Origin of the sequence: Mycolicibacterium wolinskyi (genome assembly GCF_002101965.1) — a bacterium.
Lineage (GTDB): Bacteria > Actinomycetota > Actinomycetes > Mycobacteriales > Mycobacteriaceae > Mycobacterium > Mycobacterium wolinskyi.
The window spans coordinates 1-57671 of sequence record NZ_LQQA01000036.1; the positions used below are offsets into that span (position 1 = coordinate 1).

The following is a 57671-nucleotide window of genomic DNA, read 5'->3' on the forward strand; positions in this document are numbered from 1 at the left end:
CCCGGAAGCTAAGCCTGCCAGCGCCGATGATACTACCCACACGGGTGGAAAAGTAGGACACCGCCGAACACAAATTAAGAATCGCCCCCCACAGAAATGTGGGGGGCGATTCTCTTTTTCCAACTGAAATTCGAATAGACGATTATGCCGAGCTCACCCCCGGCAAGTATCCTTTGCGGGAAGGGGCGGGTAGAAAGGCACACGTGGTCGGAGACAGTCAAGGCGGCGGTGAACGTCGCCCACGGCGAGCTTCCAGCAACCGTGCATCCAACAACCGGACGTCCGGTGGGGGCCAGCGCAGCGGTCCGCACGATCACCGCAGGCGCGACCAGCGGTCGTCGGCCCCGCGATCATCTGGACCCGGTCGGGCCCGCCCGGCACAACCCGAGGGAAGCGACGAGCAGGACCAGAATGCCGTGCCGCGGCTCCCTGCCGACGTCGAAGCCAAGCAATTGGCACCCGAGATCCGGCGTGAACTGATCACCCTGGACAAATCGACTGCCGACTACGTCGCCCGGCACCTCGTGGCCGCAGGCAACCTTCTCGACGAAGACCCCGAGACCGCGCTTGCCCATGCCCGTGCGGCGCGTAGTCGGGCGGGCCGGCTCGCTGCCGTCCGGGAAGCCGTCGGAATCGCGGCCTACCACTGTGGCGACTGGGCGCAGGCCCTCGCCGAGCTGCGCGCAGCCCGCAGGATGGGCAGCAAATCGCCTCTGCTCGCGATGATCGCCGACTGCGAACGCGGTGTCGGCCGTCCGGAACGCGCCATCGAGCTCGCACGCAGTGCGGAAGCCGCCGCACTCACCGGCGACGACGCCGACGAGCTGCGCATCGTGGCCGCCGGCGCGCGTTCCGATCTGGGCCAGTTCGAGCAGGCGCTGTCCATTCTGTCGACCCCGCAGCTCGATCCGAGCAGCACCGGTCAAACCGCTGCGCGGCTGTTCTACGCCTACGCCGACACTCTCTTGGCGCTCGATCGGGCCGACGAGGCGCTGCAGTGGTTCATCAACGCGGCGGCTGCCGACGTCGAGGGCGTGACGGACGCCGAAGACCGGATCACGGAGCTGTCCTGACGTGACGACGCTTGCACGGCAACATGATTGCCTGCTGCTCGATCTCGACGGTACGGTGTTTCGCGGCCATGAGCCGGTCTCCGGAGCACTCGACAGCCTGGCCGATGTCGACGCACGGGTGTTGTACGTCACCAACAATGCGTCGCGCGCTCCCGGTCAGGTCGCCGAGCATCTCAAGGAGATGGGTTTCCGGGCCGACGCCGATGACGTCGTCACCAGTGCCCAGAGCGCTGCGCGGCTGTTGGCCGCTCAATTGCCGGCGGGCGCAAAAGTTCTCGTCGTCGGCACCGACGCGCTCGCCGATGAGGTGAGCAACGTCGGGCTGCGGCCGGTTCGGCAGTTCGAGGAAGAACCGGTGGCCGTGGTGCAGGGCCACTCGCCGCAAACCGGCTGGCCCGAACTTGCCGAAGCGGCGCTGGCGATCAGGGCCGGAGCCCTGTGGGTCGCCGCGAACGTCGATCTCACGCTGCCGAACGAGCGCGGCCTGCTGCCGGGCAACGGATCGATGGTTGCGGCGCTGAAAGCAGCGACTGCACAGGAGCCGCAGGTGGCCGGGAAGCCGCAGCCGACCCTGATGAACGATGCGCTGGCCCGCGGAACATTCGACACCCCGCTTGTGGTCGGCGATCGCCTCGACACCGACATCGCCGGCGCGAACGCCGCGGGTCTGCCGAGCCTCATGGTGCTCAGCGGTGTCAGCACCGCTGCCGAGGCGCTGCATGCGGTGGTCGCCGAACGTCCTGACTACATCGCGCCGGACCTGCGTGGTCTGCACGCGCCGGCGGAGAGCCTGAAAGTCGGCCCCCAGCCCGCGTGGCGGGTCGTTCTCGACGGCTCAGACGTCACGGTGTACGCCACCGGTGCCGAGGCGACGGACTCGTTGTCGGTGCTCCGGGCGACCGCGCACGCCGTGTGGGCCGCCGATGTCGACCACCAGGACTTCGCGGTACTCGCCGGCGACGACACCGCGCGCCGCGCGCTACAACAGTGGTCGTTGCTGTCGGTGCCAGTCGACTAGCGCACGATCGGCTAGCGTGAATACCGCTATGACTACCGATCCTGACCAACTCCGGGCAGAGGTCGCCGAGGTACTCGCCGACCTGCCCGATACGTCCGCGGACGGATACCAACTCGGCGATGGCGACATCGATTTGATGGTGTCCCGGCTTGAGCAGGCACACGAGGTGCTCGTGCACGCGCTCGAGTCGGTCGACAAAGGGTGAGCACTGGTGGCGCGGCGCGCTCGTGTTGATGCCGAGCTGGTGAGACGTGGGCTGGCCCGGTCGCGTCAGCAGGCGGCGGAATTGATCGGCGCCGGACGCGTCCGCATCGACGGGATGCCCGCGGCGAAGCCCGCGACGGCCATCGCCGTCGACGCGAACATCGTCGTCACCCACAGCGACGAACGCAGTTGGGTGTCGCGCGGGGCGCACAAGCTCATCGGCGCGCTCGACGCGTTCGCGTTGAGCGTCGAAGGACGCCGCTGTTTGGATGCCGGCGCATCCACCGGCGGCTTCACCGAAGTGCTCCTGGATCGCGGGGCGGCCGAGGTGGTCGCGGTCGACGTCGGCTACGGGCAGCTCGCGTGGTCATTGCGTTCGGATGCCCGCGTGGTCGTGCAGGAGCGCACCAACGTCCGGGAATTGACGGCCGATGCCATCGGCGGGCCGGTGCACCTGATCGTGGCGGACCTGTCGTTCATCTCCCTGGCCACGGTGTTGCCCGCGCTGACCGCCTGCGCGGCCGCCGACGCCGATATCGTTCCCATGGTGAAGCCCCAGTTCGAGGTCGGTAAGGACCGCGTGGGCGCCGGCGGGGTGGTGTCCGACCCGGAACTGCGGATCGACGCGGTGTGCACGGTCGCCCGCAAGGCCGCCGAACTGCAATGGCATGCTGTCGATGTGACGGCCAGCCCACTTCCGGGGCCATCGGGCAATGTTGAGTACTTCCTGCACCTGCGCCGCGAGACGGATGCGCCGCTGCACGGCGAATCGCTCGAGCGGGCAGTGCGCCGGGCGGTCGAGGAGGGGCCGCAATGACGGCTGAACGCATGATCCTGCTGGTGGTCCACACCGGCCGGGAAGAAGCCACCGAGGTCGCGCGCCGCGTAGAGAAAGTCCTCGGCGACAACGACATTGCGCTGCGCGTACTGTCCGCCGAGGCTGTCGACCGCGGGCCACTGCACCTGGCGCCCGACGATATGCGCGCGCTCGGGGTCGAGATCGAGGTGGTCGACGCCGACGAACGGGCGGCCGAGGGCTGTGAACTCGTGCTGGTGCTCGGCGGCGACGGAACCTTCCTGCGCGCGGCGGAACTCGCCCGCAATGTGGAGATCCCGGTGCTCGGTGTCAACCTGGGCCGCATCGGATTCCTCGCCGAGGCCGAGGCGGAGGCCATCGACCGGGTCCTCGAGCATGTCATCAACCGCGACTACCGCATCGAGGAGCGCATGACCCTCGACGTGGTCGTCCGGGTTGGCACCGAGGTGGTCAACCAGGGGTGGGCGCTCAACGAGGCCAGCCTCGAGAAGGGCCCACGCCTCGGCGTGCTCGGTGTGGTGGTCGAGGTCGACGGGCGACCGGTCTCGGCGTTCGGCTGCGACGGTGTGCTGGTCTCGACGCCGACGGGATCGACGGCGTACGCGTTCTCGGCGGGCGGGCCGGTGCTGTGGCCGGATCTGGAGGCAATCCTGGTGGTGCCCAACAACGCTCACGCATTGTTCGCGCGTCCGATGGTGACCAGCCCGGAGGCGTCGATCGCGATCGAGATCGAGGCCAGGGGCAACGACGCTCTCGTGTTCTGCGACGGTCGGCGCGAGATGGTCGTGCCCGCGGGCGGCCGGTTGGAGGTGACGCGCTGCGGCACCCCGCTGAAATGGGTGCGCATCGACAGCGCACCGTTCACGGATCGACTGGTGCGCAAATTCCGGTTGCCGGTCACCGGATGGCGGGGGCAGTAGCCACACGTGCTCGCCGAAATCCGAATTGAGTCTCTCGGCGCGATCAGCGCCGCAACCGCGGAGTTCGACCGCGGCCTGACTGTGCTGACCGGCGAGACCGGCACCGGTAAGACGATGGTCGTCACCGGCCTGCACCTGCTCGGTGGCGCTCGTGCCGACGCGACGCGGGTTCGCTCCGGTGCTGACCGGGCCGTGGTGGAAGGCCGGTTCAGCACAACGGAATTGGGCGCCGACGTGGCGAGACGCGTCGAGGAGATCCTCGATTCGTCCGGGGCCGAGCGCGACGACGACGGCAGCGTCATCGCCGCACGCTCGGTCAGCCGGGCCGGGCCGTCGCGCGCCTACCTCGGCGGGCGCAGCGTGCCTGCCAAGTCGCTGAGCAGTTTCACCGCCGAGGTGCTCACGCTGCACGGGCAGAACGATCAGCTGCGCCTCATGAAACCCGACGAGCAGCGGGCAGCGCTCGACCGGTTCGCCGACGTCGACAAGCCCCTGGCCCGCTACCGCAAGATCCGTGAGCAGTGGCTGGTGGCCCGTCGGGATCTGGCCGACCGCAGGCTGCGCGCCCGTGAGCTGGCACAGGAAGCCGACCGGCTCAGCTTCGGTATCAACGAGATCGACACCGTGGCACCCCAGCCCGGCGAGGACGAGGCCATCGTCGCCGATATCCGGCGGCTCTCGGAACTCGACGCGCTGCGCGAGGCCGCGCAGACCGCGCGCACCGCGTTGTCGGGTGATCTCGACGATCCGTCACCGGATTCCGTCTCGGCGGCCGACGGGGTGGGGCAGGCGAAGGCGGCGCTGGAAGGCACCGACGATGCCGCGCTGCGCGCCCTTGGCGTGCGTCTGGCCGAAGCGGCGGCGGTGATCACCGATGTGACCGCCGAACTCGGCGACTATCTGGCCGAATTACCAAGCGACGCCAGCACTCTGGAAACCAAGCTGGCCAGGCAGGCTGAGCTGCGCACACTGACCCGCAAGTACGCCGCCGACATCGACGGAGTGCTCGCCTGGTCACGCGAGGCCGCCGAGCGGTTGGCCGCGCTCGACGTCTCAGAGGAGACCCTGAGCGAACTCGAGCGTCAGGTGGGTGAGCTGGAAATGCAGCTCGTGGCCGCGGCCGGCGAGCTCACCAAAGCCCGCAGCAAGGCGGCCAAGGGGCTGGCGAAAGCCGTGACGGCTGAGCTGGCCGGCCTGGCGATGGCCAACGCGATCTTCAGCATCACGGTCGCACCGCTGCCCGCGCGTGCCGATGATTCGGCTCCGGTGAAGCTGACCGACGGCAGCGTCGTCCACGCCGGGCACGACGGGGTCGACGCGGTGGAGTTCGGTTTCACCGCCCACCGCGGCGCCGACGTGCTGCCGCTGACCAAGAGCGCGTCCGGCGGTGAGCTGTCGCGCGTGATGCTCGCGCTCGAAGTGGTGCTCGCGGCGTCGGCCGAGGGCACCACGATGGTGTTCGACGAAGTCGACGCGGGAGTCGGCGGGCGCGCCGCGGTGCAGATCGGCCGTCGGCTCGCCCGGCTCGCCCGCACGCATCAGGTCATCGTCGTCACGCACCTGCCACAGGTGGCGGCCTACGCCGACGTCCATCTCGTGGTCGACAGCGGCAACGGGCGCAGCAAGTCCAGCGGTGTGCGTCGCATCGACGACGACGACCGGGTCGCCGAGCTCGCGCGCATGCTGGCCGGGCTCGGCGAATCCGACAGTGGCCGAGCACACGCCAGGGAACTACTGGACGCCGCGCAGCAGGAGCGCAACGGCGACTGACCGCAGGTAGGGCTGTTACTGGTGTGACGAAAGCCAACTTGTGAGGCTGGAGTTACGGCGCGCCTCCACCTCCACTTGAGGGTTTCTCGACAGAATCGGCGCATGAAGATGTCAGCGCTGCTCACTCGCAATGCCACCTCACGCCCGGGTGTCACGGGCACTGCCCGCGTGGACCGCGACATCGATCGACTGCTGCGACGCGTCGGCCCCGGCGACATCGTCGTTCTCGATGCCCAAGACCTGGACCGGATCACCGCGGACGCGCTGGTCGAGGCGAACGTGGCCGGCGTGGTCAACGCGTCCCCGTCGATCTCCGGGCGGTACCCCAATCTGGGGCCCGAGGTGCTCGTCGCCAACGGGGTCACGCTCATCGACGAGGCCGGTCCGGAGGTCTTCAAGAAGGTCAAGGACGGTGCCCGCGTGCGTCTGCACAACGGCGGCGTCTACTCCGGTGACCGCCGGATCGCCCACGGCGTCGAGCGCAACGACCAAGAGATCCACGAGCTCATGCATGAGGCCAAGAGCGGCCTGGTGGCCCACCTCGAGGCGTTCGCGGGCAACACCATCGAATTCATCCGCAGCGAGAGCCCCTTGCTGATCGACGGCATCGGCATCCCCAACATCGACGTCGACCTGCGTCGTCGGCATGTCGTGATCGTCGCCGAGGAGCCCAATGCCGCCGACGACCTCAAGGCCCTCAAACCGTTCATCAAGGAGTACCAGCCCGTTCTGGTCGGGGTCGGCGTCGGCGCCGACGTGCTCCGCAAGGCGGGATATCGGCCGGCGCTCATCGTCGGCGACCCGGACAAGATGAGCGTCGAGGTGCTGCGCAGCGGAGCCCAGGTGATCCTGCCCGCCGACGCCGACGGGCATGCCGCCGGGCTCGAGCGCATCCAGGATCTCGGTGTCGGCGCGATGACATTCCCCGCCGCCGGCTCGGCCGCGGACCTGGCGCTGCTGTTGTGCGATCACCACGGTGCGGCGTTGATCGTCACCGCCGGGCACACCGCAAACATCGAGGAGTTCTTCGACCGGTCGCGGCAGCGCAGCAACCCGTCGACGTTCCTGACCCGGTTGAAGGTGGGGGAGAAGCTCGTCGACGCCAAGGCCGTGGCCACGCTGTACCGCAGCCGGGTGTCCGGCGGCGCGATCGCCCTGCTGGTGCTGGCCATGCTGGTGGCCGTCATCGTCGCGCTGTGGGTGTCGCGCGCCGATGCCGCGGTGCTCGACTGGGTTGCCGAGTACTGGAACCGTTTCACGCTGTGGGTGCAGGGCCTCGTCAGCTGAATGGGCAGGTGAGCCGTGATAACGCTACGCGCACATGCAATTTCGTTGGCGGCGGTGTTCCTCGCACTCGCGATCGGGGTGGCGCTGGGGTCGGGCCTGCTGTCCAACACCGTGCTGTCGGGACTGCGTGACGACAAGAAACAGCTGCAGCACCAGATCGACACGCTCACCGACGACAAGAACGCGTTGAACGAAAGACTCAACGCGGCAAGCGAATTCGATGCGCAGATGGCGCCGCGCATCGTGCGTGACGCGTTGAAGGACAAGTCGGTGGTGGTGTTCCGGACGCCCGATGCCGCCGACGGCGACGTCGACGCGATGGCACGCTTCATCGGCCAGGCCGGCGGCACCGTCACCGGCACGGTGTCGCTGACCCCGGAGTTCGTGGAAGCCAACTCGGCGGACAAGTTGCTCTCGGTGGTCAACTCGCCGATCGTGCCGGCCGGCAAACAGCTCAACACCGCCGCGGTGGACCAGGGCTCGCAAGCAGGCGACCTGTTGGGCATCGCGCTGCTCATCGACAAGAACCCCGCCACGGCCCCGGTGGACGACACCCAGCGCGAGACGGTGCTCACCGCACTGCGCGACACCGGCTTCCTGACATATGACGATCAGCACATCGGTGCGGCCAACACCGCGCTCATCGTGACCGGCGGCGGGCTCGGCGACGACGCGGGCAACCGTGGCGCGACCGTGGCCCGGTTCGCGTCCGGCCTCGCCCCGCACGGCTCCGGCACCGTCCTGGTCGGCAGGCAGGGCGCGGCTTCCGGCACCGGCGCCGTGGCGGTGACCAGGTCGGATGCCGCACTCACGGCGGCGGTCAGCACCGTCGACGACGTGGATTCCAGCGCCGGTCAGATCACAGCGGTGCTGGCGCTCGGCGACCTCGCCGCCGGCGGGCGGCCAGGGCAGTACGGCACCGGACCGGGCGCCGCATCCGTAACCGTCCCGCAATAGCACCTAACCGGCGCGTCAGCGACGGCTCGTCCGTGTCAGTGTTAAGGTGAGATTCCGTGGGTTGGCAGGCCACAGCTAGTTTCAGCGATTCCCTGCCCGTCGTCACGGAGGATGCTTTTGCCCGCGTTACGCAAGCACCCGCAAACCGCCACCAAACATCTCTTCGTCACTGGTGGTGTGGTTTCGTCACTCGGTAAGGGTCTGACCGCGTCCAGCCTCGGTCAGTTGCTGACCGCGCGGGGCCTGCAGGTGACCATGCAGAAGCTCGACCCGTATCTCAACGTCGACCCGGGCACCATGAACCCGTTCCAGCACGGCGAGGTGTTCGTCACCGAGGACGGTGCCGAAACCGACCTCGACGTCGGCCACTACGAACGCTTCCTGGACCGCAACCTGTCGGGCTCGGCCAATGTGACGACCGGCCAGGTGTACTCGTCGGTGATCGCCAAGGAACGCCGCGGCGAGTACCTGGGCGACACCGTCCAGGTGATCCCGCACATCACCGACGAGATCAAGAGCCGCATCCTGGCGATGGCCGAACCCGACGCGTCCGGTAACCGGCCCGACGTCGTGATCACCGAAGTCGGCGGCACGGTCGGCGACATCGAATCCCTGCCGTTCCTGGAGGCCGCCCGCCAGGTGCGCCACGAGGTCGGCCGCGACAACTGTTTCTTCCTGCACGTATCGCTGGTGCCGTACCTCGCGCCGTCCGGTGAGCTCAAGACCAAACCGACCCAGCACTCGGTGGCCGCGCTGCGCAGCATCGGCATCACACCGGATGCGCTGATCCTGCGCTGCGACCGCGACGTGCCCGAGCCGCTCAAGAACAAGATCGCGCTCATGTGCGACGTCGACGTCGACGGCGTGATCTCGACGCCGGATGCGCCCTCGATCTATGACATCCCCAAGGTGCTGCACCGCGAGGAACTCGACGCGTACGTGGTGCGCCGGCTCAACCTGCCGTTCCGCGACGTCGACTGGACCGAGTGGGACGATCTGCTGCGCCGCGTCCACGAACCGCAGGAGACCGTGCGAATTGCCCTGGTGGGCAAGTACATCGACCTGTCCGATGCGTACCTGTCGGTTGCCGAGGCGCTGCGCGCGGGCGGATTCAAGCACCGCGCCAAGGTGGAGATGCGGTGGGTGGCCTCCGATGACTGCGAGACCGACAACGGGGCATCCGCAGCGCTCGCCGACGTACACGGCGTGCTGATCCCCGGCGGGTTCGGCATCCGCGGCATCGAGGGCAAGATCGGCGCCATCTCGTTCGCGCGCAAGCGCGGGCTTCCGGTGCTCGGGCTGTGCCTGGGCCTGCAGTGCATCGTCATCGAGGCCGCGCGGTCGGTCGGCATCACCGGGGCGAACTCGGCCGAGTTCGATCCGAAGACCACCGACCCGGTGATCTCCACCATGGCCGACCAGCGCGATGCCGTGGCAGGCGAGGCAGACCTCGGTGGCACCATGCGGCTCGGTGCCTACCCGGCCGTGCTGACCCCGAATTCCATTGTGGCCGAGGCGTACCAGTCCACCGAGGTGTCCGAACGGCACCGGCACCGCTACGAGGTCAACAACGCCTATCGGGACCGGATCGCCGAAAGCGGGCTGCGGTTCTCCGGCACCTCGCCCGACGGGCATCTGGTGGAGTTCGTCGAATACGCGCCCGAGGTGCATCCGTTCCTGGTCGGCACGCAGGCCCACCCCGAACTCAAGAGCCGGCCCACCCGGCCGCATCCGTTGTTCGCGTCGTTCATCGGCGCGGCGCTGAGCTACAAGGCCGAGGAGCGGTTGCCGGGTATGGATCTGCCCGAGCAGTTCTCCAACGGCGTCGAGCAGTCAGATGACGCCCTGGACGGATCCCTGGAGAAATCCGACGTCCGTGGCTGAACACGACTTCGAGACGCTGGCAAGCGAAACCGTATACGTCGGAAAGATTTTCGCGCTGCGCGCGGATGAGGTCAGTATGCCGGGCGGTGGCACGGCACGGCGTGAGGTCGTCGAACACTACGGCGCGGTCGCCGTCGTCGCGCTGGACGACGACGGCAATGTGGTGCTGGTGTACCAATACCGGCACCCGCTGGGCCGCCGGTTGTGGGAGCTTCCCGCCGGTCTGCTGGACCTGGGCGGCGAGCCTCCCGAGGTGACCGCGGCGCGCGAACTCAAGGAGGAAGTCGGCCTGGCCGCCGCGAACTGGCGCGTTCTCGTCGACATCATCTCGGCGCCCGGATTCTCCGACGAGAGCGTGCGGATCTTCCTGGCGACCGGGCTGACCGACATCGGACGGCCCGAGGCGCACGACGAAGAAGCCGACATGGTGATCGAGCGGGTTCCGCTGGCCGAGGCGGTGTCGCGGGTGTTCACCGGTGAGATCGTGAATTCGATTGCGGTGGCGGGCATTCTGGCTGCGCACGCGATGAGCGATGCGGAGTCGTTGCGGCCCGTGGACGCACCGTGGGTGGACCGCCCGACAGCGTTCTGGCGGCGCAAAGGCCTGCAGTGACGACATCGTCGCCGCTCCGCACGGCCCTGGACGACCAGATCCAGGGCTACCTCGATCACCTCACGATCGAGCGGGGGGTGGCGGCCAACACGCTGAGCTCCTACCGTCGCGACCTGCGCCGGTATGCCGAACACCTGACGCAGCGCGGCATCGACGATCTGGCCAAGGTCGCCGAGACCGATGTCAGCGATTTCCTGGTGGCGCTGCGCCGCGGTGACCCCGAGGCGGGTGTGGTTGCGCTGTCGGCGGTTTCGGCGGCCAGGGCCGTCGTCGCGGTACGCGGCCTGCACCGGTTCGCCGCGGCCGAGGGGCTCACCGACGTCGACGTCGCCCGTGCGGTCAAACCACCGACCCCGAGCCGCCGGCTACCCAAGAGCCTGACCCTCGACGAGGTGCTGGCGTTACTGGAAGCCGCAGGCGGCGACAGCGAGGCCGACGGGCCGTTGACCCTGCGCAATCGCGCGCTGCTCGAGCTGCTGTACTCCACCGGCGCCCGTATCTCGGAAGCAGTCGGGCTCGACGTCGACGACATCGACACGCACGCCCGCTCGGTGCTGCTGCACGGCAAGGGCGGCAAGCAGCGGCTGGTGCCGATCGGCCGCCCGGCGGTCAGCGCGCTCGACGCCTACCTGGTGCGCGGACGGCCGGATCTGGCCCGACGCGGTCGCGGTACCCCGGCGATCTTCCTCAACGCCCGCGGCGGTCGGCTGTCGCGGCAGAGCGCATGGCAGGTGCTGCAGGACGCCGCGGAACGGGCCGGCATCGCGTCGGCCGTGTCACCGCACACCCTGCGGCACTCCTTTGCCACCCACCTGCTCGACGGCGGCGCCGATGTGCGCGTCGTGCAGGAGCTTCTCGGGCACGCGTCGGTGACCACGACGCAGATCTACACCATGGTCACCGTGCACACGCTGCGCGAAGTGTGGGCCGGGGCGCATCCGCGCGCACGCTAGAAGATCCTGAGCGATCTGTCAGCCGCCCAGGTACTCCGACTCCAGTACCAGATCGGGCAGCAGCGTCTGGTATTCGGCGTGCGTCTTGTGCTCCGTGGTGTTCCACACCGTGCCTTGGTGCTCGCGCATGTACGCGAGGTAGTTCGGCGCGCCGGGCAGCTTGACGTTGTCGGCGACGACGATCGAACCCGCGTGCAGCCAGCCGCGGTCCAGGATGCTGTGCAGGTCGGGCAGGTAGGCGTTCTTGTCGTGGTCGAGGAACACCAAATCCAGCCCGCCCGGGGCGAACCCGCTCTGCGTGAGAGCGTCGAGCGTTTTCCCGCCATCGCCGATGGTGCCGACGACGCACGTGACCCGGTCGGCGACGCCGGCATGCGCCCAGATGCGGCGGGCGATCTCGGCGTTGGCGGGGGAGAACTCGACGGAGAACACCCGGGCGGCCGGTGCGGCGCGGGCGATGCGCATGGCGCCGTAGCCGCAGTACGTGCCGAGTTCCAGCGCCAACTGCGTTTCTGCTCGGCGGACGGCGGCGTCGAGTAATGCGCCCTTCTCGTCGCCGACGTTGATGAGAAAAGACTTCTCGTAGGCGAACTTGTCGATCGTGGCGAGGACATCGTCGAGATCGCCCTGCCGGGCATTGGCCACGACGTAGTCCGCGGCGGCAGCCTCGCGACCGTCGCCCCACTGCCCGGTCTTGGCGAAGTGCCAGGCGCCGATCCCCATGCGGATGAACGACCACCGCAACAGCGGCAGCCGCTGCTTGAGACTCATGACCTTCACCATATGGCTCGATTGCCCGCGGGTCTGCCCGTCCTGGCAGCGTGACGACGTTAAACTTGCCCGGATGTTCGCCAAGTCTTCGCGATATGACGCCAGTGGTGGTCGCGTTGACTGACGACCACGGACACGATGGTCTGTTCGAGCACAGTGGGACCGAACTGGGCCTGACCGGGCGCCCCCCGCGCGACATTCCCGAGCCGCAACCCCGATCGACGCACGGCCCGGCCAAGGTCATCGCGATGTGCAACCAGAAGGGCGGGGTCGGCAAGACCACCTCGACCATCAACCTGGGCGCGAGCCTCGCCGAGTACGGCCGGCGGGTCCTGCTCGTCGACCTCGATCCGCAGGGCGCCCTGTCGGCGGGCCTCGGGGTGCCGCACTACGAGCTCGCCCAGACCGTACACAACCTGCTCGTCGAGCCGCGGGTGTCGATCGACGACGTGCTGATCAAGACCCGGGTCAGCGGCATGGACCTGGTTCCCAGCAACATCGACCTGTCGGCCGCCGAGATCCAGCTGGTCAATGAGGTCGGCCGCGAGCAGTCTCTGGCGCGGGCGCTCTATCCCGTCCTCGACCGCTACGACTACGTGCTGATCGACTGCCAGCCGTCGCTGGGCCTACTGACCGTCAACGGTCTGGCGTGCGCGGACGGCGTCATCATCCCGACCGAATGCGAGTACTTCTCGCTTCGCGGCCTGGCGCTGCTCACCGACACCGTGGACAAGGTGCACGACCGGCTCAACCCCAAACTGTCCATCAGCGGCATCCTGGTCACCCGCTACGACCCGCGCACGGTGAACGCGCGCGAGGTCATGGCCCGCGTGGTGGAGCGGTTCGGCGACCTCGTATTCGACACCGTCATCACCCGGACCGTGCGGTTCCCGGAGACCAGCGTCGCCGGCGAGCCGATCACCACCTGGGCGCCCAAGTCCGGTGGCGCCATCGCCTACCGGTCGCTCGCGCGGGAAGTCATCTACCGGTTCGGCGTGTGAACGACGTCGCGGGTACCGATGCCGCGCAGACCGTGGCGGCATCGGATGACGCATCCGGCGGCAGTCAGCAGAACCGCTTCCAGGTTCGGCTGACCAACTTCGAGGGTCCGTTCGACCTTCTGCTGCAGCTGATCTTCGCGCACCGGCTCGATGTCACCGAGGTGGCGTTGCACCAGGTGACCGACGATTTCATCGCATACACCAAGCAGATCGGCGCGCAGCTGGAACTCGACGAGACCACGGCGTTCCTGGTGATCGCGGCCACGCTGCTCGACCTCAAGGCCGCACGACTGCTGCCGGCCGGCGAGGTGCAGGACGAGGAAGACCTGGCCCTGCTCGAGGTGCGGGATCTGCTGTTCGCCCGGCTCCTGCAGTACCGCGCGTTCAAGCACGTCGCCGAGATGTTCGCCGAACTCGAGGCGGCGGCGCTGCGCAGCTATCCGCGCGCGGTGTCGTTGGAGGACCGCTACTCCGACCTGCTCCCGGAGGTCATGCTCGGCGTCGATGCGGAGAAGTTCGCCACAATCGCCGCGGCGGCGTTCACCCCGCGCCCGGTGCCGACGGTCGGCACCGATCACATTCACGCGCCCAAGGTGTCGGTGCCCGAGCAGGCCGAGCGGCTGCTTGGCCTGCTGGAACAGCGTGGGGTCGGGCAGTGGGCGACCTTCACCGAACTGGTGGCCGACTGCACGGCCGGCATCGAGATCGTGGGCCGTTTCCTGGCGCTGCTCGAGCTGTTCCGGGCCAGGGCGGTAGCATTCGAACAATCAGAACCGCTTGGTGTGCTCCAGGTTTCGTGGACCGGGGATCGACCGACCAGCGAACACCTGGCAACCGCCGACGCGGAAGAATAGCGAGAACGATGACTGACGAGACCTCCGATCCCGGTGCCGAGCCCGGCACCGGGATGGATGCTCAGCTGCCGCCCGTCGACCTCGGTGAGGATCTGGGCGTCGACGTCGCCCTCGTCCCGGAACTGGACGACGGCGAGCTCGGCGCGGTGCTGGAGGCACTGCTGCTGGTGGTCGACACCCCGGTGACCGTCGATGCGCTGGCCTCGGCCACCGAACAGCCGGCCTATCGCATCGCGGCCAAACTGCGGCTCATGGCCGACGAGCTGGCCGCCCGCGACAGCGGCATCGACCTGCGCGAGGCCGGTGGTGGCTGGCGGATGTACACCCGCGCGCGGTACGCGCCGTACGTGGAACGGCTGCTGCTCGACGGCGCGAGGACCAAGCTGACCCGCGCGGCGTTGGAAACCCTCGCGGTGGTGGCCTACCGGCAGCCGGTGACCCGCGCCCGCGTGAGCGCGGTGCGTGGTGTCAACGTCGACGCGGTGATGCGGACGCTGCTGGCCCGCGGCCTCATCACCGAGGCCGGCACCGATTCCGATTCGGGGGCGACGACTTTCGCGACGACGGAACTGTTCCTGGAACGGTTGGGCCTCTCCTCGCTGACCGACCTGCCCGACATCGCGCCGCTGCTGCCCGACGTCGACGTGATCGACGACCTGAGCGAAAACCTCGGAGACGAACCGCGTTTCGCGAAACTCAACGGCGGGACGCCTTCGGGCGACCAGCCGGCCGCCTTCGATGTGGACAAGGACTGACATGGCCGACGAAGGTGTGCGACTGCAGAAAGTCTTGTCGCAGGCGGGAATCGCGTCGCGACGCGTCGCGGAGCGGATGATCACCGACGGGCGCGTCGAGGTCGACGGCCGCGTGGTCACCGAGCTCGGCACCCGGGTCGATCCGGCGGTCGCCGAGATCCGCGTCGACGGCTCACGCATCGTGCTCGATGACACCCTGGTGTATCTCGCGATCAACAAGCCGCGCGGCATGCACTCGACGATGTCCGACGACCGGGGCCGGCCGTGTGTGGGCGATCTCGTCGAACACCGCGTGCGGGGCAACAAGAAGCTGTTTCACGTCGGGCGTCTCGACGCCGACACCGAAGGGCTGCTGTTGCTGACCAACGACGGGGAGCTCGCACATCGCTTGATGCACCCGTCCTACGAGGTGCCGAAGACATACGTCGCGACCGTGATCGGCACGGTGCCGCGCGGCCTCGGCAAGAAGCTGCGGGCCGGTGTCGAACTGGACGACGGGCCTGCGCACGTGGACGATTTCGCGGTGGTCGACACGGTTCCGGGCAAGACGCTGGTGAAAGTCACCCTGCACGAAGGGCGTAACCGCATTGTGCGGCGGCTGCTGGCAGCGGTGGATTACCCGGTCCAGGAGCTGGTGCGTACCGACATCGGCACGGTGTCGCTGGGCGATCAACGTCCGGGCAGTATTCGAGCGCTCAGCCGAAAAGAGATCGGCGAGCTGTATCAGGCGGTGGGGTTGTGAGCGGATCTTTGGTGGTTGCGGTGGACGGCCCGGCCGGCACCGGGAAGTCCTCGGTGTCTCGGGGGCTGGCCCGTGCGCTGGGTGCGCGCTACCTCGACACGGGCGCGATGTACCGGATCACGACCCTCGCGGTGCTGCGCGCCGGGGCCGACCTCGGCGATCCCGAGGCGATCGACCGGGCGGCCGCAGACGTCGCGGTCAATGTCGGGTCCGATCCCGACGAAGACCGCGCATACCTTGCCGGAGAAGACGTTTCGGCCGAGATCCGTGGCGATGCGGTGACCCGCGCGGTCTCGGCGGTGTCGGCAGTCCCCGCGGTGCGGGCCCGGCTGGTCGACCTGCAGCGCGGACTTGCCGCGGGCGGCGGGCGCGTCGTCGTGGAAGGCCGTGACATCGGAACTGTGGTGCTGCCCGACGCCGACGTGAAGATCTTCCTCACCGCGTCGGCCGAGGAACGCGCGCGCCGTCGCAACGCCCAGAACATCGCCAACGGCCTGCCCGACGACTATGAGACGGTGCTGGCCGACGTGCAGCGCCGCGACCATCTCGATTCGACGCGGCCGGTCTCGCCGCTGCGGGCGGCCGATGATGCGCTGGTGGTCGACACCAGCGACATGGATGAAACCCAGGTGATCGCGCACCTGCTCGATCTCGTCACTCAGCATGCCGGGGTGCGGCGATGAGCGAGGACGGTACGTGGTCTGACGAGAGCGAGTGGGAACTTCCCGCCGATGTCGCCGAAGCCGTCGAGGAGGCGGCTATCGCGCCGCCCGTCGTCGCGGTCGTCGGCCGGCCCAACGTCGGCAAATCCACTCTGGTGAACCGGATCCTGGGCCGTCGCGAAGCGGTGGTTCAGGACATCCCCGGCGTCACCCGCGACCGGGTGTCCTATGACGCGAACTGGCTGGGCCGCCGGTTCGTCGTGCAGGACACCGGGGGATGGGAGCCGGACGCCAAGGGTCTGCAACAGCTCGTCGCCGATCAGGCGTCGGTCGCGATGCGCACGGCCGACGCGATCATCCTCGTGGTCGACGCCGTCGTCGGCGCGACGGCTGCCGACGAAGCCGCCGCGCGCCTGCTGCGCAAGTCCGGCAAGCCGGTCTTCTTGGCCGCCAACAAGGTTGACACCGAGCGCGGCGAGGCCGACGCGGCGGCGCTGTGGTCGCTGGGCGTGGGGGAGCCGCATCCGATCAGCGCCATGCACGGCCGCGGCGTGGCCGATCTGCTGGACCGGCTGATCGAGGATCTGCCCGAGACCTCCGAGCTGGCCGGTGGCGGCGGCGGGCCGCGACGCGTCGCACTCGTCGGAAAGCCCAACGTGGGCAAGAGTTCTCTGCTGAACCGGCTGGCCGGCGACGAGCGTTCGGTCGTGCACGATGTCGCGGGCACGACTGTCGACCCGGTCGACTCGCTGATCGAATTGGGCGGCAAGACTTGGCGTTTCGTCGACACCGCTGGGTTGCGCCGCAAGGTCGGCCAGGCCAGCGGGCACGAGTTCTACGCCTCGGTGCGCACGCACGGTGCGATCGACGCGGCCGAAGTCGTGATGGTGCTGATCGACGGATCGCAGCCGCTGACCGAACAGGATCAGCGCGTGCTGTCCATGGTGATCGAAGCCGGGCGCGCCCTCGTGCTGGTGTTCAACAAGTGGGACCTGGTCGATGAGGACCGGCGCTATCTGCTGGACCGCGAGATCGAACGCGAACTCGTGCAGGTGCAGTGGGCTCCGAGGGTCAACATCTCGGCCAAGACCGGCCGGGCCGTGCAGAAGCTCGTGCCCGCGCTGGAGACCGCACTGGCGTCCTGGGACACCCGGATCCCGACCGGCCGGCTCAACACGTTCCTCAAAGAGGTCGTGGCGGCGACACCGCCGCCGGTGCGCGGCGGCAAGCAACCACGAATCCTGTTCGCCACGCAGGCGACATCGCGTCCGCCGACGTTCGTGTTGTTCACCTCGGGCTTCCTCGAAGCCGGCTACCGCCGGTTCCTGGAGCGGCGGCTGCGTGAGACTTTCGGGTTCGAGGGCAGCCCGATTCGGATCAACGTCAGGGTTCGCGAGAAGCGCTCGGCTAAGCGCTGATCCAACGCTGATATGCGGCGGCGTCGACGTTGCTTCCGCACACGACGGTGGCCACGTGCCGGCCCGCGAAACGGTCCGGGTTCTCGAGCAGCGCGGCGATGCCGAGTGCGCCCGATGGTTCGACGACCAACCCGGCGTGGTCGAGCAGCATCCGCATTCCCGCGATGATCGACGACTCCCGGACCAGGACCGCGTCATCGGCGACCTGAAGGAGGTCGTCGAGCACGGCTGCGATCGGCCGTCGTCCCGCGACCCCGTCGGCGATGGTGTCGGTCGATTCGGTGGTGACCACGCGCCGCTCGTGCCACGACCGCGTCATCGCGGGTGCACCCAGCGGCTGGACGCAGATCACATCGACATCGGGCGCGCAGGTTTTGAGGACGTGCCCGACACCAGTGGCCAGCGCCCCGCCGCCGAGCGCGATCAGCACCGCGTCGAATGACGGCGCGGCGTCGATGAGCTCCAGCCCGATGGTCGCGGCGCCCTCACAGGTCTCGATGTCCAAGCTGTCTTCCAGCAACCGGATGCCGTCGTGGTTTGCGATCGCGGCGGCGCGATCGCGGGCCATTTCGTGGTCGCCGTCCACGAGGTGCAGTGTGGCGCCGAGGGCCCGGATGCGATCGAGCTTGACCGCAGGCGCAAACCGGGATGCCACGACCGTGACGTCGAGCCCGCGGCCGCGGCTGGACCACGCGAGGGCCTGGCCCAGGTTGCCCGCGCTGGCGCACACCACGGCTCGTGAGCCGGCGTCGGCCAGCAGGCTCGCGACGACCTCGGTGCCGCGTCCCTTGAAACTGCGGACCGGGTTCGCGGTTTCGAGCTTGATGCTCACGGCGCACCCGAGGGCCGGCTCCAACGCCTCACAGCGATACAGAGGCGTGTCGAGAAAAACGGGGTTGATCACTGTGCGGGCCGCCTGAATCCGTGCGAGGTCGAGGCGCGTATCCGGCACGACAGCAGCGTAATCCCGGCGCGGTGGTCCCACCGGTCGGACGATAGGGTGGCCCGAGTGTCCGTGACCCACATGATCCTGATCGCATTGGCCGGTGTCGGAGCGGGAGCGATCAACGCGGTCGTCGGATCGGGCACGCTCATCACTTTTCCCACTCTGGTCGCCCTCGGCTATCCACCGGTCACCTCGACGATGTCCAACGCGGTCGGCCTGGTCGCAGGCGGCGTGTCCGGCACGTGGGGGTATCGCCGTGAGCTCAAGGGCCAGTGGAAGCGGCTGCGCTGGCAGATCCCGGCGTCGTTGATCGGCGCTGGCGCCGGCGCCTGGCTGCTCCTGCACCTTCCGGAGAAGGTGTTCGTCGCGGTGGTGCCGGTCCTGCTGATCCTGGCGTTGATCCTGGTCGTGATCGGGCCCCGGATCCAGGCGTGGGCACGGCGACGCGCCGAAGCGTCCGGCCAGTCCGCCGAACATGTGAGCTCACGGAAAATGGCCGTGCTGGTGCTTGGGACGCTTGCCGTCGGTGTCTACGGCGGGTACTTCACCGCCGCTCAGGGCATCCTGCTGATCGCGGTCATGGGCGCGTTGCTGCCGGAGTCGATGCAGCGCATGAACGCAGCAAAGAATCTGCTGTCGCTGCTGGTCAACATCGTCGCGGCGCTGGCATACACGATCGTGGCGTTCGACCGGATCAGCTGGGAAGCCGCGGGCTTGATCGCGGTCGGTTCGTTGATCGGCGGATTCCTCGGAGCGCACTATGGACGCCGGCTGTCGCCGAACGCGCTGCGCGCGGTGATCGTGGTGGTGGGACTGATCGGGCTGTACCGGTTGTTGGCGGTGTAAGGCTGCGATGCAAGCGCTGAGCGCCTCTTGTAAGCTTTTTGAATCTGTCTGAAAAGGGAGGGGCGACCGGTGGCTGAACGTGCTTACCGCACTGCGCCGTCTGCCCTTGCTGCTCTCGAGCCGTTTTGGCCCTCGCGCCGGTTGATGGCTTTCGACGAATGGTGTCGCGCGCGCATCTGATCCGCGCCCGTCAGTCCGTCAGGTCGCCCATGTCTTGGTGACCATTATTCGAAAGCAGCCGAATTCATGCGGTCGCTCATCATCTTCGCGCTCGTCGGCCTCGGAGCCCAGATCGTCGACGGCGCTCTCGGTATGGCCTTCGGCGTGACGGCATCGACCCTGCTGGTGCTCAGCGGCGTCGCGGCTGCACAGGCCAGCGCCGCGGTCCACCTGGCAGAGGTCGGGACGACCCTGGCCTCGGGCCTGTCGCACTGGCGGTTCAAGAACATCGACTGGAAGATCGTCCTGAAGCTGGGCGTGCCCGGCGCGATCGGCGCCTTCCTCGGCGCGACGGTGCTCTCCTCGCTGTCTACCGAGGACGCCGCGCCGCTGATGGCCGGGATCCTGCTCGCGATCGGTGTCTACGTGTTGCTGCGGTTCTCGCTGCGCACGCCGCCGGCCTTCCGGTCCGGCAGCACCCCGCACACTGCCAAGTTCCTGACGCCGCTGGGCCTGTTCGGCGGCTTCATCGACGCCTCGGGTGGCGGCGGCTGGGGCCCCATCACCACGAGCACGCTGCTGTCACGCGGCAAGACCGCACCACGCACCGTCATCGGCTCGGTGAGCGCCTCGGAGTTCCTGGTCGCGGTTTCGGCATCGCTCGGCTTCCTCGTCGGGCTGCGCGAGGATTTCCTGCACAACATCCCGATCGTGCTGGGCCTCGCGGCCGGTGGCGTCATCGCCGCGCCGTTGGCGGCATGGCTCGTGTCGAAGGTCAGCCCCGCGCTCCTGGGCACCGCGGTCGGCGGCGTCATCGTCCTCACGAATGCCCAGAAACTCCTCAAGTACTTCGGCATCCACGGTGCCGCCTCGACGGCGATCTACACCACGATCGCGGTCGTGTGGGCCGGGTTGGTCGTCTACGCGTGGCGGACCTCGCGGGCGCCGGAATACCTGCCCGAGGCCCTCGATGCCGAGGCTCCGGCCGAAGAAGAGCTCGCCGACGAGCCCGATACCGCGGTGCGATGACGCGCGGGGGTATCGATTGGGGCGGAGGCCGACCCCTACGGTAAGCTTTCGACTCGCTGCCGGTGCAAACCGGAAGCAAGCGGGCTGTGGCGCAGCTTGGTAGCGCACTTGACTGGGGGTCAAGTGGTCGCAGGTTCAAATCCTGTCAGCCCGACCATGAAAAGAACTCGCCGGCGGAAGCCGGCGAGTTTTTTCTTGGTCGGCTGACATGATGCTGGGAGCCGAAGCGCCCGCCGAGGTACGAGGCGGTCGCGCCGGCGGGTCCTGTCAGCCCGACAGGCGGAGTTATCGCAGGTCAGAGCCGGTGTCCAAGAGATTTGGAGACCGGCTATTGTCCGTTTTTTAGAGGGTTTGACCGCAGTTTTTGACCGCAGTTGTGAAGTCGGTCAAGTGGTCGCGGGTCAATTGCTGTCAGCGCGGCGAGTGGAGTTATCGCAGGTCATCGCCGATTTCTGAGAGGCGTAGAGACGAGATGTTGCCCGCTTCCTGCGACCACTTGACTCCGTCCGTGGTGGAGATGCAGTTTCTGATGCAGGATCGGGGATCGGTGCGGCGACATCGGATGATGCTCAACGTTGCATGTTCAGATGCCGGATGCATTGCCGTGCAATGGAATACGGATTGATAACTCGGTCGCTTCTTGTTGTGAGATCGTTCAGACTGTCAGCGTGACCGAGCCTGAACAGTCTGCCAACGGCTGGCCCCCGATCGATCCCGCCGATGGCTTGGCGCAGATTCTGACCGATCTCCAACGTGACTTGCACGAGATCGATCCGGGCCACGTTGTCCGGCAGGTGAAGCAGAAGTTCGGCACGCTCGACGTGTGGGCCGTCGCTAGCGACCCGGCGCTGGCGCACGCCGTGCACGAGCGGGCCACCATTGCGGAGCAGCAGTCGGGTACCACCTGTGAGCGTTGCGGTGCGCTCGGGTTGCTGCACCAACGCGCCAACGGATGGATGCGGGTGGAGTGCGATGTGCACGCCCAGCTAGAACTTCGTTGGCCGGCGTGTCCATGGCCCGGGTGGGCGTTGTTGTACGCGCGGCTGATCGAGGATCTCGTGGACATCGACGAGGACCTGATCGTGGAGGGCGTCGAGGTTCGGGATGGGGAACTACGCGTGGCGGTGCGCGGCAATGGAGTCGACAGGCACCACGTGGCGTTAACGCGGATCTCCGATGCCGAGGACGCGAGTCTGCCTGTCTGTGTGGTGTGCGGCGTGGAATCGCATCTGCCGCACGGCGCCAGTCCCGCCACTATGTGAGGAGCACCGGTGACGCCCTCGCCCGAAACTCGTGATCATCTTCTGCAATGCTGCCCAATTCCAGGAGCAGCAGTCGTTGGGCCGGCGAGGCTGATCCCTACACTCCATGTGGCATCGAGGCAGCGTACGGGAGGACGAGTGAGTGTCGAGGATCCCAAGCCGAATCGGCTACCTGAGGAGCGGCAGTTCAAGGCGGTCCTGATTGGCGCGTGCATCTTGGGTGCGCTGTTTGTGCTCTCCTTCGTTCTACTCACGTGCATCAAGTCGACCCTCAGCCCGCGCGACATCACCGCCAACTGGTTCGCAGCGTGGGGCACCTGGGCTGGCGGGTTGGCGACCGCGGCAGCGTTCGTCATCGCGGCGTTCAGCATCTCTGTGGCGAGCGCGCAAGCCCGGTTCGATCGCCGTGAGGCGGCACGCATCCGCGAAGACAACGACATGGCACAAGCGCGCCTGTTAGTCATCTACAAAGTCGAGGGCCCGCAGTCGATTTCATCTTTAGCGACCTACCGGATCGAGAACCGCAGTAAGGATCTGTTCTTTGACGTTTCTGTTCCATTCGTCGATTCCCCCGATGGCTCGCAAGCCGGTTTCGAACGCCGAACCGCCGAACTTGTCGCGCAGGACACTCGGCTACACGAGTTCATTCCTAACGCTGAGTTGCTCACCGCATACCGCGACCACAACGAGCATGAGGCATGGTTCACCCTCGTCACCGTCCACACTCACGACGCGACCGGAATCACCTTCGCCGTCGAGTACACCGACGCCGGTGGCCGTCGCTGGCGCCAGCATCTGGGCGGACAAATCGAACGGGTGCTCACTGCAATGGCGATTCCCGTTCGCGAGCCCGACAGGTTTCAGCCGCGCCAGCAGATCCGTCGGCTGTCCAACGTGGAGTCGTGGCGACTAGGCAGATCATTCGCACAGAATGTGGAGCCGCCTCAGACCGACGACGACTTCCTCGAAACTATCGAGGCATTCAACGTCATGCGCTGGAAACCGATCGAGCGTGTCCATGAGATTGCCGTGGAGCACAGCGGAAAGGGTGAGCAACCTGCGGAGACCACCGTTGCGGTGACCTTCAGCCCGAGCGCTCCGCCGTTCTGGGCAGATCACTTTCGCGACAAGTTAGCCGAGTCTGGATTGCACTACGGCGGTGGCAGGGCCGACGGCCGTAGCCAAACAGATTCTTTTCGCTGCACTCCAGCTGCGGCCGCGGCAGCAAGCGACGAACTAATCGACGCTGCGATAAACTACGCCAACGATCGATTCGAGCAGAATGAGCTGGCGGCCGCGCGCCGTGCATTGGACGTCCGGCGACAACGACAATAGATTGTGTCCTCCGTCGAGACCGTGGCCCCGCACCCGCTGGGCGGTCCAGGAACAGCCACATCACCGCGGCACAATCCGTGAGGCGACGGTGACTACTCCGAGCAGTAGGACACTGGTGGCGAACGCCGCGGCTACTTGACCAGGAGACTTGTGTCCCTAGCCCTGGAGCTGTTATCAGCGCCCAACCCTCGGCAGCGGTGGCTACTGCACCGCCGCGGTGAACAGGTTGGGCTTGGGTTCCTTCGGCGCCGGTGGGTGATCGGGCACTACGCTCTTGAACCCGAACTGTCCCTCCAATTCAAGAGGTCGTTGCCGCGGGTCTACAGCTGGGCGCAGCATCGGAATTGCCACGGCCCCAACGTCGATCTGCTGGTGGTCGAGGAGGCGAAGCGGCAACCGCTCCGCTTTGGGTTCGCCCTCAGCTACGAGGTAGGTCAGCACCAACGGAGTCCTCCTCACCCCGATCCTCGGCACTGTCAAGGGGATCCTCGGACGTGTCCTTGAGGTTGTCGAGGTACCGGCGAACATCGATGACCGCCTGATGATTCTTGAAGTCAGGCTCATGCGCATCCGGAACATGGACCGCGCCCTGCCACGCGTCAGCGTTGCGGTACGCCTCTATCGCCTCGAGGACCTCGCTGGGTGTGCGGTGCGGGTATTCGTCGGTGACCAGTCCGGAGTTGTCCCCATCCCCGAACGCCTTGGCGAGGAACTGTTCAGGAGTCACCGCCTCCAACGGTCGCGCGATCGCGAACACCGGGTATGGTCTACCGCCCCACACACCCTTGAGGGAATGCGTTCCGAGGAGGTACGCCGCTCGGCCGCGTTTGGTCTTGTCATCGTTGTAGTGCTTGAACAGAAGGTGGGCTACTTCGACAGTCAGGACGAAGTAGCTGCGCGCGGCGAACTTGAGGACGCGGAAGCCAGTGTCGATGCTCGGCCCGACGAAGTCCATCGCGAAGTTGATCGCGAAGTCCCCAGCGTCGCTGGCGTCGTTCAGCGTTGCCTCGTTCGTCTCCTCCACGTCGAGTTGTGAGCCGCCGTCGGCGCTCTGGACCGTGCGAGGGATCGCAACGCGTCGATCCGGCGACGGGACGGTGGCCAGGAATGCGCCGCCCTTGAGTGTCATCGGTGTCTTTCCCAGCAGGTGTTGGATCTCGAACTCGAGCATCGTGTCCGTCCACGCATCGACGGCGTCGCTGCACTCCAGCTCCGACTGGATCCGGATCGAGAAGATCAGCTCGTCGCCGATGGCCTTCCACAGCGACAGACGGCCCGATAGATCGGCATACGACTCGTTGATCTTTGCGGCCAACAGCGATGGGAACTCGGTGTAGAATGCCAAGAAGGTGGCGATCCATGCGTCGGCGCTCTTCTGCTTGAATTGCGTGGAGTTTTGCAAGTCGCAGGAGAGAAAGAGGATTGAGCCGTCTTGGTTCAGACCATTCGCCATTAGATGGGAAGGCCGAGATACTCAGCGCGCACTTTCGCCGCTGGAACCGATACCTCGAATCGGCGAGCGACCATCGCCATGTCGTGGCCCAGCTGCTCGAACGCCGCTCTGAAGTGTTCCTCGGGCATCAGGAGATTCGACGCGAACACGTTCGCCTGCGTCTCGGCGGTGTTGCGGCCCAGCCGGGTGAAGGTGGCGATGCGTTCGCCGACGCGATGTGTGTCCGGGGCGCGGTAGTGCAGGAAGTAGTGCCCCAGCTCGTGGGCGATCGTGAACCGGTCACGCAGCTGCGAGGTGTGCGTGGGGATGATCACCGTGAAGTCGCCCGGCTTGCGGACCTCGAGCGACTCGGCGCGGTCATCGACGATTATTTCACCCCCGAGCTTCCTCAGCAGCTCGTGCACGTTGACGCGACCACCCAGATCGATAACTTCGTGTTCGCGTGCGATCTGCTCGGCGTACGTCGCGATCGCGGAGTACGAGAGTGTCGACCGCGTCGCCTCTACGGCGCCTTGACTCATCACGGTCATCACGTCACCTCCACCCCAATTATCCCGCACTCGAACGCCGCAGGTGGTGCGAGTTACATCGCACAGTCGACTCCTTCGTGGCCCAAGTGACTGGTCACTCACCAACCCGTAGTGCGGAGACTAGCGCGCGACATCCGCCGCCGCGGCTCGACACTCTGCCCAGCGGGCCGATATGAGCCTAACGCGCCGTACCGACAAGTTAGCTTGTCGTCCAGTTGCGGTGCTGCGCGAGTCGTCCTGCGGGTTTAGGCGAGACCCAAATGGGCTGCCGCATCGTCCGCACCCCGTCTGGCGACCTGTACTGGGCCGCGGTGGACTAACAGGAGGCGGTGCTGAGCAAGGTGGAAGGCCTCGTACCCGCCGGGCGGCTGTGAGCTGGCCGCGGTGACCAGCTCGGCGGAGGCGCCAGCACCGGCCCGGTAACGGACGGGTTGCTGCGTGTTCCGGGTGGATCGGGGAGTGGCATGTCTCAGCGCGGAGGAGTTGTCGGTGCTGGGTGCGACTATCAACGGTCATGGGGAATCGGCAGGAGAAACGTGGACGGCGGCAGCGACGCATTGCGAAGCGGACGCGGCAACCGGGGAGCAGCGCAGCGGTGCCTTCACGCAGACCTGCCGTTCAACCCGCGGCGATGGAGCTGCCCGACATAAGTGACCTCCCTCCCGGGGCGCAGCGGGTCATAGAGGCAATGCACGGGGCGGCGCAGATCGCGATCACCGCAACAACGGTGGGGCTGGTCCCGCTCGATCGCGAGCAACGCCTCGCGCTCCTCTCGGGCATCGACAGCAAGGAGGTTTTGGTTGCACTCGCCGAGATGCAAGCAGAACTCGACGCGGCGATGCTCAGCAGCACGGAGACGTTGCCGATCGAGGCCCTGCGCATCGTGGATTCGCAGTGGTACGAACCAGTGCGGCAGCAGCTCGCGGCGGGGCATCGGCTGGCGCCGCCGCAGACGATGGTCCGACTCATGCGGGAGATCATCGAAGCTGGCGAGGGGCCCCGGCTCGGTGTCGAGGACGACGACGCTCTGCTCCAGCTGTTGTTGTCGGTGAACGAGGATCACGACACCCTGAGCGGCTTGGCTGCTCGGTTCAGCGGGATGGACATGCTCCAGATGGACGCTGTGATGCGGGCCATGTCGGAGGACGAGCTCATAGCGTTCGGCAACGAGATGGCAGTGGACGAGGCGGCGTCGATGATGTTCAACACCTCTCGGTTGCCCGAACAGATGAAGTGCATGACGCACGAGTTCTGGTACCACCCGTGGGCGGAGAAGGTCGGAGACCAGCTCGGCGTCACCCCCGCCGACACTTTCCGTGAAACCACCGGGATCTGCATGGACGAGTTCCTGCGGGCGGGTGACGTGATGATGCCGGCTCTACGGACGGGGCGTGCACGGTTCGACCTGGCCACCCTCCACGAGCACGGTGTCAGCGACGAGGTGGTGCAGTACATCCGGCGGAACATGGTTCGCGAGCTGGACGAGTTCCGTGCCATGTCACAGCAGGATCGGGAGCGCGGCGATGTGCGAGCGCAGCGCTACACGTTCACGCGGTTCCCCTTCCTCGACCTCGGCGACGGCACCGTGCTCGCGCTCCGGGCTCAATGGGGCATGGACCGGTTCTTCGGGAACGCCCCTGAGTTCGATGTTCAGCAGGGATTCGTAGAGCAGGGTAAGCCGGAGCGGGCAAGGCAGTTCCAGGATGCGGTCAAGCACCAGTTCGAGCAGATCGTCGGTCGTACGGTCGCCCGAATCGCCGCACGCAGTGCAGTGTTCGGCGCCATCGTCGGCGAGGAGGAGATGCAAGCCGCGTGGCCGGTGAAGAAGGGGCAGCAACCCAAGGCGTGCGACTGGATGCTGCCGACCAACAATCGGTTCACCTGGCTGATCGATGCGACCCACCGCCCGCTGAGGCAACCGCTGGCGGAAGGATGGGGCAGTGGCGAGGACTTCGCCTCCAATCTCGAAGCGTTCCTGACGAGCAAGAAGGCTCGTCAGTTCGATTCGGTGATCGATCATCTGATCGAATGCGGCTGGGACGGAGCATCGTTCACGGATACGACGTTCGCGCCCTTCGTCGTCGTGCCAGACGTGGGACTACCGAGCACCCCGATGTCGACGATGCTCGTCGGGCTCTGCGCTCGCGAGATGATGACGAAGTACAGGGGCAGGATGCTCACACCCGCTGTCGTCTCGATCTCTGATCTCCTGCTGCTCGAGGGCATGGCGGAGACGCCCAGAGTTGAGGTCGCCAACCTGATCCGGGCCTGGCGCCAGGTGGGAGTGATGCCGCTCCAGCAGTACCTGGAGGCAAGCGGTTCCCCGTACCGGCCGTGCCCACGCCATATGATCACGGCCGCCGCAGAGCTGGATGCGCGTATACAATCCGCACGAGCCGCGTGAGGAAACGCCGGCGGCTACGTCGGGTCAGACGGGGTGATAGCCGAACAGTGCGCCGTACAGCACGGCGCGTTCAGGCAGCGGAGGTTCAGTCCACCCCGGCGCTGCGATGAGCGAACCGAGCAGCGGGCTGGGCGCAGCCGCTGTCTGCGGCTTGTTCCGCAGGATTACCTTCGTGAATGCCTCGATGAGCTGAAGACCCGACATCAGGAGTGTGACTCCGGTTGTGGCGAGGTCGGCAACCTTCATCGGGTTGGCGAAGGCGTCGGCAGGGTCGGCTTGCCACGCTCCGAGCGAGTCGTAGTGCGCCTGCGTCAACCGGGTGTCGACAGCAGTGCTGCCGGGTTGCAGCTCGGGCATCGCGTCGAGGTTCAGCGCGATGTTGAAGGTGTTGCCGTAGCTGCGCCCGAGATGCTGGTTGACGGGCAGGATGCCGTCGTGGATGTGGTTGCGGAGCACCTTGCACACTGTCGCGTAGACGTGCAGTCGTTGGACATCGACGAGCAGGCTAGCGTCGTATTCCTTCTCCACGTGGTCCTTGATGTACCCCTTCCCGTCCAGTGACTGGCGGAAGTTCTTCGGGTCGCGCGTGGGATCAATGAGGAGGGGGTACCGGCGCCCGTAGATGTCGAAGGCCGCGGCGAGGTAGAGCAGTTCCCGGTCGAAAGCCTCCGCGGTGGTCTCGATTACATCGGCCTCGCGGTAGTTGTTCAACGGGTTGGAGAGCGCCGCGAGCATATGATCGAGTGCGCGGGCTGCACGGGTCAGGCGCACACGGATCGACCGGAGCGCCGTCACGGTTGCGCTGTCTGCCTCCTGCGTGGCGAGTAACTGGAAGATCTCGAAGTAACGCATGTGCGACACCAGGCCCCAGTTGTAGAGGTTCTCGATGGTTCCGGTGCTCAGCGTCGTTTCCCACGATCCAGCGTCGCCGGCAAGTGCTCCCTGCTCCACCCCGACGACAGGGTTGGCTGTCATGCGCAGATGGAGCCCGATCAGGGCCACGGCGCCATCCGGCGTGACTGCGATGACGATGTCGTTATCTGCAACGTCGGGCCGGCCCGCGGTCGGTGCGTTGGTGACGATGACGTCGATGTTGACCTTTGCCGCCACAGCTGCGTAAGCAGCCGCCTGGTGCCGCTGCGACGAGTTCAGCACCTGCGCGTTGGTAGGCGCTGCCTGCGCGTCGGCGAGCTGATACGCGGGGAAGAACTTTGCCGTTCCCCTGGTGCGTCGCGTCTCGCTGTCGGCAGTGAACCCGACGCTGAAGGCCAGCATCATCGGCCAGGTCTCGGGTACCGCAGTGAACCCGACTCGCACGGTCGTCGCCGCGGGCAACAGGGTGACCCACGTGCTGGGAACCTCCTGGTCTTCAGGGAGCAGGAGCTGGACGTCGATTTCGTCCCGCGTGAGGTACCCGGTGAGGAGTCCGTCCGGAGGAGTCGGCACCGTAGTGACGTCGATGCCCAGTCGCAACTGGCGCGTCGCGGGGCGAAGCGGGAACAGCGGGGGATGGTCCTCGTGCTCGCTGACCGGGGGACGCACGTACCGCATAAATCGCTCGTTGGGTTGCCCGCTGGGGAGGGTGATCGTCATGATCTCCAGCGTGTCACCGGAGTCCGACACATTTCGGTGGTTGGTACGCAGGACTCGCTGACACCACCCGACAGGGGCAAGCGATGAACCCCGGTACTGCACTCGCCGCGGATACAGTTCGTTCGCGACTGGTCTCATCTGGCGGTGTGAAGATTCGGGGGTAGGGCGTGACGATGTGGCGCCATCGTGAGATGGAAGCGGCGCTCGGTGGGGTGGTCGATAAATCGATGACCGTCGATCAGCTGCGCCGACTTGTTGACGAGTTCCGCGGCGAGTCGGAGTTCGTCGACTTCAAGAGCAGGTGGTCGCTGCTGTCCGCGCAGGGCGACCGGAACAAGTGGAGATTCGAGTGCGGTAAAGACGTCGCGGCGTTCGCGAACGCGCGGGGCGGTGTGCTGGTCTATGGGGTTCGAGACTTGAAGGCCACCGTGGATGGCGGCGATCAGATGGACCCATTCCCGATCGGTGAAGCCGACCCGACTGACCTCGAGGAGAAGTTCCGCAGGGCCGTTAGGGAAGTGACCGCACCGGTGCCGGGGTTCGAAATGTTCCCGGTCACTGGCTCAGACGCGTTCTGCATGGTCTGCGTGGTTCCACCGAGCGTCGCGGCTCCACACGCGGTCACGATGCCGGGCGACGGCCGCGAAGGGTTGGTGTACCCGAGGCGTTCTCCAGGCGAGAGTCACGCCGTCTACATGCGGGAGTATCAGGTGGCCGAACTTTACGAGCGTCGGGCGCGCGTCGGCGAGGACCGACGACGCAGAGTTGAGACGGTGTGGGCGGAGGGCGTTGCCGCCCTTGATGTTCCACGAGCTCCGCGGGTTTGGGTGGCGGTGGCGTCGATCCCCGATCTCCCCCGTGACGATGTCTTGACCGGGGAGGCGCGTCAGGCGATCGACGAGTGGGACGACATAGAGCCGTTCCCGTGGCGAATCCAGGAAGGCTTCGTCGGAGTGGGCGGATATCCGGTGCCCGCTCCCGGCCGTGTCTGCTTGACCGAGATTGTGCAGGATCCGGCCGACAAGCACATCTACGCCTCCGAGGTACGCAATTTCTACCGGGAGATTCACGCGGACGGCTCAGCGTTCGCCGCGCTTCCACTTTCGCCGCCAGATGCACTGTCGCCGTTCACGATTTCGATCGACGCGCTGGTTGACAACGTTGTGACCATGACGGCGAACACGGTGGCGTGGACGGGCAAGCGCACAGGCATGTGGGGCGCGGCCACGGTCACCGCGGGGATAGTCGTTAACGGACGAGAGCCGGCGGTGCTACAGATCAAGGATTTCGCGGGCCGCGACGGCGCACGGACGATCTACCGGCGGGTGGAAGGTCGGTGGCCGCACGCGGTCACCGTCGCAGATCTCGCGGACACAATCGGGATGCGAGACAGGTTGATCGTGGCCCACCGGCTGGCTACACCACTGGTGCAGGCCTTCGGCGTTCCTCGCCCTCCGTGGCTCGATGAGGACGGCACATTGCGGTCCTTCTACATGCTGAGAGAGGGCAATCGCGCCTTCACAGAGTGGGCACAGCACTACGGCGTTCCCATCGACCCCTCGTCGTAACGCCGTAGGCTCACCGCGGCACCCAGCTGGCCTGCCAGGGGATCTACGAATACCTGCTCGACGGGGAGACGAAGCCCCAATTGCTCGACATTCGCCTGTTCGAGGCCAAGGACAAGCGCGTCGCCTACGAGCAACAGACGATGAAAGCCAAGGCCTCTGGCCCTGCGAACTGCCCGCTGTGCGATCGGCCGGGGACAGTAACAGGACCCGGATCTACAAGCTGAACGAGATAGACGCCGACCACGTGACCGCCTAGTCCAAGGGCGGCTCGACGAACCTGTCCAACCTGACCATGCTCTGCGTGCCCCACAACCGCACCAGGGCAACCAGTAGCGGTGGGGCACCGGGGGCTTGGTCACCACACTCCACCTCAACACTAAGCACGGCATGTCCAGCAATTGGCTGTCCAATTCGACGGACGTCCGAACGGCGACGAGTCGCATGAAGTTTGCTGACGTCACGACGGCACGCCCTCACTTCTGCGCGAGTAGGAGTGTGCGTCCAGCGCCGGGTGCTCGTCGATGCCCACGTTTGGTGGGCACTGCTGGCTCTCGGTAACGGTCCTCTCGAGGACCAGACGAGAAGCCGCGTCAGTTGTGATGCTGCGGAGCCACGGGGGGGAGGAGTCGACCAAGGAACTGCCGTCCTCACGGCAAAGGGTCCTAGCGTTCAGGTCCAATACCTATGGATCGGCGCGGTCGGTAGACATGGCTATCCTGACCGCACTTCCGACCGCAGTTGGCGTTGAATCGCCTTAACTCAGGATGACTCACGAAGCCTCGAAACACCTCATGACCAGGCACGGAGAGGTTGCGCGATCCTTACTGAATCCCCAGAGCGAGGGCTGGGGGTCAAGTGGTTGCAGGTTCAAATCCTGTCAGCCCGACCATGAAAAGAACTCGCCGGCGACCGATCGGTCATCGGATCTCCTTTTGCTACGTGACGGGGACCGTTGAGATCACTCCGACGGCCGGGGTGGCGTTTCCCCGTCTGCGCCATGTCGCACAGCGCGTCAGCCACCAGCGCCTTGATCCCCGCGAGGGCCTCGTACGGGGTGGGCGCCAGGAACGACAACGATGGGAATTCGGTGGACAGGCCGACGAACTCACCGTCATCGTCCGACCACCGCGCCTCGTACTGATAGTGCTCGGGTCTCCGGCCGTCGGGGCCGTGCACATGCGGGCAGTCTGCGAGGCAGCATCCACAGATCGGGGTCTCGCCATCTCCGACAAGGAGATCGGTGGTGTTGACGCACTCGCAGTCCGGACACTGGCACGGCAACAGCGCCTCACCGTCGTCGGGCACTTTCATGCTGTTGAGGGTATTGCCGGGGGGACCGACAAGGAACCCACGTTGGTGATCAGTCCACAGCGTCGGTGAGATCGTCTGGCCGCGGCCTTAGTGCCGAGCAGTGAACCACCACGACGCGGCGGGAGCGAAGGTGTCGGTGGTGACTGGCAGTCTGGTCCGGCGATGACCCAAGTGCGTACCCTTCGGTTCCATACCAAGTACGGCCCCGCACCGCTGTTCGACAAGGCGCGCGAACAGCTGAAAAACCTGGCCGGCTTGAATCTGGAGATACCGCACGCGCAAGCACGCTTCGACGAGCGCGGGGTACCGAAGCAGTACCTGACTGATTTCGAGCCTGAGTGCTGGGAGTTGATCGTTGTGGAGACTGCGGTGCGCACTGGCCGCATCACCTACACGTCGCTGCGGCGGGAGATCGAATCCAAGGAGTATCTATGGATCGTTCTCGCGTCGGAGCACGTGATCACCGCGTGGGTCACGGAACGTCCGAGCAACCGCGCGACGCACCCGCTGATCGTGAAGGACGGGCCGGCGTGGGATGCGGCCGCGGAGGGACGGGAGCCGGCTGTTACCGGCACCATGGCCGAGTGGGCGAACGCCTATGCTCGACGGGTACGGGCGCAGCAGGTACTCGCCGCACTCGCCACCGTGCCCGAGCGTCCCAGCGGCGACCGCCTCGCTTGTGCCGCGCGACTCGCACTTGAGGGCCGCACTTGGAATGAAGCTGCGGCCGAGGCCGGGTGGGCAAGCCGATCAGGGCTGGATGCGGCGATCGTTCGCCTGCTCAGGGCGGTCAAGCACAAAGCCCGTGCGGCAGGCTAAGCGGATCCGTAGTACTGCAGTCGATCTGATCAGCCGACACACGTTACGTGCCCACGCCAGCGGGACCACGAGGTGCGTTCCGACCGATGAAATCCTTCTGACAAACGACGGAAGGGTTTCGTCCTTTCAGGGGCCGGAGTTCAGGGGAACCCGCCCCACCGTCACGTCACCCCACCGCCGCGTCGACTTCCTCGCTGCCCGCGGTAGCGGCAACGGGATTCACCCAAAAGATCTGCCAGGAATGGCCGTCCAAGTCGTTGTAGCTGCGGCCGTACATGTCGCCCTGATCCTCGGTGTCGCCGACCGTGCCACCCAATGCGAGGGCGTGGTCGACCAACGCGTCCACGTCCTCGCGGCTTTCGACGCTCAGGCAGATGACGCACTCTTTCACCTTGGAGGCGTCCGCGGTCTCAAGGGGATGGAGGGAGTCGAAGGTGTCACGCTGGATCAGCATCGCGAATTGGTTCTCACCGAGCACCACCGTCACCGCGTCGTCGCCGCTGGATGCCTCGTTGAAGGTGTAGCCGAGGTCGGCGAAGAACTTCCGTGAGCGCTCGACGTCGGCGACGGGCAGGTTCACAAAGATCATGGCGGATGGCTCCTACAGTCCGGGGCGCCCGGGGAACGAGCGCCGTCACAGGGGCAGACTCGGTGCGCCGCCGGAACTCATCGGGCGCCCACGCCAGCCAACCGCTCCAAAGCAATAGGCAATCCGTCAGCCGGCGTTGGCCCGGTTCCCCATGTCATGCGGGGCCGATACCCCGCGGGCACGTGCCACTGAAAGCGCCGCAACAACTGATGCATGATCGCCTTGACGTTCATGTCGGCGAATTGCTGGCCGAGGCATTTGTGGACGCCACCGCCGAACGGGGCGAATGCGTAGCGGTGGACGGCGGAGGCGTCGGCGCCGGTGAGGAAGCGGGCCGGATCGAAGAGGTCCGGCTCGGGCCACCAGTCGGCGAGCCGCATGGAGGCGTAGACGTTGATCGCCACCTGGGTCTTGCGAGGGATGTAGTGCCCGGCGACTTCGGTGTCCTTGATGGCCTGGCGAAACAGCGTGCCGGCCGGCGCGTACATCCGCAGGATCTCCTTGAAGGCCGCATCGAGTAGGGGATAGGCGTCGGACAGGTCGGCGGTCGTGAGGTGATCGCGGGGATCGGCTTGGGCTTCGTCGCGAAGTGCGTTCTGCCAGCGGTTGTTTCGCCCGAGCTCGTAGACGAGCATGGAGATCGCGATGGCGCTCGTGTCATGGGCGGCCATGAGCAGAAAGATCATGTGGTTGACGATGTCGGCGTCGCTGAACCGGTCGCCGTCCTCACTTCGGCTGCGGCACAGCATCGAAAAGAGGTCGGTGCCGGTACCGGCCCGCCGGGCCGGCAGTTGCGCGGCGAAGTAGCGCTCGAGACGCTCACGGGCGCGGAGCCCGCGCGCCCACATGCCGCCGGGGATGTCGGCGCGGATCATCGCCTGACCGCCGCACACGGTGTCGTGGAAGTCTGCCGACAGCCGGTCGGACTCGGCGCCGAGCTCGGCGCCGACGAACACCTCCGCGGCCTGGTCGAGGAGCAGGTGTTTGACCGACGTGTAGAACGGAAAGCGGGGCGCTGCAGGCCAATTGGCGATCGTACGGGCGATGCCGGGTCGCATCAGGTCGAGATAACCGTCCAGGGCGCTGCGGGTGAAGGCCTGCTGCATGATGCGGCGATGGTCGCGGTGTTCCTCGAAATCGAGCAGCATGATCCCGCGGTGGAAAAACGGTCCGATCACCGGCGCCCAACCCTTGGTGCTGGAGAACGCCTTGTCGGGGTTTATCCAGGCGGTCTCCAAGGCTTCCGGACCCATGAGTTGCACGACCCGGAAACCCACGCCGCCGGCCCAGGACACGGGCCCGTAGCGGTCGTAGCGGCGCCGGGCGAACTCCAGTGGCTCGACGATCGTACTCATGATGTGCCCGATGACCGGAAAGCCGTAGTTGCCCGGTACCGGCTTCAGGGTCGACCCGGCCGGGGGTTTGGCCAGGGCGTGCTCGCGACTCGGGTAGCGCGAGGTGAATTCTGCTGCCACACAATGTAATCGGAGCTTGGCTTCGGCCGCGGTATCCGATGAGAGGACGGTCATGGACTCCTCCACTTGACCAATTGTGGTACAAAGCTGTGCCAGATAATCTGGTACGAAACGGTGCCAGAGAGAATTGGCGGTTGTCAATGGCGAATTCGCGAGAAAACAACGATCGGGTGGCGTCCGAGTCGCAGCGCAGCTACGGCGGCCAATCCGCCGAGGAACGCCGCCAGGTGCGGCGCGTGCGATTGCTCGACGCCGCCGTCGACGCCATGTGCGGCAACGAGTGGCGCACCATCACCGTCGACAAACTGTGCGCGGCGGCGGGGCTGAACAAGCGCTACTTCTATGAGAACTTCAGCGATCTGGACGCGGTGGCCGCCGCGGCGGTCGACGACATCGCCGCCAACGTCAGTGCTGCCACACTCACCGCCGTGGCCGGCGCAGCCGCGGAACCCCTTGCGGCGCAGGCGCGGGCCGCGGTCGAGGCGGTGGTACACACACTCATCGACGACCCGCGGCACGCGCGGGTGCTTCTCGGCGGGGTGGCGAGTTCACCGGCGCTGCACCAACACCGAGACACCGTGATGCGCGGCCTGACTGCAGTGCTCGTCGGGCACGCCCGCATGGTGCACGGCGTGGAGCTGGAGACCGATCCGCTCGCGCAGGTCGCGCCTGCGTTCATCGTGGGTGGGACGGCCGACGCGATCCTCGCGTACGTGGACGGGCGCGCGCGGGTGTCGCTCGCCGATCTCGTGGACAGCTTGACCACGCTGTGGCTCGTCACCGGCAATGGCGCGGCCGACGTCGCACGGACGCGGCATTAGCGGGCGATCATCGTCTCCAAAGACGAGACCACCGGCGGCCCCGACGCGCGAGCGCATGTGCATGGGCGTCGCGCTTGTGTCGGCACACCGCGCTGGCCGCGGCCACGGCGTCCGGATCGAAGCCCGGCGGCACCGGGCCACCGGCGACCAGGGCCCGGACCAACGCCTCTTGGCGGCGCGCCAATGTGTCGCGATCCGTCATACCCACACCTCCCTGGCCGCGGTCGTGATGGGCATGGAGCCCGCGGCTGCGGCGATCGCGTCGAGCTCGTCGAAGAGTTTCGCGGTCGGCGGGTAGCGCCCGTCGCGCTCGAGCATGAACGGGGCGTCGACCCGTTCCCGCAGTGCCGCAACCAAATCCAGCACCTCACGCGGAGTCCGGTCAGTGTGCGTGTCGTGGTAGAAGCGGCCGTCCTCGTGTCCGCCCGCGACATGGCTGTAGGCCACCCGCTCGACCGGTAACCGTGCGAGCTCCTGGTGCGGGTCGCGACCTCGGTTGCGCGCGTTGGCATATACGTTCGCGACATCGAGGACCAACAGGACGCCGGTGCGTTCGAGCAGTTCGGTGAGGAACTCGGATTCGGTGAGATTCGATTCGGGCCACTCCACGAACGACGCGATGTTCTCGACGGCCAGCGGCACCGGCAATTCCCGTCGGGTGCGTTCGATGTTGGCCGCCAACACGTCCAGTGCCTCGCGGGTGCGCGGCACCGGCAGCAGATGCCCGGCCTCGATCCCGCCTGCCCGCACGAATGCGATGTGCTCACTGACCACTGGGGCGCCGAGCGCCTCCGCGCATGCGGCCAGCCGTCGAATTCGCTTGGGTTGCACGGGTTCGGTGCCGCCGAGGGAGAGCGCGACGCCGTGCGGGATCACCGGCACACCGCGCGCGGCCAGGCCGGCCAACAGCAGGTCCGGCCGGGCTTTGCGGCGACGCACGGGTATCGACTCGGCGATCACCTCGCAGAACCCCGGGCGCAGATCGGCGATCACCCCGGCGATCTCGCGTCGCCATCCGATGCCGACATCTCCCAGCGCGGGCACGGCACGGCTGAAGCTGCTCATCCGCCGCACCCTCCGCCACAGCCACCGCAGCCACTGCCGCAGCCACCACCGCCGTCACCCCCGCACGACGCGCCGCAGCCGCCGCCGTCGTGGCCGCTGGAGGCAGACCCGGCCAGTTGAACCGCGGTCGAGTAGTCCGCGTCGACCGCCCACAGTGCGCCCGTACCGAACAGCGCCACCGACCAAGCCACCGCAGCGGGGCCGTACGTGGCGAACGCAGGCCGCTTTGCCGGCTCCAGGTAGGCCAGCCGCTCCTGCTCGGCCGCAAGCAGGCGCCGGCCCGCGCGCGTCAGCCGATCCACGGTGAGTAGGCGGGGGAGTACCACCAGCCCGAACATGGCAACGGCGAACACCATCACCGCCAACGGCACGACATCTTGCGCGCGGTGCGACACCTGCGTCACCAGATATACGCACGAGGCGACGCCGACGAGCAGGACCGCGATCGACGGTGCCGTGCCCCAGCGCATGCGCGACCGCTCGGCGCGGGTCCGCACCAGCCCGCGCGCACTGAGTTGTGCCTCCAGCGATGCGAGGTCGGGCTGGGATGCGGCGAACAACGTGGGCACGGTGTGCACGGGATCGGTGGCCGCGCGTTCCAGCATTCGTGCAGTGAACCGGTCGACCTCCGGTCCGGCCGGCGCGGTGTGGTCCACCTGGTCGCGGCCGGTGATCCGGCCGCTCGCGCGCAGGCCGGCGAGAGCCGTCACCACCGGTGCGACGTCAGAACGCAAGAAGGCCAGCTCGGTCGCGCTGATCGGCTGAGCGCGAGCGGGCCGCCGCGGAGCCGCTGCGATCCGCCAGAGCACCGCGAACACCGCGGTCGCGCCCAGGATGATCAGATAGCCCTTGACTCCACCGGTCACCGCGCCGGCATAGCCCTCGATCACATCGCCGATCGACAACGCCTCACCTCCTGTGTTCAGGTGGGATCAGCGTGTCAGGTGTGTGGCTCTACCGGTCACAACTTTCCGGCGTGGCGGACGCGGCGAGATGCGCTCTATCGCAAGTAGGTTTCGTGACCCGTCGGGTAGCCGCCACCGTTGGTGGCGATGTGTACGTGGTCGTAGTGGTTGGCGGTGTCTCCACCTCGGTCCGACATGCGCTTCTTCGAACCGTCGTGCCGGTAGAGGGTCTGCCGGAAGATGATGTGGTTGACCCCGAATCGATCGGCGTTGTCGAGGACATAGGCGACGATTCGCTCGCCGAGTGCCTTGCCTTCTGGCGTGGCGTAGTGCGGGATCATCACGTCGATCGCCAACCCATGGGGATGCCACTTCAGCGGGTCGGACCGGACCCCGCCGATGGTCAGGATCTCGGGGAAGGCCGCACTGACGGCGCGGGCCGCCAAGATCGTCTCGACCTGCAGGCCCTTCTCCGGCGCCCGGCCGACCGGCAGCGGGACCCGGACATCGCGACGAGCGGCGCGGGCGTCCGGCGGCGGCAGCGGAGCCGGCGCGGGTTTGGCGACGGGCGGCGCGACAGCCGCCGCAGGCTTGACTTCCGCGCAGCAACGGACCTCAGGATTGAAGGTCGGCACCGTGTCTGCGCCGGCGATCAGAATCGTCGCAGCAGGTATGACGACGGCACCGACGACGGCCGACCGACGGCTGCGCCGCCTCTCAGCTAGACGGTGTCTTCCCACGAGGTCCGGACCCTACCGGCGGAAATGACGATCATTGCCATCGGCGGCGTTACCTGCACTCAGTGATGGCAACGAATCGGCGGTCCGTCGTCAATCGTGGGTTGACGCCGCGAGGTTTCCTGTAAGTAGACAGCGTTTTGTCGTGCGACGAGCGTGAACTGCCAGCTCAGCTGCTATCCCGCGGCTTTCGTTAAGCACGTCCATGTGGACTGTGACGGTTAACTGGTGACCAGCAGCGGTCGCGAAGTTCTAGTGACATGCGGCGCTCCGGGCAAAATCTATGGCGTTTACCACATTCGTGTTTAGAAGCCGGTTAATTGGGCCGTTTCAATGAGCCGATGTAGTAGGTTTCCTCGCCCGTCGGGTATCCGCCGCCGTCGGTGGCGATGTGGACATGGTCGAAGTGATTGAGGGTTTCCGAACCGTAGTCCGCGGTCCAACTCGGCGCACCGATGCCCGGGTAGTAGCCCTGCCGCCAGATCACGTGCAGCACGCCCCATCGCTTGGCATTCGCCAGGGCGAATCCGGCGATCTGATTGCCGAGTGCGATGCCCTCGTCGGAGTGGTAGTCGGGGATCATCACGTCGATCGCGAGCCCGTTGGGATGCCACTTCAGCGGATCTTGCCGGTACCCGCCGATCGTGGTGATCTCGGGAAACATCACGCTGATGGCCCGAGCCGCCCAGATGGTCTTGACCTGCAATCCGGACTCGGGCGCGACGCCGGGCGGCAACGCGAGCTGGAAGTCGCGCGCGGCGACCGGGGCACTTGCTGCCAACAGCTCGGCCTCGGCCGGGCTCGTCGCGGGTGGCGCGGCTTGCTGGCTGGGCGGAGTTGCCACGGGAGCCTCAGCGCAGCACGGAGCCTCGGCGCCTTGCGCGTAGAACATCGCGGCGGCGACGGCGATCGACGTCGCCAATGCCAGCCAGCGGCCTCGGCCATTGGCGAACAAGTTCCCGCGCACGCTCAGCAATGTACTTCACGCCCCCGCGCACACACCGGAATCTCGGATCACTGTTCCGTACACATTCGCCGTGGCGATGTTGGCGTTGATGACCCCGGACGGCAGCTTCTGCTTCATCTTGTCGCTGATCTGGGTGAACTGATACCACAGCCGGTAGATCGAATCACCGTTGTACAGCGGCGAATACTGGCTCTGGTCCGGGTAATTGGTGATGTACAAGGTATGTGCCCGCGGATCGAGAAATCCCGCGGACTGATCGAGGTTCGCGATGACGATGTCGCCCGCGGGCTGCACACCGGGTGCGGTCCACTCGTCATCCTGATCGCCCAGGAAGCGCTGGAACCCGAACACCTGGCTCATCAACGTGTCGTACTGGGCGTTGAACCATTGGCAGGAATCTCGTTGTGCGGTGATCTGCTCGGGAGTGACCCGGTTCTGCCACAAGTTGTAGGGGAACACCGTGTAGTTCGGGGACCAGTTCGACTGGTAGGGGATGAACGCAGGCAGCGTCGCTGGAGCGCCGTTCGGAGTGGCGGCGGCGGGGCCAGCGACGCTCGCCAGCACAGCGGCCAGAGCAGCGACCATCGCGGTGCTGACTCGGCCCAGAACCCGTTTCGACATCCGGCTCACCCCCGCTGGATTATGGCGGTTGGTTGCCGTTCGTATGTCCGTTATGCCCGAACTTGTGGGTATAACTACCCATCCGCGCAGTCCTCCGGACCGGCAGACTGAAGGCATGCATACGCCTGAGGTCGTGCCGTCCCCGGACACCGTGGCTGCAGAGACCAAGCCCGACCGGGACCGCGCGGTCGACGTCGCGCGGCTCGGCGCGCTCGTGGTCGTGATGTTCGGGCACTGCGCGATGCTGCTCGCCACGATCGATTCCGGCGGCGTGCGGGTCGGCAACATCCTCGGGGAATTACCTGCGCTCACCCCGATCACCTGGGTGCTGCAGGTCATGCCGTTGTTCTTTCTTGCTGGCGGCGCCGCGGGTGCATACAGCTGGCGTCGCGGCAATCCTTGGGGCGCTTGGCTGTTCACGCGGGCGCAACGACTGTGCCGGCCGGTGTTCTGGTATCTCGCGGTGTGGACGGTCGCCCTGGTGGCGGTGCACGCGACGATGGGCGAGGAATCCGCGGATGCGCTCGGGCGCGAATGCGTGGCGCTGCTGTGGTTTCTCGGCGTGTATCTGGTGACGCTCGCGTTCGTGCCTGCGTTGATGCGGCTGTCGAGCGGGCGATCGGCGGCAGCGCTCGTGGCGCTGCTCATCGCGGTGTCGACAGTGTTCGACGTGCTGCGGTTCCAACTGGATTCGGCCGCGGTCGCGACCCCGAATCTGATCGTCGTGTGGCTCATCCCGATGGTGATCGGGGTCGCCTACGCCCGCCGCCTGGTCCAGGCCCGGGTCGCCATTGCCGTGGCGGTGTCGGCGTTCGCCGCGGCAGTCCTGCTCGTGGTGTTCGGTCCCTATGATGTGTCGCTCGTGGTCACCGGGACGGAGCGGGTGTCGAACGTCTCGCCGCCCACGCTGCTGCTCGCGCTGCATTGCACGTGGGTGTCGTGCCTGTTCGTGGCGGCGGCCGGCGCGATACAGCGCTGGGCGCAGCGGCCGCGGGTGTGGTACGTCGTCGCGGTCGGCAACAGGGGAGCGATGACGATCTACCTGTGGCACATCCCGGTCATCGCCGTCGCGGCATTCAGCCTGCACGCCATCGGCCTGGACGCGTTCGATCCGCACGCGCCCGGCTTCTGGGGTCTGCTCGCGTTGCGTGCGGCGTTGTTCGCGGTGTTGATGGCCGTGGCGTTCCGGCTCCTGTCACCGCTCGAACACCGGCCGCTGCCGTGGTGGGACGGGCCGGTACGCGTGACCGGCGGCCGGTCGATCATGGCCGGCGCGTTGATCTGCCTTGCCGGTGCGGCGTTGACGTTGATGGCCAAGAACGGGCTCGACGGCACCGTGGGCTGGTCAGCGCTCGGCGGGTTCGTCGTCGCGGCTGGCGCTGCCCGGTTGAGCGTGGGCAGCGCGCAACGGCAGCCGAAATGACATGCGCTGCAACATCCCGTCGCGCAGCGTGACGGTGTGCAACAGCACGGCTGACACATGCGCGGCGATCACCGCCATCAGCAGGTAGGCGATCACCGTGTGGGTTTGGCGGAGCAAGCCGTAGAGGTCACCGGAAAACGGGGCGATGCGCGGTAGCGTGACGCCACCGATGGTCACGCGGTTGCCTGCCGCCGACAGCATCGTCCAGCCGACAAGAGGCTGGACCACGAGCAGTCCGTACAGCGAGAACTCCGACATCACAATGACTTTGCGTTCCAGCGTGCCGACAGTGGGCGGCAGCGGCGGGCCGCGGTGAAACAGCCGGTTGCCGATGCGCAGCACGACGACCACCAGGATCGTCGCGCCGAGCGTCTTGTGGACGACGAGCAGGGTGGCATAGCTCGCGATCGAGTTGACCATCACGAACCCGACGAACAACGCCGCGAACACGAGCAGCGCGGTCAGCCAGTGAAATACGCGCGTCGACGCCGCGTGGCGTGTGGCCGTCACGTCTGCACCTCGTCGACCTGCACCTCGGGCGGTGAGGTCTGGGGCTCCCGGCTGCGGATCCGGTACGACGCCCCATAGACCGCCGACCGGGCACTCAGCAGCGGATCGTCGGATGGTTCGATCCCGTCGGGCAGCACCATCGGATCGAAATTCACATCGCGACTGTTTCCCGGGCGTTCGGTCTCGATCGTGTCGAGGGTCAGCACCCCGGCGTCGACGGTGCGCCGATCGGGCGGCCAGGGCAGGGTCGCGTCGGCGACGGGATCGTCTGGCGCACCGATCGTCAGCAGCAACCGCCAGCGCAGCGGGCCGGTGCGCATCGACGCGATCAACGCCTCGAACATCCCGTTGTCGCCCCGAAATGCCGGGCGGGACGGTTGCATCGGCACCAGCGACCACCGGACCGGCGTGCGCACACCGTCGGCGTTCACGAAATAGAACGTGATCAGGCTGCGGTAGGTGCTGTCGGCGAAGCCCGGCGTCGGCGGGTTGGCCTTGATGATCTGCATGGCGCGCGCCGTCTCGGGATGATCGGCCAGAAACCGCGCCATCGCCGCGGGATCCGGTTTTCCGGTGGCCGGCACAGGCTTGCCCGCGAGCAGCCGGTCATAGAATCCTTGCGGCGAATTGTCAGGAAAGACGGGCAGATTCAACAGCGCCATCCGCCACTGCTCGTCGGACGGGAAACCGAACACCAGGCCGAGTCCGCGTGCCAGGGACGGATCGTCGGGCACCCGGGGATTTCCGTTGCCGAACGAGAACCGGCCCAGCACCGGTGTGATACCGCGTGCGAAGACGGCGGCGGTGGACAACTGCTGACCGTCGCCGTTGCTGTCGAAGTAACCCGACACCGCGACGGCCTTCGCATGGTTCACGCGGTATCCGGCATGGTGGCCGAAAACCGTCCGGAACGCGTCCACGAACGTCTGGGGGGTGAGGCGGCGCGGCCCGACGGTGTTGGTGGCGAACAGCAACGCGCCCACGTCGAGCGCCAGGAAGCCGCCGACGGCGGCCGCGCCGAGCAGAACCTTGCGCCGATCGAGCACCGGCCATTGTTGTTTGGGCATCGATGTGATTAACGCACGGTTCGCCCGATCTGCGACCGGCGCAGTGATTACCGAATTGTGACGCTCTCGGCGGACGGATGTACCTGCACCGGGTAGCCGTGCCGCAGCGCATCCAGCGACAATCCGGGCGTCACCACGCGCGCCTGCCGATCAGCTGTGAGAACAACGGGATCGGTGTAGCCCTCCGGTGACCATCGGTACGCCGTGCCTTGCCAGATCAGCCGAAAGTCGTTGTCGCCGAACGTGACGAACACACCATCGGGCAGTGTGCCGATCTCCGCCGTGATACCCGGCTCCTGCCGGGATGCTCTGAGTTGCCTGTCGAATTCCTTGGCCGAGCTGATGGGACGGTCATTGCCGACGTTGGCCGCGTCGATGTAGGCGCGGTAGGCCATGCGGCGGCACTCGCCGCACGGCCGGTGACCGGCCGCCAGGGCGACCGCCTCATCCAGGAAGAAGAGCTCGGTGTAGGTGCCGGGACGCATGAGTTCACGCCTGCGGCCCTTGAATTCGAGCTCGCAGATCAGCCACATCGCGTTGCGTGAGGTCCGGATGATCCGGCGGTTGTCGTCGTGCAGGATGCCGCGATTGCCCATGAACGTGCCGCGGGCGCTGGTCGCGATGATCGCTCCACCGGGTGTGACCCGGTTCTGCAGTGGCACGCGGTCGGTCAGTCCTCCTTGCGGATGAGTCGCCCGAGCGCCTGCCGGTCGGGCGCGAGCAACTCCTCGATACGGGGCTTGTTGACGTCGGCGACGATGATCTCGCCCACCTCCTGGTAGACGTCGCTGAATATGCCGTGGGTCTTCATCTTTTCGGTTTGATAGATGTTGTCCTCGGTCGGCGTCACGTAGTACACGATCTCGGCCTTGAAGCGGTGGATCAGCCACAGATGGATGAGGTCCATCAGCCGCTTCTTGCGCAGCTGCTCGGAGAACGTGTTCTGGTCGCGCACCGTGAGGATGCTGCGCCCGTGCCGGTCCTTGATCGGGTCGACGACGACGTTGGCCAACGGCTCGTCACCGTCGCCGTAGATGCCGAGATCGAGCACATCGGACCCGGCGCGCCGCGGCCGCAGCTGAACCCGGAGCTTCTCGGGTAGCTGATAGTGGTCGCTCCACAGCGCCAGCCATTCCTCGAGCAGCTTCTTCGGCACCTCGGTCTGCACCAGGTGCTGGTGTTGGGTCGAGCCTTTGCCCATCGCCTTGGTGGTCGCCGTGCGGCCCGAGGACGCGGCCAGTGCCGCATCGCTGCGCGGCCCGCCGACCAGTGTTTGCGGTGTGCGGTAAGGCGATTCGACCAGGCGCATCTTGCGTTGCAAACGGGCCAGCGCGAGCATGCCCTCCTGTTGGAGCGACGTCGCGAACTCCTCACATGCCACGCCGTCGACCTGGTGGCCGCCGTAGGTGATGAAGTTGAAGACGAATCCCATCTTCCCGAGTTCCTCGGGGAACGCCCGCATCTCGTCGTCGGTCATGCCGGTGGTGTCCCAGTTGAACGACGGCGACAGGTTGTAGGCCAGCATCTGGTCGGGGTACTCGGCGTGGATCGCATCGGCGAACTGCTTGGCATCGGCGAGATCGGCGGTCTTGGTCTCCATCCACAGGATGTCGGCGAACGGCGCCGCCGCGAGCGACTTCGCGATCGCGTACGGAATGCCGCCGCGGACTTGGTAATAGCCCTCCGGTGTCTTGGCCCGCTCGCAGTCCCATGCGACGTCGGCGCCCAGCTCCTTGGCCTTTTCCCGCGCCGTATAGAGGGGTGCGCGCGTGGCGAATGCACGCCAGTCGGCGGCACTCATGTCGGCGGGCTCGCCCTCGCGTTCACGGAACTCGAGCAGTTCGGCCACGGCCTCGCCGTAGGTGTTCAGCCCGGCATCGTCCTGCCAGGCATCGACGAAGGTTGACTCGACCTTGTCGAACAACGCGTCGACCGATCCGCCGCTCTGCTTCCAGGTCGCGGTGGCCTCGGTGGCCGCGTCCATGATGCCGTGTCGTTGCAGCCACTCTTCGGCCGCGGAGTACTCGCCTGCGGGCAGTGCGTAGAGCAGGTGCCCGTTGAGTTCGGCGACGCCCGACTCGTAGAAATGGCGGACCATCGCCAGGAAGCAGGATTTGTACGACGGGATCTTGAGGTTCGTGGCGCCCAGCAGGAACGGCTGATCGCGTTCGTCGGCGCGGCTGTCGATCAGGTTGGCGGCCTCGGCGTCGGTGCGCGCCACGATGATGCCGGGCACCCGCATGATGTCGAGCTGGAACCGCGCGGTGTTGAGCCGCTTGATCTGTTCGTCGGACGGCACCAGGACCTTGCCGCCCTGGTGACCGCATTTCTTGGTGCCGGGCCGCTGGTCCTCGATGTGGTAACCGGGCACGCCGGACTCGACGAAGCGGCGAATCAGGTTGCGCACGTGCGGATCACCGCCGTGGCCGGTGTCGGCGTCGGCGATGATGAACGGCCGGTAATCGTAGGCGGGCGTCGCGGCCCGCTGCTCCTCGGACATCTTCAGGCGCAGGTACTGCTGGTTGCGATCGGCGGTGAGCAGCGCGCGCACCAGCCCGGCCGCCTCGTCGGGCACCTGGCTCAGCGGATAGGAGGCCAGATCGGGGCCCGGATCCTCACTGATCGAACCTTTCGCCGAGGTCGCCCAGCCGCCGAGGTAGATCCCGCCGATGCCCATCCGTTTCATCACCACGGCCTGACCGGGCGAATACGGCCCGAACGTGGTGATGCTCTTCTTCTTGGCGAACAGCTCGCGCAGGTAGGGGTAGAACGCGGTCGCGGCTTCGCGCGCCACCGGATAGTCCGAAGGGATGGTGCCGCGCTGCTCGGCGACCTGGCGTGCCGAATACAGCCGGATGATGCCGTCGAAGCGGGAACTGTCGAAATAGGCTTGCGTGGCGGCTACATCGTGTTCAAAGTCCTGCTCGATTGACGAGTTGGTCTGTGCGTTGGCTTCGATCGTGGCCATGGGTGTCCGCTCCTGAACTCGGGTACCTCCAATCATTGCCGCACAGCCGGGTCGCTGGAGCCGGGTTGGGAGTTTTCTCAGGACATACGACGCCCGCTGAGGGTCGCGTCATAGGCTGCAGGCCATGTCGATCGACCGGGCGGCACTCGCCGCGGGCACCATCCGACTCGCCTCTGGGATCTCGTTTCTCGTCGACCCGCTGCGCGCCAACCGGCTGTGGGGTTCACCGGACAAACCCGACGCGACCGCGCAGCTGCTGCTGCGGTCGATGGGGTACCGCGACGCGTTGATCGGCGGGCTGCTCGTGGCGGCCGGGCTGCGCGGCGCCGACACCCGCGGCTGGTTCCTCGCCTCGGGCGGAGCCGATGCCGCCGATCTGCTGGGTGGGCTCGGCGTGCACGGCGAGATGCGGCGCAGTCAGCAGATCATCGGTCTCGGCGGGGCCGTCGTCGGAATCGGGGTCGGCCTGTGGGGCGCGACCCGGCGGCGGCCTAAGCCGGCGCCGACGGGCTGGCCGCCACCTCGATGATGTCGTTGCGGTACCGGCGGGCCGCGACGAAATAGCAGCCCATGGCGACGACCTGCAGGGCGGGCACCAGGATCAGCAGGGCCCGTCCCAATGCTTGCGCACCCAGATCGGCGGTCAGCGCGTCGCTGATCACGCCCGTCAAGAACGGGCCGACTGCTCCGAACACCGCGTTGAAGAACAGAAAGATCGCCGACGCCGTCGCACGGTGCTCGGGCAGAACCAGACGCTGCACCGCGGCGATGGACGGGGCCAGATACGCCGTGCCGATGACGTAGCTGAGCGCGAGGAACCACACGCACAGCGCCCGGTTGTCCACCACGAACGCCAGCACCGAAGCCGGCAGCAGCATCACTGTCAGCACGACGACGATCATCAGCAGCCAGCGCGGGTCACGTGCGGCAAGCCGATCGGCCAGGCGTCCCACGATCAGCAGCCCCAGGACTCCGGTGAGCCCGGTGGCCAGTCCGTACTCCAGACCGACCTCACCGAGCGACATGCCGCGCGTGCGCATCAGGAACGCGGGCGCGAACGTCGTCAGCGAGTATCCGGCCGCCGAGATGCACGCGGTGCCGCCGATGATGGCGAGGAAGCTCGGCTTGCGCAGCAGATCCCACCAGTTGATCTTCGTATCCTGCTCGGGCACAGTCGGTTTGGGCAGCGTCTGACGCACGCCGACCACCAGCAGGACGAGCGGGGCGAGCGCGACGCTGATCGCGCCCATGACCACGAAGGCCGTTCGCCAGCCCAGGTTCTCGGCCAGCAGCCCGCCACCGAGAATGCTGGCGGCAGACGCCAGCGGGATCGCGAACGTGATGACCGCAAGCGGCGCCGAGCGCCGCTCGGGCGGGAAATTGCGTGCCACATAGGCGTGCGCGGCCGGCGTGCTGCCCGCTTCGCCGACCGCGACGCCCACCCGCGTCAGAGCCAGTTGGAAACCGGACTGGACGGCGCCGCCGAGCACCGTCATGGCACCCCACAGCGTCAGCGAGCCCGCGATCACCGCGCCGAACGCGCCGCGGTCGGCGACGCGCGCGATGACGATCCCGAGCACCGCGTACACGATCAGAAAGCCGAACCCGTTGATGACGCCGATCGCGGTGTCCGACAACGCAAGATCGTTCTTGATCGGCTCGGCGAGCACCCCGGGCAGGAACCGGTCGACGTAATTGAGCGTGCCGACGAGCGCCAGCACCGCGACCGCGGCCCACGCCCGTCGTGGCCCATGCGCATCAGAAGGGTCCAACTGAATCATCGCCTGCGGTGACGGCATCGGCTCCTCCTGCTCGAACGCTCGCCGTAGCCTGCCAGAACGCCGGGGCAGATGGCTAGACGCGCAGGCTGCCGACCTCGATCTCGAACCCCACGAGGGTCTCCACGGCTTGCGCCACCCGGAACGTCATCGCCTCATCGTGCGGATGGCCGACCACTTGCACACCGGTCGGAACGCCCTCGGCGGACAACCCGCTGGGCACCGACAGCGCCGGGCAGTGGTTGGCGACATTGAACGGGCTGGTCAAGTGACCTTCCCAGTAGTGCTCGAGGTGCCTGCCTGCCGTGTCGATGCCGTCCAGGTAATCCCCGTCGGCCTGCAGCGAGGTCACCGCCGACGTCGGGCACAGCAGGACGTCGATGCCACGCATCGCGGCCGCCAGATCGGCTTGCAGTCGCGCGTCCATGGCCAGGGAATCGACCAGGGTGTACCGCTGCGCCGCCGCAGCCGCATCGGCGACGAAGCGCCGCGTGTAGGCCGCGAGCTGATCCTCGGTGCCCGCGGTTTCGCGCGCCACGGCCGGCCCGAGGATGTGGCCGAAGTGCGCGAAGATCGTCTCCCGGATCAGGGCTGTCGTCCACGGCAGTTCCACGTCGACGACGTCGGCGCCGGCAGCGGTCAGTGCTGCGGCGACCGCACGGGTGTTCTCGACGATCTCGGCAGCCACGGGAAAGTCGCCGAGCCGCACCGACAGCCCGATCCGCAGACCCTCGACGCCGCCGTGCAACGGGATCGGTTGGCCATTGGGGCCCCATGAGCCGTGGTCGACCGGATGCCTGCCAGACATGACCGACGACAGCAACGCCACGTCGGCCACCGTGCGGCCCATCGGCCCGTCGCCCCGGTACCAGTCCGCGGCCAACGGCGGCAGGCCCGGGATGCGGCCGTACGGTGCCTTGTAGCCGACCGTGCCCGTGAACCCCGCGGGGATCCGCGTCGAACCGGCGATGTCGGAAGCCGTGGCCAGCGTGGCGAACCCGGCGGCCAGCGCCGCACCCGCGCCACCCGACGAGCCGCCGGGGGAGGTCTGCGGGTTCCACGGGTTGCGGGTGACACCCCACATCGGCGAATGGGTCACGGTCGCGCAGCTGAACTCCGGACTTGTAGTGCGCGCGTGGATGATTCCGCCTGCCGCCTTGATCCGTTCGACGACGGGATGATCGTGCTGCGCCAACTGACCGCGCTTGGCCACCAAACCCTGTTCGAGCAGCCGCCCGGCGATTCCGTGCTTCTCCTTGGTCGCCACGGTCAAACCCAGCAGTGCGGGCGGCGTTTCACCGGTGCGGGCGCAACGGGCGTAGGTGTCGGCGGCGTGGCGGGCCGCGGGCCTGGCCTCGTCGAACAGCGTCTCGGTGAACGCGTTGATCCCGGTGGCGCGGTTGCCGTTGTGTGCTTCGATCCGGGCGATCTGGGCTTCGAGCACCTCAAGCGGCGAGAGCTCGAGCCGCCGGAACGCCGCGAGCGCTTCGGTGGCGCTCAGGTAGGCCAACTCGGTTGTCGAGGTCGTCTCCATCAGGCGGCCGACTCGGCGAGCGAACCGTTGACCATCTCCCACGCCACGTTCGTCAACGCGTCGACGCCGGCGACCATGTCCTCGTCGGTGCTGAACTCGCGTTCGCAGTGGCTCACGCCGTCCACCGACGGGATGAACATCATGACCGTGGGCACGATCCGGTTCATCGGCACCGAGTCGTGGCCGGCCATGGTGCGGATGGGGCGGACGCTCAGCCCGAGGTCCGCGGCCACCTTCTCGGTCAGTTCGATACCGGACTGGGGGAAGTACTGGATGTCGCGGACGTCGAAATCGCGCACGTTGATCGCGATGTCGTGTTCGCGGGCGATGGCCTCGATATCGCTGAGCAGGCTGGCCCGGGCCGTCGCGACGATTTCCGGTGAGGCCGAACGCAGATCGGCGACCAGATGCACGCGACGCGCCACGACGATCGGCGAGTTCGGCTCAACGGTGAACCGGCCGACCGACGAGACGATGGCCTCGTCCTCGAACTTCCGCGTGACGTCGTGGACCAGGAGCACCACCTTGCTGGCAGCGACCAGTGCGTCGTGCCGGTCGGCCATCGCGGTCGCGCCGGTGTGCGACTGCTCGCCGAGCACCTCGATGTCGAGTTTCTGTGTGTACCAAGATGATTCGACGGCGCCGAGGTTGATGTTCTCGCGTTCGAGGATGCGCCCCTGCTCGATATGGATCTCGGCGTAGCCGGCGGTGTCCGGACGCGGATCGGTTCCGCGGTAGCCGATGGCGTCGAGCGCCTCGGCGACCGAAACCCCGCCGAGGTCGCGAACCTGGAGCATCTCGTTCTCGTCCATCAGGCCGGCGAACACCGACGAGCCCATGATGGACGGCGCGAACCGCCCGCCCTCCTCGTTGAACCAGTTGACGACACCGAGGTTGTAGGTCACCTGGGCGCCGTGTTCACCGACCCGGGCGGCGACCCGTTGCGCGGCGTGCAATGCGGCGATGACGCCGTAGGCCCCGTCGAACCGGCCGCCCAGCGGCTGTGAATCCAGATGTGACCCGATGAGCACGTAGGGTGCGCCGGGCACGAACTCGATGAGCGCGAACATGTTTCCGATGGCGTCGACGCGCAACTCCCAGCCGCGCTGGGCGGCGAACTCGGCGAACCAGTCGCGGCTCAGCTTGTCCTCGGCGGTCGCGGCCTGCCGGTCGACGCCGTTGTTCGGCGTCGCGCCGAACATCGCGACATGATGGAAATCGGTGAGGAATGCGTTTGCATCCATGATGGAACTCCTTGGCTTCGAAAGTGTTTAGCCGATGCGGCGGCGCGTCTCGGGCACCTTGGTGAACACCAGCAGGAGGGCGACGACGGCGGCTGCCGCGGCCATGTACACGCCCGGTGCGGCGCTCAGGCCGGTCTTCGAGACCAGCATCGTGCCGATGAACGGTGCGGTGCCGCCGAATGCGGCATAGCCGACGTTGTAGCTGATGGCCGCGGACGTGAATCGGGTTTCGGTGGTGAAGATCTCGACGAAGAACGTGTAGCACCCGCCGCCATAGATGCACATCGGGACGACGAACAACAGCTGTCCGGCGATCGCCAGGGGCAGCGACCCGCTCGTCACCAGCATGAAGCACGGAACCGACAGCAGCGCCAGGGCCACCGAGCCCGCGATGAGCATCGGTTTGCGGCCGACCCGGTCACCGATCATGCCGCCGATCGGGAGCAGCACGGCATACATCGCCATCGCGACCGCATTGGCCAGCAGTGACTGCTCGCGGCTGAGGTTGCCGGTGACCTGCACGTAGGACACGAAGTACCCGGAGAGGAAATAGAAGCCCATCGCGGTCAGCGCCATCACGAAGATGACCTGCAACATCCGGATCCTGTTCTCGCGGAACGCTTCCCGGATGGGGCTGTACTCCTTGTGCTCATGCTTGGCCAGCACCTGCTTGAACGCCTCGGACTCCTCGGTCTTGGCGCGGATCCACAGGCCGAAGAACGCCAGCGGCAGGGCGATCAGGAACGGGATGCGCCACCCGTAGGACGTGAAGGCCTCTGACGACATCGTCGAGGACAACACCAGGATCAGGGTGCCGCCGACCACCGACGGCAGCGCGGTGGCGGCGAGCGTGACGTTGATCCAGAACCCGCGCCGGTCCAGCGGTGCGTGCTCGAACACGAATGCCGGTGCGCCCACCGATTCGCCGCCCGCCGAGAAGCCCTGGACCAGCCGGCACAGGATCAACAGGATCGGGGCCAGCACGCCGATGGTGCTGTAGGTGGGCAGCAGCCCGATCATGGTCGTGGCGGCGCCGATCGACAGCAGCGTGATGAACAGGACCTTGCGGCGGCCGATGCGGTCGCCGAGCGCCCCGAAGAACAGGCCGCCCAGAGGCCGGAACAGGAAGGCCACGCCGAAGGTCGCGAACGTGGCGAGCAGACCGGCCAGCGCGTTCTCGCTGGGGAAGAACAGGTTGGCGAGGGTGACCGCCGACAGTCCGTAGAGCGTGAAGTCGTAGAACTCGATGAACTGGCCGATGCTGCCACCGGCCAGCACCCGCTTCTGCATACCGGAGCTGCGCTTCGGCTGATCTGGTGCTTCGGGTTCGGTTTTCATGACCAGTTCCTGCGCTGTCATGGAGGTTCTCTTCTCGGTGATGCGGCCGGGGCCGGCGGTGTCGGGCGTCACAGTGCTTCCAGCATGGTGACCACCACCGAACGAGTCCAACGAAAAAGATTGGTCGTATCGATCGGTAAAAACGATCGGATGCGTCTCATCTGCGTCCCTCGCTTTGCAGCTCAATGCAGATTTCCTCGAACGCGATCGACTTGCGCGTCGGGCGCCCGCCCTTCATGCGCACCAGCACGAGCTCGATGGGCGGTAGCTCGTCGGCCAGTTCGAGCGGTATCACCCGCCCGCCCGCGTAGGTCACGTCGCGCGTCAAGCGCCAGTTCAGCATCGAGTAACCGTGACCCATGCTGACGTAGGAGCGCACGGTCTCGTATCCCGAGACCAGGTGCCTGATGCGGGGACGCAGGCCGAGACGTTTGAAGATGTCGAGGTAGTACTCGCGGCTGTGCTTGAGGTCGAGCAGGACGAACGGCTCGTCCTCGAATTCCTTCAGGTGGACGGCGACATCCGGATGCGCTGCGCGCGGGTGGTTCTCGGCCACCAACAGGTGGGGTGGCACGCGTTGCAGCACCCGGTATTCGTAATCGGTGCCCAGGCCGAGGTCGTACATCAATGCGGTTTCGCACGTGCCCTCGGCCAGGGATCTCATGAGCGTCTCCTGGTCGGCTTCGAGGAAGCTGAGTTTGATCGCCGGGTGGTGCTGCTCGAACGCGGTGAGAATCTTGGGTGCGAGGAACGGCGCGATCGGCGAGAAGATCCCCGCGACCAGGTCACCCGCCAGTTCCTCCCGCTCGGCGCGCACCGAGTGGTAGAGCTGATCGGCGTCTTCCAGCACGGTCCTGGCGCCCATGAGCAGCCGCCTGCCCTCGGCGGTGAGCCGCAGGCCGCGGTTCGACCGGCGATGGAACAGCTGGACACCCACCTCGCGCTCGAGTTGATGGATGGCGGCCGAGAGCGTCGACTGGGTGACGTTGAGTTCGAACGCGGCAGCCCGCATGTTCTCGAGCCTCGCGACCACCGTGAAGTACCTCAGCTGGACCAAGGTGAACGACTTCGCCATGACCGCATCATGCCTTGAGCCGGTCCGCGCACGTTGCCGTCGAATAAGGCGACGGTTCAGCGTTCTCACCGATTCTTAATTGTTGATCAGCTAATGAACTTCGGATGACTGCCGGGTAATTGGCGCGGCCGCCGAGCCGGTCTTTCGAGGTCATCACGCTGGTAACACCGTCGGTAAGGCCGTCGGTAGAAGGGTCGAGTCACCGAAAATCGGATTTTGCACAAGATGCCGTTCCGGGGCGAGCAAAATATGATCGTCGCGGCATTTCGTCGGGGAAGTACAGGAATTGGGGCCGAACGGGTGAAGACGGTACTGGGACTGTCAGTGACGTCGGACGGCGTCGGCTGGGTCCTTGTCGACGGCGATGCACCGGACGGCACTCCCCTGGACGACGACGCGTTCGACGTCGACACCGCCGACGAGCTCGCCGACCGCGGGGCCGCGGCCGCACGGGGCGCGCGCTCCATCGCCGCGTCGAGCGGGCAGGAGGTCCGGGCCGTCGGCGTCACGTGGTCCGAGGATGTCGACGCCGAGGCCAGGCAACTGATCGCAGCGCTTGCGGCGGCGGGCTTCGCCGATGTGCGCGTGGTGCCGGGAGCCGACCGCGATGATGACGCCGCCGAGCCCAAGCTGTCTCTCGCGCAAGCAGCGGCCCGCGCGGTCGCGACCGGTGCCATCGCCGTCCAGCGCACGCAGCCCGACGTCGACTCGGCCGTCAAGGCCAGAAGGTTCACGGGGCTTCGCGTCGGTGGTGCCGCTGCCGCCGCGGTGGTGATCGCCGTGCTGGTGGTGGGATCGCAATCCGTTCCCGAAGCTCTGCAGCCCGCGCCCGAGCCGCCCACCCCCGCGTCGGCCGGAAATCCGCAGGTCGTCAGCGTCGCGGTACCGCTCGTCGGCACCAAGCGCCCCGCTGTGGTCGAACCCGGTGCGGACGAGTCGGCCGAGCGCGCGGACCGCACGCCCGTGTACGAGCCGACGGAAGCCTTCGACACCGCGGTCGTGGAGTCCAGTCCGGTGGTTCAGGCCGCGCAACCCGCCGCGACGATCGAGCCGCCGGTGAGCGCACCGGAGCCCGCGTCGGCCGTCGTCGCACATCTGCCGGTCGCCGCCCTGCCCGGCCCGGCCGGCCCGCAGCTGTTCGCGCCGGGGCCCGTGCCTGCCGCGGCAACCGCGCCTGCCGCGGCCGCGCCGCAGGCACCTGTTGTCGCGCAAGCACCCGGCGTCGCGCAGGCACCTGTTGCCGAACCAGCACCGGCCATCGCGCCGCCGCCCCCGCCAATATTCGTCAATCCCTTCCTGGCCGGGCTGCCCTGACAAATTTGCGCATTCAATTTCTGTTTGCGTTAATTTGCTGCGTTTTCGTGTTCGCCGAAAATCCAATTCGCGGCACCAATAAGGCGTATTGTTCCGCATGGTCGGGGCCGTTACGAGGGGTTGGCCGCGGATGGCAATCGTTGCGACCATACGGCGTTACGCGGCCGTCGCATTGGCGGCCGCGTTAGCGCCCGGGGTGCTGGTCGCACACCCGGCCCACGCGTACTCGAATGCGCCGATCGAATTTCTCGACGTGCCCTCGTCTGCAATGGGCCGCGATATCCGGATTGAATTCCTCAGCGGCGGACCGGGTTCGCACGCGCTGTATCTGCTCGACAGCATGGAGGCGGGCGACGACCGCAACGGGTGGGATATCAACACCGCCGCATTCGATCTGTTCGACGGGTCCGGGCTCTCGGTCGTGATGCCGGTCGGCGGCAAGTCGAGCTTCTACAGCGACTGGTACGCACCGGCCGTCGGCAACGCGGGGACCGTCACCTACAAATGGGAGACGTTTCTGACCCAGGAGCTGCCGGCGTGGCTGGCCGCGAACCGGGATGTCGCGGCATCGGGCAACGCGGTCGTCGGGCTCTCGATGGGCGGATCGGCGGCACTGGTCCTCGCGGCGCACCACCCGGACCGGTTCGTCTACGCCGGCTCGCTGTCGGGCTTTCTCAACTTGTCTGCGGGGGACTGGCCCGGCAAGGTGCGGATCGCGATGATGTGGAACGGCGGCTTCAACCCCGACGCGATGTGGGGCCCGCCGGGTGATCCGGCCTGGGCGCGCAACGATCCCACGGTCAACGTCGGGCAGCTCGTCGCCAACAACACCCGGATCTGGATCTACTGCGGCAACGGCACACCGCGCGATCCGGCGCTGGCGAGTCCCGACGCGCCGATCGGCGGGCTCGGATTCCTCGAAGGGTTCGCGATCGATTCCAACCGGGCCTTCACCGACGCCTACATCGCGGCAGGCGGTCGCAACGGCGTGTTCGATTTCCCGGACGGGATACACAGTTGGGGGTACTGGGAGCAGGAACTGCAGCGGATGAAACCCGACCTGCTGCAGGTCGTCGGGTCAGTGCCCCAGGACAGCAGACCGAGCGAACTCGCGGACCCGGTCCTTGGCGACCTTGCCGTTTCCGGTCAGCGGTAGCGCGTCGACGAACAGCACCACGCGCGGGCGTTTGAAACCTGCGATGGCACAACGCACATGCTCGATCAGCTCGTCGGCAGACGGCTCGCGGCCCGCCACCGGCACGACGACCGCACACACCGCCTCGCCCCAGTAGTCGTCGGGAACCCCCACGACGGCGACCATGTCGACATCGGGATGACCGGACAACACGTCTTCGACCTCACGTGAGGACACGTTCTCCCCGCCGGTGACGATGACGTCCTTGAGCCGGTCCACCACGAACAGCCGACCGTCGGCGTCGAGGCGCCCGACATCGCCGGTGCGCAGCCACCCGTCGGTCGTACCGGGCTGAGCCGGCCAGTACCGGGGTGCGACCTGATCGCCCCGCACCACGATCTCACCGACGTCGCCGACGGCCAGGGGCATGCCGTCCGCGCCGACGATGCCGACTTCGACGCCGCGATGCGGATGGCCGGCGCTCACGAGCAGCCGGGTATCGCCTGCCGCTCCGGCGCGGTGGTCGTCTGGGCCGAGAAACGTGATGTTGCCGCCCGTTTCGGTCATGCCGTAGCCCTGGTGGAAGTCGACGCCGAGCACGTCGATCGCGCGGCGCAGTAGATCCAGCGGCATGGCGGCCGACCCGTACGCGACGGCTTGCAGGGTCGGCAGTCGCGTACCGGTGCGTTCGAGATGGCCCAGTAACGAGTGCAGCATGGTCGGGGCCAGCGAGCACGATCGCACGGCGTGCGTGCGGACCAGATCGGCGAAGGCTTCCGGGCGGAACTGTGCGGTGAGCACGACCGTCGAGGCGGTCGCGTGGTGTACGAGCATGTTGTAGCCGGCGATGTGACACATCGGGAACGGCAACAGATACACCCCGCCCGGTTGCACCGAGCGGCCGGCGACAGTTCCACGGACCGCCGCGAGAATCGAACGATGGCTGTGCACAACACCTTTCGGGGCGCCGGTGGAGCCACTGGTGAACAGCAGCCACGCCGGATCATCCGGACCCGCGGCGTCGGGGAATTGCGGGTCAGCCGTTGTCGCATCCCGCCAGGCGGCCGAATCGAAGGTCACCAGGTGCGAATCGTCGGGGGTGTTGTCCAGGGCCGACAGGTATTTCGCGTCACCTAGCACGAGCGCGGGACGGGTGGCGTCCAATTGCGCAACCTGCTCGGCGGGGCTCAGCCGTTGATTGATCAGGGTCAGCACCCGGCCGCTGCGGGGGACTCCGTAATAGAGCAAGGCGTAGGCGGCGCCGTTGTCGGCGATGACCGCGACCCGGTCGGCCGGATCGGTGCGTGAGGCGGTCCACGCGGCGACGGAACGGATCTGGCGATCGAACTCGGCGAATCCCGTCGTCGTACCGTCATCGGTGATGAGCGCCGCGCGGTCGGGTGCGGTGCGCGCGGCTTCCGCGATCAGCTCGTGCAGCAAATTCATAGCTGCTCACACCGGGTGGGCACCCTTGACCTCACGGCGCGCGGACTGCTACACATGGCCTCAGCTTATGCAGTTGAGCGATCGCCCAAAAATTGACCGTGCGCGGCGGCTGGGAGCGGCTGCGCATTGTCGTGGGCTGAGTCAGCCGCGCACCTGCTCGGCGCCGATCGCGGCGCGGGCGGGCGCGATCGTCGGTTCGGGGTAGCCGGCGCCGGTGACCACGTCGCGCACGGTACTGCCGACCGTGTCCGCCAGGTCGGTGGGAACCAGTGCGATCACACATCCGCCGAATCCGCCACCGGTCATCCGTGCCCCGAGCGCACCGGCACGCACCGCCGTGTCGGCGATCAAGTCGATGTGCGGGGTGGTGATCTCGAAGTCGTCGCGCATCGATGCATGCGAGGCCGTGAGGATCTCGCCGGCCTTGGCGTAGTCGGAAACCTCAAGTGCCGCAACGAAATCGAAAACCCGCTGGTTCTCGGTGAGGATATGGCGAGCGCGTCGGGTGTCTTCGGGGTCGGCCAGCCCGTCGAGGGCGGCCAGTCCGCGGGATTGCAGCTCGCGCAGCGAATCGACCTGCAGCGCAGCGGCGACCCGCTCACACGACGCCCGGCGGGACGCGTACTCGCCGCCGGCATGACGATGTGCGGCACGGGAATTCATCACCAACAAGGATATGCCCGCCGAATCGGGGTCGAACGGTAC

55 protein-coding genes and 1 tRNA gene (1 of these 56 running past the window's edge) are annotated in these 57671 nt (G+C 66.9%); 30 read left to right on the forward strand and 26 right to left on the reverse strand.

Features of this window, described 5'->3' with window-relative positions; all coding sequences use genetic code 11:
- The first annotated feature begins 203 nt into the window (after positions 1–203).
- The 11 genes from AWC31_RS36285 (at position 204) to xerD (ending at position 11496) form a co-directional block, all read left to right on the forward strand.
- Positions 204–1073 (forward strand): tetratricopeptide repeat protein, encoded by an 870-nt coding sequence (locus AWC31_RS36285; RefSeq protein WP_084357044.1) that lies wholly within the window; start codon positions 204–206, stop codon positions 1071–1073.
- A gap of 1 nt (position 1074) precedes the next feature.
- On the forward strand, positions 1075–2091 hold the full coding sequence (locus AWC31_RS36290; protein WP_085150692.1) for an HAD-IIA family hydrolase: 1017 nt from the start codon (positions 1075–1077) through the stop codon (positions 2089–2091).
- 28 nt (positions 2092–2119) lie between these two features.
- On the forward strand, positions 2120–2296 hold the full coding sequence (locus tag AWC31_RS37035) for a hypothetical protein (protein ID WP_110775447.1): 177 nt from the start codon (positions 2120–2122) through the stop codon (positions 2294–2296).
- Between the two features lie 6 nt (positions 2297–2302).
- On the forward strand, positions 2303–3112 hold the full coding sequence (locus AWC31_RS36295; protein WP_085150694.1) for a TlyA family RNA methyltransferase: 810 nt from the start codon (positions 2303–2305) through the stop codon (positions 3110–3112).
- On the forward strand, positions 3109–4032 hold the full coding sequence (locus tag AWC31_RS36300) for an NAD kinase (protein ID WP_067859260.1): 924 nt from the start codon (positions 3109–3111) through the stop codon (positions 4030–4032). The genes AWC31_RS36295 and AWC31_RS36300 overlap by 4 nt, the downstream gene beginning before the upstream one ends.
- A gap of 6 nt (positions 4033–4038) precedes the next feature.
- Positions 4039–5802: a DNA repair protein RecN gene (gene recN, locus AWC31_RS36305; protein WP_085150696.1), complete on the forward strand. Its 1764-nt coding sequence runs from the start codon at positions 4039–4041 to the stop codon at positions 5800–5802.
- A gap of 102 nt (positions 5803–5904) precedes the next feature.
- Positions 5905–7089 (forward strand): putative cytokinetic ring protein SteA, encoded by a 1185-nt coding sequence (steA, locus tag AWC31_RS36310; protein WP_067859253.1) that lies wholly within the window; start codon positions 5905–5907, stop codon positions 7087–7089.
- 15 nt (positions 7090–7104) lie between these two features.
- Positions 7105–8046: a copper transporter gene (locus tag AWC31_RS36315; protein ID WP_067859250.1), complete on the forward strand. Its 942-nt coding sequence runs from the start codon at positions 7105–7107 to the stop codon at positions 8044–8046.
- A gap of 117 nt (positions 8047–8163) precedes the next feature.
- On the forward strand, positions 8164–9930 hold the full coding sequence (locus AWC31_RS36320; protein ID WP_067859290.1) for a CTP synthase: 1767 nt from the start codon (positions 8164–8166) through the stop codon (positions 9928–9930).
- Entirely contained in the window at positions 9923–10543 is a 621-nt protein-coding gene (locus AWC31_RS36325; protein WP_085150698.1) for an NUDIX domain-containing protein, read from the forward strand. The genes AWC31_RS36320 and AWC31_RS36325 overlap by 8 nt, the downstream gene beginning before the upstream one ends.
- Positions 10540–11496, forward strand: a complete 957-nt coding sequence (gene xerD, locus AWC31_RS36330) for a site-specific tyrosine recombinase XerD (RefSeq protein ID WP_085150700.1) — start codon at positions 10540–10542, stop codon at positions 11494–11496. The genes AWC31_RS36325 and xerD overlap by 4 nt, the downstream gene beginning before the upstream one ends.
- An 18-nt stretch (positions 11497–11514) precedes the next feature.
- On the opposite strand, the gene AWC31_RS36335 is transcribed toward xerD, so the two are convergent.
- Positions 11515–12267, reverse strand: coding sequence for an O-methyltransferase (locus tag AWC31_RS36335; protein ID WP_085150802.1), 753 nt, complete (start codon positions 12265–12267; stop codon positions 11515–11517).
- Positions 12268–12362: 95 nt separating this feature from the next.
- Here AWC31_RS36335 and AWC31_RS36340 point away from each other — a divergent pair, with 95 nt between their 5' ends.
- The 6 genes from AWC31_RS36340 to der are packed head-to-tail and all read left to right on the forward strand — an operon-like array spanning position 12363 to position 17699.
- Entirely contained in the window at positions 12363–13268 is a 906-nt protein-coding gene (locus AWC31_RS36340; RefSeq protein WP_165766116.1) for a ParA family protein, read from the forward strand.
- A 32-nt stretch (positions 13269–13300) separates the two neighbouring features.
- On the forward strand, positions 13301–14122 hold the full coding sequence (locus tag AWC31_RS36345; protein ID WP_110775455.1) for a segregation/condensation protein A: 822 nt from the start codon (positions 13301–13303) through the stop codon (positions 14120–14122).
- 8 nt (positions 14123–14130) lie between these two features.
- The gene (gene scpB, locus AWC31_RS36350; RefSeq protein WP_085150704.1) at positions 14131–14877 is read left to right on the forward strand and encodes an SMC-Scp complex subunit ScpB; all 747 of its coding nucleotides are present in this window, start codon (positions 14131–14133) and stop codon (positions 14875–14877) included.
- A gap of 1 nt (position 14878) precedes the next feature.
- Complete coding sequence (locus tag AWC31_RS36355) at positions 14879–15619, forward strand: pseudouridine synthase (protein ID WP_067859234.1); 741 nt, start codon at positions 14879–14881, stop codon at positions 15617–15619.
- Positions 15616–16302, forward strand: coding sequence for a (d)CMP kinase (gene cmk, locus AWC31_RS36360; protein ID WP_085150706.1), 687 nt, complete (start codon positions 15616–15618; stop codon positions 16300–16302). The genes AWC31_RS36355 and cmk overlap by 4 nt, the downstream gene beginning before the upstream one ends.
- Entirely contained in the window at positions 16299–17699 is a 1401-nt protein-coding gene (der, locus tag AWC31_RS36365; protein ID WP_085150708.1) for a ribosome biogenesis GTPase Der, read from the forward strand. The genes cmk and der overlap by 4 nt, the downstream gene beginning before the upstream one ends.
- Here the strand turns inward: der and AWC31_RS36370 are convergent.
- Entirely contained in the window at positions 17689–18651 is a 963-nt protein-coding gene (locus AWC31_RS36370; protein WP_085150710.1) for a threonine ammonia-lyase, read from the reverse strand. The two genes, der and AWC31_RS36370, sit on opposite strands and share 11 nt — an antisense overlap.
- A 72-nt stretch (positions 18652–18723) precedes the next feature.
- On the opposite strand from AWC31_RS36370, the gene AWC31_RS36375 reads away from it, so the two are divergent.
- The 5 genes from AWC31_RS36375 (at position 18724) to AWC31_RS36395 (ending at position 23276) form a co-directional block, all read left to right on the forward strand.
- A complete protein-coding gene (locus AWC31_RS36375; RefSeq protein ID WP_084357042.1) occupies positions 18724–19491 on the forward strand; it encodes a sulfite exporter TauE/SafE family protein in 768 nt (255 codons plus the stop codon).
- Between the two features lie 246 nt (positions 19492–19737).
- The gene (locus AWC31_RS36380) at positions 19738–20679 is read left to right on the forward strand and encodes a sulfite exporter TauE/SafE family protein (protein WP_085150712.1); all 942 of its coding nucleotides are present in this window, start codon (positions 19738–19740) and stop codon (positions 20677–20679) included.
- Between the two features lie 80 nt (positions 20680–20759).
- Positions 20760–20836: transfer RNA gene (locus AWC31_RS36385), tRNA-Pro, on the forward strand.
- A gap of 511 nt (positions 20837–21347) precedes the next feature.
- Complete coding sequence (locus AWC31_RS36390) at positions 21348–21941, forward strand: hypothetical protein (protein ID WP_085150714.1); 594 nt, start codon at positions 21348–21350, stop codon at positions 21939–21941.
- Positions 21942–22079: 138 nt separating this feature from the next.
- The gene (locus AWC31_RS36395; protein WP_085150717.1) at positions 22080–23276 is read left to right on the forward strand and encodes a hypothetical protein; all 1197 of its coding nucleotides are present in this window, start codon (positions 22080–22082) and stop codon (positions 23274–23276) included.
- A gap of 201 nt (positions 23277–23477) precedes the next feature.
- Here the strand turns inward: AWC31_RS36395 and AWC31_RS36400 are convergent, their stop codons facing one another.
- The 3 genes from AWC31_RS36400 to AWC31_RS36410 all read right to left on the reverse strand — a co-directional run bounded on the left by AWC31_RS36400 (position 23478) and on the right by AWC31_RS36410 (position 25259).
- A complete protein-coding gene (locus tag AWC31_RS36400) occupies positions 23478–23720 on the reverse strand; it encodes a hypothetical protein (protein ID WP_133060247.1) in 243 nt (80 codons plus the stop codon).
- A complete protein-coding gene (locus AWC31_RS36405; RefSeq protein WP_234817129.1) occupies positions 23695–24621 on the reverse strand; it encodes a hypothetical protein in 927 nt (308 codons plus the stop codon). The genes AWC31_RS36400 and AWC31_RS36405 overlap by 26 nt, the downstream gene beginning before the upstream one ends.
- Before the next feature lie 107 nt (positions 24622–24728).
- Entirely contained in the window at positions 24729–25259 is a 531-nt protein-coding gene (locus tag AWC31_RS36410; RefSeq protein WP_085150723.1) for an ImmA/IrrE family metallo-endopeptidase, read from the reverse strand.
- 688 nt (positions 25260–25947) lie between these two features.
- Here AWC31_RS36410 and AWC31_RS36415 point away from each other — a divergent pair.
- The gene (locus tag AWC31_RS36415; protein ID WP_133060248.1) at positions 25948–27663 is read left to right on the forward strand and encodes a hypothetical protein; all 1716 of its coding nucleotides are present in this window, start codon (positions 25948–25950) and stop codon (positions 27661–27663) included.
- A gap of 24 nt (positions 27664–27687) precedes the next feature.
- On the opposite strand, the gene AWC31_RS36420 is transcribed toward AWC31_RS36415, so the two are convergent.
- Positions 27688–29256, reverse strand: coding sequence for a hypothetical protein (locus AWC31_RS36420; RefSeq protein WP_207626503.1), 1569 nt, complete (start codon positions 29254–29256; stop codon positions 27688–27690).
- A 173-nt stretch (positions 29257–29429) separates the two neighbouring features.
- On the opposite strand from AWC31_RS36420, the gene AWC31_RS36425 reads away from it, so the two are divergent.
- The gene (locus tag AWC31_RS36425) at positions 29430–30824 is read left to right on the forward strand and encodes an AlbA family DNA-binding domain-containing protein (RefSeq protein WP_133060249.1); all 1395 of its coding nucleotides are present in this window, start codon (positions 29430–29432) and stop codon (positions 30822–30824) included.
- Between the two features lie 867 nt (positions 30825–31691).
- Here AWC31_RS36425 and AWC31_RS36435 read toward each other — a convergent pair.
- On the reverse strand, positions 31692–32135 hold the full coding sequence (locus AWC31_RS36435) for a hypothetical protein (RefSeq protein WP_085150729.1): 444 nt from the start codon (positions 32133–32135) through the stop codon (positions 31692–31694).
- Positions 32136–32297: 162 nt separating this feature from the next.
- Here AWC31_RS36435 and AWC31_RS36440 point away from each other — a divergent pair, with 162 nt between their 5' ends.
- The gene (locus AWC31_RS36440) at positions 32298–32954 is read left to right on the forward strand and encodes a hypothetical protein (RefSeq protein ID WP_085150731.1); all 657 of its coding nucleotides are present in this window, start codon (positions 32298–32300) and stop codon (positions 32952–32954) included.
- A gap of 166 nt (positions 32955–33120) precedes the next feature.
- On the opposite strand, the gene AWC31_RS36445 is transcribed toward AWC31_RS36440, so the two are convergent.
- Together AWC31_RS36445 and AWC31_RS36450 are read right to left on the reverse strand one after the other, a co-directional pair.
- Positions 33121–33543: a VOC family protein gene (locus AWC31_RS36445; RefSeq protein ID WP_085150733.1), complete on the reverse strand. Its 423-nt coding sequence runs from the start codon at positions 33541–33543 to the stop codon at positions 33121–33123.
- A gap of 77 nt (positions 33544–33620) precedes the next feature.
- Positions 33621–35072, reverse strand: coding sequence for a cytochrome P450 (locus AWC31_RS36450; protein ID WP_085150735.1), 1452 nt, complete (start codon positions 35070–35072; stop codon positions 33621–33623).
- A gap of 86 nt (positions 35073–35158) precedes the next feature.
- Here AWC31_RS36450 and AWC31_RS36455 point away from each other — a divergent pair, with 86 nt between their 5' ends.
- On the forward strand, positions 35159–35839 hold the full coding sequence (locus tag AWC31_RS36455) for a transcriptional regulator (protein ID WP_085150737.1): 681 nt from the start codon (positions 35159–35161) through the stop codon (positions 35837–35839).
- Positions 35840–35846: 7 nt separating this feature from the next.
- On the opposite strand, the gene AWC31_RS36460 is transcribed toward AWC31_RS36455, so the two are convergent.
- From AWC31_RS36460 to AWC31_RS36485, 6 genes are all read right to left on the reverse strand, one after another.
- Positions 35847–36041 (reverse strand): SCO6045 C-terminal-like domain-containing protein, encoded by a 195-nt coding sequence (locus AWC31_RS36460; RefSeq protein ID WP_085150739.1) that lies wholly within the window; start codon positions 36039–36041, stop codon positions 35847–35849.
- Entirely contained in the window at positions 36038–36904 is an 867-nt protein-coding gene (locus tag AWC31_RS36465) for an MbnB/TglH/ChrH family RiPP precursor modification enzyme (protein ID WP_085150741.1), read from the reverse strand. The genes AWC31_RS36460 and AWC31_RS36465 overlap by 4 nt, the downstream gene beginning before the upstream one ends.
- Positions 36901–37809 (reverse strand): TIGR04222 domain-containing membrane protein, encoded by a 909-nt coding sequence (locus AWC31_RS36470; RefSeq protein WP_085150743.1) that lies wholly within the window; start codon positions 37807–37809, stop codon positions 36901–36903. Before AWC31_RS36470 ends, AWC31_RS36465 begins: the two co-directional genes overlap by 4 nt.
- 95 nt (positions 37810–37904) lie before the next feature.
- Positions 37905–38549, reverse strand: coding sequence for a VldE C-terminal domain-containing protein (locus tag AWC31_RS36475; RefSeq protein ID WP_085150745.1), 645 nt, complete (start codon positions 38547–38549; stop codon positions 37905–37907).
- A gap of 313 nt (positions 38550–38862) precedes the next feature.
- Positions 38863–39438: a VldE C-terminal domain-containing protein gene (locus AWC31_RS36480; protein ID WP_275082902.1), complete on the reverse strand. Its 576-nt coding sequence runs from the start codon at positions 39436–39438 to the stop codon at positions 38863–38865.
- Between the two features lie 90 nt (positions 39439–39528).
- On the reverse strand, positions 39529–40098 hold the full coding sequence (locus AWC31_RS36485) for a hypothetical protein (RefSeq protein WP_110775449.1): 570 nt from the start codon (positions 40096–40098) through the stop codon (positions 39529–39531).
- A 151-nt stretch (positions 40099–40249) separates the two neighbouring features.
- On the opposite strand from AWC31_RS36485, the gene AWC31_RS36490 reads away from it, so the two are divergent.
- Positions 40250–41557, forward strand: a complete 1308-nt coding sequence (locus AWC31_RS36490; protein WP_085150751.1) for an acyltransferase family protein — start codon at positions 40250–40252, stop codon at positions 41555–41557.
- Here the strand turns inward: AWC31_RS36490 and AWC31_RS36495 are convergent.
- Genes AWC31_RS36495 through aceA form a run of 4 tightly spaced genes read right to left on the reverse strand, consistent with a single transcriptional unit; the run spans position 41480 to position 46102 of the window.
- The gene (locus tag AWC31_RS36495; protein WP_085150753.1) at positions 41480–42067 is read right to left on the reverse strand and encodes a cytochrome b; all 588 of its coding nucleotides are present in this window, start codon (positions 42065–42067) and stop codon (positions 41480–41482) included. The two genes, AWC31_RS36490 and AWC31_RS36495, sit on opposite strands and share 78 nt — an antisense overlap.
- Positions 42064–43134, reverse strand: a complete 1071-nt coding sequence (locus tag AWC31_RS36500; RefSeq protein WP_110775450.1) for a catalase family peroxidase — start codon at positions 43132–43134, stop codon at positions 42064–42066. The genes AWC31_RS36495 and AWC31_RS36500 overlap by 4 nt, the downstream gene beginning before the upstream one ends.
- Before the next feature lie 47 nt (positions 43135–43181).
- On the reverse strand, positions 43182–43796 hold the full coding sequence (locus AWC31_RS36505) for a hypothetical protein (RefSeq protein WP_085150757.1): 615 nt from the start codon (positions 43794–43796) through the stop codon (positions 43182–43184).
- 8 nt (positions 43797–43804) lie between these two features.
- Positions 43805–46102: an isocitrate lyase ICL2 gene (gene aceA, locus AWC31_RS36510; protein WP_085150759.1), complete on the reverse strand. Its 2298-nt coding sequence runs from the start codon at positions 46100–46102 to the stop codon at positions 43805–43807.
- A 124-nt stretch (positions 46103–46226) separates the two neighbouring features.
- On the opposite strand from aceA, the gene AWC31_RS36515 reads away from it, so the two are divergent.
- A complete protein-coding gene (locus tag AWC31_RS36515) occupies positions 46227–46631 on the forward strand; it encodes a DUF4267 domain-containing protein (RefSeq protein ID WP_085150761.1) in 405 nt (134 codons plus the stop codon).
- On the opposite strand, the gene AWC31_RS36520 is transcribed toward AWC31_RS36515, so the two are convergent.
- The 5 genes from AWC31_RS36520 to AWC31_RS36540 form a co-directional block, all read right to left on the reverse strand.
- A complete protein-coding gene (locus AWC31_RS36520; protein ID WP_085150763.1) occupies positions 46594–47901 on the reverse strand; it encodes a spinster family MFS transporter in 1308 nt (435 codons plus the stop codon). The genes AWC31_RS36515 and AWC31_RS36520 overlap by 38 nt on opposite strands.
- A 55-nt stretch (positions 47902–47956) precedes the next feature.
- Complete coding sequence (locus AWC31_RS36525) at positions 47957–49414, reverse strand: amidase (protein WP_085150765.1); 1458 nt, start codon at positions 49412–49414, stop codon at positions 47957–47959.
- Positions 49414–50658, reverse strand: a complete 1245-nt coding sequence (locus AWC31_RS36530; protein WP_085150768.1) for a M20 family metallo-hydrolase — start codon at positions 50656–50658, stop codon at positions 49414–49416. Before AWC31_RS36530 ends, AWC31_RS36525 begins: the two co-directional genes overlap by 1 nt.
- A gap of 27 nt (positions 50659–50685) precedes the next feature.
- Complete coding sequence (locus AWC31_RS36535) at positions 50686–52068, reverse strand: MFS transporter (RefSeq protein WP_234817130.1); 1383 nt, start codon at positions 52066–52068, stop codon at positions 50686–50688.
- A gap of 85 nt (positions 52069–52153) precedes the next feature.
- Positions 52154–53071, reverse strand: coding sequence for a LysR family transcriptional regulator (locus tag AWC31_RS36540; protein ID WP_085150770.1), 918 nt, complete (start codon positions 53069–53071; stop codon positions 52154–52156).
- A 249-nt stretch (positions 53072–53320) separates the two neighbouring features.
- Here AWC31_RS36540 and AWC31_RS37045 point away from each other — a divergent pair, with 249 nt between their 5' ends.
- Both AWC31_RS37045 and AWC31_RS36555 read left to right on the forward strand, forming a co-directional pair.
- Positions 53321–54385 (forward strand): DUF7159 family protein, encoded by a 1065-nt coding sequence (locus AWC31_RS37045; protein ID WP_474626686.1) that lies wholly within the window; start codon positions 53321–53323, stop codon positions 54383–54385.
- 130 nt (positions 54386–54515) lie between these two features.
- Entirely contained in the window at positions 54516–55541 is a 1026-nt protein-coding gene (locus tag AWC31_RS36555; protein ID WP_085150772.1) for an esterase family protein, read from the forward strand.
- Here AWC31_RS36555 and AWC31_RS36560 read toward each other — a convergent pair.
- Both AWC31_RS36560 and AWC31_RS36565 read right to left on the reverse strand, forming a co-directional pair.
- Positions 55464–56966, reverse strand: coding sequence for an AMP-binding protein (locus AWC31_RS36560; RefSeq protein WP_085150774.1), 1503 nt, complete (start codon positions 56964–56966; stop codon positions 55464–55466). The genes AWC31_RS36555 and AWC31_RS36560 overlap by 78 nt on opposite strands.
- A 141-nt stretch (positions 56967–57107) precedes the next feature.
- Positions 57108–57671 carry the 3' portion of a galactokinase gene (locus AWC31_RS36565; protein ID WP_207626505.1) on the reverse strand. The gene runs 525 nt beyond the window's last position, so only the last 564 of its 1089 coding nucleotides appear in the window; its start codon lies beyond the right edge, outside the window; its stop codon occupies positions 57108–57110.

Excerpts from the sequence above, each read along its gene's own strand:
- AWC31_RS36450 (WP_085150735.1), bottom strand. The coding sequence starts at position 35,072 with ATGACCGTCCTCTCATCGGATACCGCGGCCGAAGCCAAGCTCCGATTA.
- AWC31_RS36515 (WP_085150761.1), top strand. The coding sequence starts at position 46,227 with ATGTCGATCGACCGGGCGGCACTCGCCGCGGGCACCATCCGACTCGCC.
- AWC31_RS36410 (WP_085150723.1), bottom strand. The coding sequence starts at position 25,259 with ATGACCGTGATGAGTCAAGGCGCCGTAGAGGCGACGCGGTCGACACTC.
- AWC31_RS36440 (WP_085150731.1), top strand. The coding sequence starts at position 32,298 with ATGACCCAAGTGCGTACCCTTCGGTTCCATACCAAGTACGGCCCCGCA.
- AWC31_RS36335 (WP_085150802.1), bottom strand. The coding sequence starts at position 12,267 with ATGAGTCTCAAGCAGCGGCTGCCGCTGTTGCGGTGGTCGTTCATCCGC.
- AWC31_RS36560 (WP_085150774.1), bottom strand. The coding sequence starts at position 56,966 with ATGAATTTGCTGCACGAGCTGATCGCGGAAGCCGCGCGCACCGCACCC.
- AWC31_RS36420 (WP_207626503.1), bottom strand. The coding sequence starts at position 29,256 with ATGACGATCACCCTCCCCAGCGGGCAACCCAACGAGCGATTTATGCGG.
- AWC31_RS36300 (WP_067859260.1), top strand. The coding sequence starts at position 3,109 with ATGACGGCTGAACGCATGATCCTGCTGGTGGTCCACACCGGCCGGGAA.
- AWC31_RS36490 (WP_085150751.1), top strand. The coding sequence starts at position 40,250 with ATGCATACGCCTGAGGTCGTGCCGTCCCCGGACACCGTGGCTGCAGAG.
- AWC31_RS36455 (WP_085150737.1), top strand. The coding sequence starts at position 35,159 with ATGGCGAATTCGCGAGAAAACAACGATCGGGTGGCGTCCGAGTCGCAG.
- AWC31_RS36355 (WP_067859234.1), top strand. The coding sequence starts at position 14,879 with ATGGCCGACGAAGGTGTGCGACTGCAGAAAGTCTTGTCGCAGGCGGGA.
- AWC31_RS36425 (WP_133060249.1), top strand. The coding sequence starts at position 29,430 with ATGTGGCGCCATCGTGAGATGGAAGCGGCGCTCGGTGGGGTGGTCGAT.
- AWC31_RS37035 (WP_110775447.1), top strand. The coding sequence starts at position 2,120 with ATGACTACCGATCCTGACCAACTCCGGGCAGAGGTCGCCGAGGTACTC.
- scpB (WP_085150704.1), top strand. The coding sequence starts at position 14,131 with ATGACTGACGAGACCTCCGATCCCGGTGCCGAGCCCGGCACCGGGATG.
- AWC31_RS36340 (WP_165766116.1), top strand. The coding sequence starts at position 12,363 with ATGACGCCAGTGGTGGTCGCGTTGACTGACGACCACGGACACGATGGT.
- AWC31_RS36520 (WP_085150763.1), bottom strand. The coding sequence starts at position 47,901 with ATGCCGTCACCGCAGGCGATGATTCAGTTGGACCCTTCTGATGCGCAT.
- aceA (WP_085150759.1), bottom strand. The coding sequence starts at position 46,102 with ATGGCCACGATCGAAGCCAACGCACAGACCAACTCGTCAATCGAGCAG.
- steA (WP_067859253.1), top strand. The coding sequence starts at position 5,905 with ATGAAGATGTCAGCGCTGCTCACTCGCAATGCCACCTCACGCCCGGGT.
- AWC31_RS36445 (WP_085150733.1), bottom strand. The coding sequence starts at position 33,543 with ATGATCTTTGTGAACCTGCCCGTCGCCGACGTCGAGCGCTCACGGAAG.
- AWC31_RS37045 (WP_474626686.1), top strand. The coding sequence starts at position 53,321 with ATGATCGTCGCGGCATTTCGTCGGGGAAGTACAGGAATTGGGGCCGAA.
- AWC31_RS36465 (WP_085150741.1), bottom strand. The coding sequence starts at position 36,904 with ATGAGCAGCTTCAGCCGTGCCGTGCCCGCGCTGGGAGATGTCGGCATC.
- AWC31_RS36460 (WP_085150739.1), bottom strand. The coding sequence starts at position 36,041 with ATGACGGATCGCGACACATTGGCGCGCCGCCAAGAGGCGTTGGTCCGG.
- AWC31_RS36380 (WP_085150712.1), top strand. The coding sequence starts at position 19,738 with ATGCGGTCGCTCATCATCTTCGCGCTCGTCGGCCTCGGAGCCCAGATC.
- AWC31_RS36375 (WP_084357042.1), top strand. The coding sequence starts at position 18,724 with ATGATCCTGATCGCATTGGCCGGTGTCGGAGCGGGAGCGATCAACGCG.
- AWC31_RS36415 (WP_133060248.1), top strand. The coding sequence starts at position 25,948 with ATGCACGGGGCGGCGCAGATCGCGATCACCGCAACAACGGTGGGGCTG.
- AWC31_RS36530 (WP_085150768.1), bottom strand. The coding sequence starts at position 50,658 with ATGGATGCAAACGCATTCCTCACCGATTTCCATCATGTCGCGATGTTC.
- AWC31_RS36480 (WP_275082902.1), bottom strand. The coding sequence starts at position 39,438 with ATGTTCTACGCGCAAGGCGCCGAGGCTCCGTGCTGCGCTGAGGCTCCC.
- der (WP_085150708.1), top strand. The coding sequence starts at position 16,299 with ATGAGCGAGGACGGTACGTGGTCTGACGAGAGCGAGTGGGAACTTCCC.
- AWC31_RS36485 (WP_110775449.1), bottom strand. The coding sequence starts at position 40,098 with ATGGTCGCTGCTCTGGCCGCTGTGCTGGCGAGCGTCGCTGGCCCCGCC.
- AWC31_RS36540 (WP_085150770.1), bottom strand. The coding sequence starts at position 53,071 with ATGGCGAAGTCGTTCACCTTGGTCCAGCTGAGGTACTTCACGGTGGTC.
- AWC31_RS36500 (WP_110775450.1), bottom strand. The coding sequence starts at position 43,134 with ATGCCCAAACAACAATGGCCGGTGCTCGATCGGCGCAAGGTTCTGCTC.
- AWC31_RS36555 (WP_085150772.1), top strand. The coding sequence starts at position 54,516 with ATGGCAATCGTTGCGACCATACGGCGTTACGCGGCCGTCGCATTGGCG.
- AWC31_RS36435 (WP_085150729.1), bottom strand. The coding sequence starts at position 32,135 with ATGAAAGTGCCCGACGACGGTGAGGCGCTGTTGCCGTGCCAGTGTCCG.
- AWC31_RS36525 (WP_085150765.1), bottom strand. The coding sequence starts at position 49,414 with ATGGAGACGACCTCGACAACCGAGTTGGCCTACCTGAGCGCCACCGAA.